This is a genomic window from Paenibacillus sp. FSL L8-0502 (assembly GCF_038593055.1).
Lineage (GTDB): Bacteria > Bacillota > Bacilli > Paenibacillales > Paenibacillaceae > Paenibacillus > Paenibacillus polymyxa_D.
On the sequence record NZ_CP151958.1, the window covers coordinates 710,856 to 768,526 of the forward strand.

General features: G+C 44.2%; 47 protein-coding genes and 2 pseudogenes (2 of these 49 cut by a window edge). 36 read left to right on the forward strand and 13 right to left on the reverse strand.

Annotation, left to right across the window (positions count from 1 at the left end; translation table 11 throughout):
* The 3 genes in view from NSQ57_RS03155 to NSQ57_RS03165 are tightly spaced (at most 21 nt apart) and all read left to right on the forward strand, a layout consistent with a single transcriptional unit that may run on beyond the window.
* Nucleotides 1-696, forward strand: the 3' portion of a protein-coding gene (locus tag NSQ57_RS03155; RefSeq protein ID WP_342425611.1) for a DUF5107 domain-containing protein. The gene continues 2,661 nt to the left of window position 1, outside the view; 696 of the gene's 3,357 nt are visible here — the last part of the coding sequence; the start codon falls outside the window, past its left edge; the stop codon is at nt 694-696.
* A complete protein-coding gene (locus NSQ57_RS03160) occupies nt 689-1,975 on the forward strand; it encodes a cellulase-like family protein (protein WP_342425612.1) in 1,287 nt (428 codons plus the stop codon). The genes NSQ57_RS03155 and NSQ57_RS03160 overlap by 8 nt, the downstream gene beginning before the upstream one ends.
* Before the next feature lie 21 nt (nt 1,976-1,996).
* A complete protein-coding gene (locus tag NSQ57_RS03165) occupies nt 1,997-4,354 on the forward strand; it encodes a beta-galactosidase (RefSeq protein WP_342425613.1) in 2,358 nt (785 codons plus the stop codon).
* Nucleotides 4,355-4,467: 113 nt separating this feature from the next.
* On the opposite strand, the gene NSQ57_RS03170 is transcribed toward NSQ57_RS03165, so the two are convergent.
* Nucleotides 4,468-5,451, reverse strand: a complete 984-nt coding sequence (locus NSQ57_RS03170; RefSeq protein WP_165148202.1) for a glycoside hydrolase family 5 protein — start codon at nt 5,449-5,451, stop codon at nt 4,468-4,470.
* Nucleotides 5,452-5,926: 475 nt separating this feature from the next.
* On the opposite strand from NSQ57_RS03170, the gene NSQ57_RS03175 reads away from it, so the two are divergent.
* The 7 genes and pseudogenes from NSQ57_RS03175 (at nt 5,927) to NSQ57_RS03205 (ending at nt 13,072) form a co-directional block, all read left to right on the forward strand.
* Nucleotides 5,927-6,493, forward strand: a complete 567-nt coding sequence (locus NSQ57_RS03175) for a hypothetical protein (protein ID WP_165148205.1) — start codon at nt 5,927-5,929, stop codon at nt 6,491-6,493.
* 121 nt (nt 6,494-6,614) lie between these two features.
* Entirely contained in the window at nt 6,615-7,409 is a 795-nt protein-coding gene (locus tag NSQ57_RS03180; protein ID WP_342425614.1) for a Nif3-like dinuclear metal center hexameric protein, read from the forward strand.
* Nucleotides 7,410-7,488: 79 nt separating this feature from the next.
* On the forward strand, nt 7,489-9,843 hold the full coding sequence (locus NSQ57_RS03185) for a glycoside hydrolase family 2 TIM barrel-domain containing protein (RefSeq protein ID WP_029515897.1): 2,355 nt from the start codon (nt 7,489-7,491) through the stop codon (nt 9,841-9,843).
* Nucleotides 9,844-10,036: 193 nt separating this feature from the next.
* Complete coding sequence (locus tag NSQ57_RS03190) at nt 10,037-10,693, forward strand: metalloregulator ArsR/SmtB family transcription factor (RefSeq protein ID WP_029515896.1); 657 nt, start codon at nt 10,037-10,039, stop codon at nt 10,691-10,693.
* A gap of 5 nt (nt 10,694-10,698) precedes the next feature.
* Nucleotides 10,699-11,982 carry an MFS transporter gene (locus tag NSQ57_RS03195; RefSeq protein ID WP_069010922.1) on the forward strand — a complete coding sequence of 428 codons (1,284 nt, stop codon included), beginning with the start codon at nt 10,699-10,701 and terminating at the stop codon, nt 11,980-11,982.
* A 184-nt stretch (nt 11,983-12,166) separates the two neighbouring features.
* Nucleotides 12,167-12,319 (forward strand): annotated as a pseudogene (locus NSQ57_RS03200) (MFS transporter); the annotation flags it as partial.
* Between the two features lie 183 nt (nt 12,320-12,502).
* A complete protein-coding gene (locus NSQ57_RS03205; RefSeq protein WP_029515893.1) occupies nt 12,503-13,072 on the forward strand; it encodes a sugar O-acetyltransferase in 570 nt (189 codons plus the stop codon).
* A gap of 116 nt (nt 13,073-13,188) precedes the next feature.
* Here NSQ57_RS03205 and NSQ57_RS03210 read toward each other — a convergent pair whose 3' ends face one another.
* Nucleotides 13,189-13,743: an XRE family transcriptional regulator gene (locus NSQ57_RS03210; protein ID WP_081317545.1), complete on the reverse strand. Its 555-nt coding sequence runs from the start codon at nt 13,741-13,743 to the stop codon at nt 13,189-13,191.
* Between the two features lie 110 nt (nt 13,744-13,853).
* Here NSQ57_RS03210 and NSQ57_RS03215 point away from each other — a divergent pair, with 110 nt between their 5' ends.
* The 7 genes from NSQ57_RS03215 to NSQ57_RS03245 all read left to right on the forward strand — a co-directional run bounded on the left by NSQ57_RS03215 (nt 13,854) and on the right by NSQ57_RS03245 (nt 23,749).
* Nucleotides 13,854-14,435, forward strand: a complete 582-nt coding sequence (locus tag NSQ57_RS03215) for a LysE family transporter (RefSeq protein WP_069010924.1) — start codon at nt 13,854-13,856, stop codon at nt 14,433-14,435.
* A gap of 273 nt (nt 14,436-14,708) precedes the next feature.
* Complete coding sequence (treC, locus tag NSQ57_RS03220; RefSeq protein WP_165148214.1) at nt 14,709-16,448, forward strand: alpha,alpha-phosphotrehalase; 1,740 nt, start codon at nt 14,709-14,711, stop codon at nt 16,446-16,448.
* A 90-nt stretch (nt 16,449-16,538) separates the two neighbouring features.
* The gene (gene treP / locus NSQ57_RS03225; RefSeq protein WP_342425615.1) at nt 16,539-18,503 is read left to right on the forward strand and encodes a PTS system trehalose-specific EIIBC component; all 1,965 of its coding nucleotides are present in this window, start codon (nt 16,539-16,541) and stop codon (nt 18,501-18,503) included.
* A 76-nt stretch (nt 18,504-18,579) separates the two neighbouring features.
* Entirely contained in the window at nt 18,580-19,329 is a 750-nt protein-coding gene (gene treR / locus NSQ57_RS03230; protein ID WP_069010927.1) for a trehalose operon repressor, read from the forward strand.
* 210 nt (nt 19,330-19,539) lie between these two features.
* Nucleotides 19,540-20,280, forward strand: coding sequence for a LytTR family DNA-binding domain-containing protein (locus tag NSQ57_RS03235; RefSeq protein ID WP_165148237.1), 741 nt, complete (start codon nt 19,540-19,542; stop codon nt 20,278-20,280).
* A 1-nt stretch (nt 20,281) separates the two neighbouring features.
* A complete protein-coding gene (locus NSQ57_RS03240) occupies nt 20,282-21,583 on the forward strand; it encodes an ATP-binding protein (protein WP_342425616.1) in 1,302 nt (433 codons plus the stop codon).
* A gap of 123 nt (nt 21,584-21,706) precedes the next feature.
* Nucleotides 21,707-23,749, forward strand: a complete 2,043-nt coding sequence (locus tag NSQ57_RS03245) for a serine hydrolase domain-containing protein (RefSeq protein ID WP_342425617.1) — start codon at nt 21,707-21,709, stop codon at nt 23,747-23,749.
* Between the two features lie 113 nt (nt 23,750-23,862).
* Here NSQ57_RS03245 and NSQ57_RS03250 read toward each other — a convergent pair whose 3' ends face one another.
* From NSQ57_RS03250 to NSQ57_RS03260, 3 genes are read right to left on the reverse strand one after another with little or no spacing between them, the layout of a single operon-like run.
* Nucleotides 23,863-25,062 (reverse strand): Ger(x)C family spore germination protein, encoded by a 1,200-nt coding sequence (locus NSQ57_RS03250; protein ID WP_342425618.1) that lies wholly within the window; start codon nt 25,060-25,062, stop codon nt 23,863-23,865.
* A complete protein-coding gene (locus tag NSQ57_RS03255; protein WP_342425619.1) occupies nt 25,055-26,158 on the reverse strand; it encodes a GerAB/ArcD/ProY family transporter in 1,104 nt (367 codons plus the stop codon). The genes NSQ57_RS03250 and NSQ57_RS03255 overlap by 8 nt, the downstream gene beginning before the upstream one ends.
* A gap of 24 nt (nt 26,159-26,182) precedes the next feature.
* Nucleotides 26,183-27,862 (reverse strand): spore germination protein, encoded by a 1,680-nt coding sequence (locus tag NSQ57_RS03260; protein ID WP_342425620.1) that lies wholly within the window; start codon nt 27,860-27,862, stop codon nt 26,183-26,185.
* A gap of 406 nt (nt 27,863-28,268) precedes the next feature.
* Here NSQ57_RS03260 and nirB point away from each other — a divergent pair, with 406 nt between their 5' ends.
* Entirely contained in the window at nt 28,269-30,698 is a 2,430-nt protein-coding gene (nirB, locus tag NSQ57_RS03265) for a nitrite reductase large subunit NirB (RefSeq protein ID WP_029515881.1), read from the forward strand.
* Nucleotides 30,699-30,737: 39 nt separating this feature from the next.
* Nucleotides 30,738-31,067: a nitrite reductase small subunit NirD gene (gene nirD, locus NSQ57_RS03270; RefSeq protein ID WP_029515880.1), complete on the forward strand. Its 330-nt coding sequence runs from the start codon at nt 30,738-30,740 to the stop codon at nt 31,065-31,067.
* A gap of 68 nt (nt 31,068-31,135) precedes the next feature.
* Here nirD and NSQ57_RS03275 read toward each other — a convergent pair whose 3' ends face one another.
* The 3 genes from NSQ57_RS03275 to NSQ57_RS03285 all read right to left on the reverse strand — a co-directional run bounded on the left by NSQ57_RS03275 (nt 31,136) and on the right by NSQ57_RS03285 (nt 36,979).
* Nucleotides 31,136-32,464 carry an exosporium glycoprotein BclB-related protein gene (locus NSQ57_RS03275; RefSeq protein ID WP_340884271.1) on the reverse strand — a complete coding sequence of 443 codons (1,329 nt, stop codon included), beginning with the start codon at nt 32,462-32,464 and terminating at the stop codon, nt 31,136-31,138.
* A gap of 234 nt (nt 32,465-32,698) precedes the next feature.
* Nucleotides 32,699-36,589 (reverse strand): immunoglobulin-like domain-containing protein, encoded by a 3,891-nt coding sequence (locus NSQ57_RS03280; RefSeq protein WP_342425621.1) that lies wholly within the window; start codon nt 36,587-36,589, stop codon nt 32,699-32,701.
* Nucleotides 36,590-36,637: 48 nt separating this feature from the next.
* A complete protein-coding gene (locus tag NSQ57_RS03285; RefSeq protein WP_029515877.1) occupies nt 36,638-36,979 on the reverse strand; it encodes a tail fiber protein in 342 nt (113 codons plus the stop codon).
* Between the two features lie 247 nt (nt 36,980-37,226).
* Here NSQ57_RS03285 and NSQ57_RS03290 point away from each other — a divergent pair, with 247 nt between their 5' ends.
* From NSQ57_RS03290 to NSQ57_RS03300, 3 genes are read left to right on the forward strand one after another with little or no spacing between them, the layout of a single operon-like run.
* The gene (locus NSQ57_RS03290; protein WP_342425622.1) at nt 37,227-38,927 is read left to right on the forward strand and encodes a spore germination protein; all 1,701 of its coding nucleotides are present in this window, start codon (nt 37,227-37,229) and stop codon (nt 38,925-38,927) included.
* A 22-nt stretch (nt 38,928-38,949) separates the two neighbouring features.
* Nucleotides 38,950-40,044, forward strand: coding sequence for a GerAB/ArcD/ProY family transporter (locus NSQ57_RS03295; RefSeq protein ID WP_029515875.1), 1,095 nt, complete (start codon nt 38,950-38,952; stop codon nt 40,042-40,044).
* Complete coding sequence (locus NSQ57_RS03300) at nt 40,041-41,240, forward strand: Ger(x)C family spore germination protein (protein ID WP_342425623.1); 1,200 nt, start codon at nt 40,041-40,043, stop codon at nt 41,238-41,240. The genes NSQ57_RS03295 and NSQ57_RS03300 overlap by 4 nt, the downstream gene beginning before the upstream one ends.
* A 68-nt stretch (nt 41,241-41,308) precedes the next feature.
* On the opposite strand, the gene NSQ57_RS03305 is transcribed toward NSQ57_RS03300, so the two are convergent.
* Nucleotides 41,309-41,857, reverse strand: a complete 549-nt coding sequence (locus NSQ57_RS03305) for a PadR family transcriptional regulator (protein ID WP_069010937.1) — start codon at nt 41,855-41,857, stop codon at nt 41,309-41,311.
* A 167-nt stretch (nt 41,858-42,024) separates the two neighbouring features.
* Here NSQ57_RS03305 and NSQ57_RS03310 point away from each other — a divergent pair, with 167 nt between their 5' ends.
* On the forward strand, nt 42,025-42,516 hold the full coding sequence (locus tag NSQ57_RS03310; RefSeq protein ID WP_029515872.1) for a phenolic acid decarboxylase: 492 nt from the start codon (nt 42,025-42,027) through the stop codon (nt 42,514-42,516).
* A 103-nt stretch (nt 42,517-42,619) separates the two neighbouring features.
* Here NSQ57_RS03310 and NSQ57_RS03315 read toward each other — a convergent pair whose 3' ends face one another.
* From NSQ57_RS03315 to NSQ57_RS03325, 3 genes are all read right to left on the reverse strand, one after another.
* Nucleotides 42,620-43,066 carry a hypothetical protein gene (locus tag NSQ57_RS03315; protein ID WP_029515871.1) on the reverse strand — a complete coding sequence of 149 codons (447 nt, stop codon included), beginning with the start codon at nt 43,064-43,066 and terminating at the stop codon, nt 42,620-42,622.
* Between the two features lie 270 nt (nt 43,067-43,336).
* Nucleotides 43,337-43,726 carry a winged helix-turn-helix transcriptional regulator gene (locus tag NSQ57_RS03320; protein WP_029515870.1) on the reverse strand — a complete coding sequence of 130 codons (390 nt, stop codon included), beginning with the start codon at nt 43,724-43,726 and terminating at the stop codon, nt 43,337-43,339.
* Between the two features lie 195 nt (nt 43,727-43,921).
* Entirely contained in the window at nt 43,922-45,265 is a 1,344-nt protein-coding gene (locus NSQ57_RS03325; protein ID WP_341038679.1) for a glycoside hydrolase family 30 protein, read from the reverse strand.
* A 221-nt stretch (nt 45,266-45,486) separates the two neighbouring features.
* Here NSQ57_RS03325 and NSQ57_RS03330 point away from each other — a divergent pair, with 221 nt between their 5' ends.
* From NSQ57_RS03330 to NSQ57_RS03375, 10 genes are all read left to right on the forward strand, one after another.
* Nucleotides 45,487-46,167: a response regulator transcription factor gene (locus NSQ57_RS03330; protein ID WP_029515868.1), complete on the forward strand. Its 681-nt coding sequence runs from the start codon at nt 45,487-45,489 to the stop codon at nt 46,165-46,167.
* On the forward strand, nt 46,164-47,933 hold the full coding sequence (locus tag NSQ57_RS03335; RefSeq protein ID WP_165148282.1) for a HAMP domain-containing sensor histidine kinase: 1,770 nt from the start codon (nt 46,164-46,166) through the stop codon (nt 47,931-47,933). Before NSQ57_RS03330 ends, NSQ57_RS03335 begins: the two co-directional genes overlap by 4 nt.
* Nucleotides 47,934-47,956: 23 nt before the next feature.
* On the forward strand, nt 47,957-48,466 hold the full coding sequence (gene pssA / locus NSQ57_RS03340; protein ID WP_029515866.1) for a CDP-diacylglycerol--serine O-phosphatidyltransferase: 510 nt from the start codon (nt 47,957-47,959) through the stop codon (nt 48,464-48,466).
* Between the two features lie 22 nt (nt 48,467-48,488).
* The gene (locus tag NSQ57_RS03345; protein WP_029515865.1) at nt 48,489-48,983 is read left to right on the forward strand and encodes a DedA family protein; all 495 of its coding nucleotides are present in this window, start codon (nt 48,489-48,491) and stop codon (nt 48,981-48,983) included.
* A 90-nt stretch (nt 48,984-49,073) separates the two neighbouring features.
* Nucleotides 49,074-49,490: a phosphate-starvation-inducible protein PsiE gene (gene psiE, locus NSQ57_RS03350; RefSeq protein WP_029515864.1), complete on the forward strand. Its 417-nt coding sequence runs from the start codon at nt 49,074-49,076 to the stop codon at nt 49,488-49,490.
* A gap of 56 nt (nt 49,491-49,546) precedes the next feature.
* The gene (locus tag NSQ57_RS03355; RefSeq protein ID WP_029515863.1) at nt 49,547-50,554 is read left to right on the forward strand and encodes an AI-2E family transporter; all 1,008 of its coding nucleotides are present in this window, start codon (nt 49,547-49,549) and stop codon (nt 50,552-50,554) included.
* Nucleotides 50,555-50,742: 188 nt separating this feature from the next.
* Nucleotides 50,743-51,303 (forward strand): NADPH-dependent FMN reductase, encoded by a 561-nt coding sequence (locus tag NSQ57_RS03360; RefSeq protein WP_029515862.1) that lies wholly within the window; start codon nt 50,743-50,745, stop codon nt 51,301-51,303.
* Nucleotides 51,304-51,849: 546 nt separating this feature from the next.
* The gene (locus NSQ57_RS03365; protein ID WP_165148285.1) at nt 51,850-53,022 is read left to right on the forward strand and encodes a radical SAM protein; all 1,173 of its coding nucleotides are present in this window, start codon (nt 51,850-51,852) and stop codon (nt 53,020-53,022) included.
* Between the two features lie 25 nt (nt 53,023-53,047).
* Nucleotides 53,048-54,049 carry a radical SAM protein gene (locus tag NSQ57_RS03370; RefSeq protein ID WP_165148288.1) on the forward strand — a complete coding sequence of 334 codons (1,002 nt, stop codon included), beginning with the start codon at nt 53,048-53,050 and terminating at the stop codon, nt 54,047-54,049.
* 18 nt (nt 54,050-54,067) lie between these two features.
* The gene (locus tag NSQ57_RS03375; RefSeq protein WP_029515859.1) at nt 54,068-55,057 is read left to right on the forward strand and encodes an AsnC family transcriptional regulator; all 990 of its coding nucleotides are present in this window, start codon (nt 54,068-54,070) and stop codon (nt 55,055-55,057) included.
* 180 nt (nt 55,058-55,237) lie between these two features.
* On the opposite strand, the pseudogene NSQ57_RS03380 reads toward NSQ57_RS03375, so the two are convergent.
* Nucleotides 55,238-55,408: pseudogene (locus tag NSQ57_RS03380) on the reverse strand (MFS transporter); the annotation flags it as partial.
* 366 nt (nt 55,409-55,774) lie between these two features.
* On the opposite strand from NSQ57_RS03380, the gene NSQ57_RS03385 reads away from it, so the two are divergent.
* The 3 genes from NSQ57_RS03385 to NSQ57_RS03395 all read left to right on the forward strand — a co-directional run.
* The gene (locus tag NSQ57_RS03385; protein ID WP_029515857.1) at nt 55,775-56,146 is read left to right on the forward strand and encodes an MmcQ/YjbR family DNA-binding protein; all 372 of its coding nucleotides are present in this window, start codon (nt 55,775-55,777) and stop codon (nt 56,144-56,146) included.
* Between the two features lie 129 nt (nt 56,147-56,275).
* Nucleotides 56,276-56,902: a nitroreductase family protein gene (locus NSQ57_RS03390; protein WP_029515856.1), complete on the forward strand. Its 627-nt coding sequence runs from the start codon at nt 56,276-56,278 to the stop codon at nt 56,900-56,902.
* A gap of 55 nt (nt 56,903-56,957) precedes the next feature.
* A protein-coding gene (locus NSQ57_RS03395; protein ID WP_342425624.1) for a ring-cleaving dioxygenase crosses the window boundary here: on the forward strand, nt 56,958-57,671 show its 5' portion. The gene runs 237 nt beyond the window's last position; 714 of the gene's 951 nt are visible here — the first part of the coding sequence; its start codon is at nt 56,958-56,960; its stop codon lies off the right edge, out of view.

Below are 57,671 nucleotides of genomic sequence, written 5' to 3' on the forward strand. Positions count from 1 at the left end.
AAGCAGCATAAGATAGCGTTGTCCTTGCTGACAGGGAGAATATTTCATCCATGGGAAGGCGGAGAGGGGAAGGTAACGGGACAGTATAGGCTGGCCAAGGTAGAGCTTGCCAAGTCCGACCTGAGGTCTGGGCGGATTGAACAGGCTGTAAAGGGGCTGCGGGAGGCTTTAGTGTATCCAGAGAATCTTGGCGAAGGTAAGCTAGAGGGTTCCCAAGATAATGATATCTATTATTATTTGGGCTGCGCGTACGAGCTATTGAAATTAACAGATGAGGCAAGACAGGCCTTTTCCACGGCCTCTCAAGGACTGGGGGAACCCATTAACGCCATGTATTATAACGATCAACAGCCAGATATGATATTTTACCAAGGATTGGCCTGGCAGAAACTTGGTTATGTGAAGGAAGGCAAGCGTCGATTTAACAAGCTCATAGATTACGCCGATAGGCACTTGTTCGAACCCGTGAAAATAGATTACTTCGCGGTCTCGTTACCCGACTTTCTCATCTTTGAAGATGACCTGAATATTCGTAATCAGGTTCATTGTACTTATATGAAAGCACTTGGTTTGCTTGGATTAGGGCGGCAGGACGAAGCTATCTTACATTTTGAATCGGTGCTTAAGCTGGAAGCCAACCATCAAGGAGCATTGAACCATATGGATTGGAGCTGGGAGGGGAAATCAATTGAGTAATCTCATGAGAAATGTACCGCGCAAATTGACGATCACGATGTGGGACTTCTCTTGGTATACCATGACGCAGGAAGGTGAGCCCTATAGCGATCTGGAAGCCCGTTTTAAAGAAGCGGTCGAAAGAGGCTACAATACGATCCGAATATGTGCTATGCCATTCATGTTGTTTACAGCGGATGGCAAACGCCCCGGACCCTTGGAGTTTGCTAACCTTGGGGAAGTAGGCCAGCGTACGCGTTGGTATAACTGTCGTGGAGGCGCATTACTGGACGGGCATGCTCATTTGCTCGAACTGTTCAAACAAGCAAAGGCTCATAACTGTTACATTATGTTATCCTCTTGGGAATATCAGCAGAGTCCCAGCTTTCTGGCTCATGCTGAGCTTAGAGATAAATTAGCTGCAATTCCTCCTAAGGGGAGATTCATGGCCATTGCAAAATCAATGGATCAGTTGATCCGTTTCGTCACAGCAGAAGGCTACAGGAGTCAGATCATCTATACAGAGCTGCATAATGAATTGGAATTTGGGCAGTTAAACGCCGTCGGAACGTCTGAAGGCATAGCTGAAACGAATGTACCGGCGCTTATTGAAGCCATGCAGCCCTACGTAGAAGAAGCGATAGAATATCTTCGCCAATGTCATCCGGATATGATGATGACGGCCAGCTATACGTTAAATGAAGCCTACCCCAAAGCTTACGTCGCGCGCAATATGCAGGTGGCCCATTTTCACCTCTATATTAAAGGGGTGCTCAATGAGCTTATGGAAGCGGCAGCGCTTTATGATGAGTTGGCGCCGTTCCCCAATCCATTCGTACAATCCCTATTAAGAGAAGACGCTCCTCCATTTACAAAATGGACCCTGCCTCCGGGGCAGAATTGGCGGATGGAAGGCAATCCAGTCGGCATGAGACTTATTTATTTGCACGACTGGGTAGATCCCGATCAATGGGATTTATTTTTGTACGATCGGTATGGAGACCATAAAATGGCCATGTTGCAGAAGGCCGACACCCGATTGGAAGAGATTCATGAATGGACTCGTCATTCCGGCATTCCAATTGTCATAGGAGAAGGTTATGTAGGCTACACGCCGCTGCATGGCCAATTTGAAGAAGGCCCAGTCGGCAAATTTATCGCTGAATATGTGTTGCGAAAAGGAATGGCACTTGGGTTCTGGGGAATGACCCTCTGTTCTAACTGCGCTCCCCATCATCCATTCTGGAATGATATCGCTTGGCAGCGCAAGTGGAACCAATTTATCCTGAATTCAGATTAACGAGTGAGGGGAGTGAACTCCATGAGAAACTATCGAGTTGCGGTTAAAGACGATCAGAAGCATATTGTTAAAGGACATATCAAACTTGGCGGCACCAACCCAAAAGGAGAGGAGATCGGATTCACCAACTATTTTATGGAGAAGGACGGAGAGCCCTTTTTCGGTATTTGTGGTGAATTCCATTATGCCCGTTATGATGAACGCTATTGGGAAGACGAAATTATTAAAATAAAAATGGGCGGCGTAAACATCATTGCCACTTATATTTTTTGGAACCTACATGAAGAAGTTGAAGGTGTTTTTAATTGGAGTGGGAACAAGAATCTTCGTCGTTTCATCGAGTTGTGCGGCAAACATCAGGTATACTCCATCATTCGGATCGGTCCCTTTGATCATGGGGAAATTCGAAACGGCGGTATGCCAGATTGGTTATTCGGTCGACCATTTGAGGTTCGTTCTAATGATGAGGGGTATCTGTTCTATACAAGAAGATTGTATAACGAAATCGGTACCCAGGTTAAAGGGCTGTTATATAAGGAGGGGGGGCCGATTATCGGCACCCAAATCGAAAACGAGCATCATCATTCATCTGCCCAGTGGGCATTGACTGTAGGAATTAATGATATGTGGCTAAACAGTGGAAGTGACGGTAACTCGCATATGTTAAAACTTAAAGAAATAGCTCTGGAAGCGGGGATTGATACTCCGATCTATACGTGCACAGGATGGGGAGGAGCAACAACTCCTGTACCTGATATGCTGCCGTTATGGGGCGGGTATGCCTATTGGCCATGGATCTACTACGAAGAGGGACGTTTGAAGGGGATGGACGAGCATCCTGCGACACCGGAATACATTTTCCGCGACAAGCATAATAACAAGATTCTAGTGAGTTACAATTTTGAGCCTCAATACGCGCCTGAAGACTATCCGTACGCTTGCTGTGAAATGGGTGGCGGCATGGTTCAGTTTTATAAATATCGGTTCGCATTTCCCTACCGCAGTGTTCCAGCAATGACTGTCATGAAGGTTGCAGAAGGCTGTAATCTGATCGGATATTACATGTATCATGGGGGTTCCAATCCTCGGGGTAAGGTTAACCCGTTCACCAATGATCTAGCCACACCTAAAATATCCTATGATTTCAACGCCATGATCGGCGAATTCGGTCAAGTAAGGGAATCGTACCATAGAACAAAGCTGCAGCATTACTTTTTTTCAACGTTCCAAAAGCAATTCTCAGTAACCAAGACTATTCTGCCAGGGGATACGTCCCAGATGGACCCTTATGATGTGGATACGTTACGATATGCAGTGCGATCCAGTGCTGGATCGGGTTATCTGTTTCTAAATAATTTCCAAGACCATGTCGAAAATGACGACCTGTGCGATTTTAATGTGAGCATTGAACTGCCCGAGGAAACGATTATAATCCCTAGTCAAGGTGAGCTGATGTTAGGACGTGAAAGTTTCGCTATATTGCCATTTAACTTTAATTTAGATGGAATGAAGCTCAAATATGCTACGGCACAGCTGATAACAAGGATAGAAGAAGATGGAGAAGTATACTACTTTTTCTTTGTACCAGAGGGGATGAAGGGAAGATATGAAATTGAGTCAAAAGATATCATCAGTGCCACAATCGACAAAGGCTCGATAGAGCAGTTGGATGGGAACACGATCATTAAGGTTGCTGAAGAGGACGATAGTCTCATCCATCTGGTATCTGAAAGTGGCAAAAAAGTTGCCATCTACACGATGACTGATGAGCAAAGTCTTACATTTTGGAAGGTAAACATGCAAGGCCGGGACAGAGTCATTTTGACCAATGCCAATGTACTTGTATATGAGGGCGATCTAAGGCTGGAATCGACGGATCAAGAAATGGTAACCCTGAGTGTATTCCCTGATTTCGACGCCTCGATCACATCTATTACTGGTGGAGAGCTGCTAGACATAACAGAAAACAATGTATTTAAAACGTATCGTTTAAAGGCTCCTAAGCGAGAAATTCATTTCAATTTGAAAAGAATAAATGACGATAAACTTACTATTGATTTTGAGATAGATGCCTTTCACGGAATTAAGGAAGCTCTGCTGCGTATCGATTATACTGGAGATATCGGTTATGCTTTTATGGATGGCGAACTGATCAACGATAATTTCTGCAACCATACGACCTGGGAAATAGGCTTGAAAGCATTTGAGCATCGGCTCATCGAGCAAGGGTTGTACGTATATGTTTCCCCAATACGAAAAGGTAAGGTTCTCAACAGCAATACGACTATGGCTGGCTGGAAAGAGACGGCAAAGGAACGTATCGTAGATATCCGCGCAGTCAGCATCGTGCCTGTGTATGAAATTCGACTCACCGTATAACCCAGGAAGTGTAAGTTCAGAGACGCACAGTGGGTACTTTTAGTATAAAGTATAAAAATGTAAAAGCTCATGGTCGTTCAACCATGAGCCTTTTTTACTTTCTGATAGTACGTTTAGTAGATACCAGCCTTTTTCGATGTTTCTTTGATCCCGTTGCTTCCGTTAACTACAGTTTTCCCCCAATCCGTCAGATTGCCATTAGGTCCTGTTACAAGATCAAGGTAGGAAAGATTGGAACTATTACCATACCAGGACCAGGCTAACCAGCCTACTCCTTTGGATTGACCGTATCTCATGATTTCTGTCTCGTCGACGTCTGCTCCCTGGTGGTAACCGCCAAATTCGCCAATAATCAGAGCGAGTCCTTGATTCAGAACGTTATCAATATTGGTTCGAACAGTTTGAACATCTTTACCAGCGAACTCATACATATGGATGGAAAATACCGTATTCTTCAAAGAATCAGCTGCGAATACAGATTTACCAAAGTCATTGATAGATTGAGGATATTGTCCCCATCCGGCACAATCGACGATGAGCGTATTTTTAATACCTGCGTTTCTCAGCTTGGGAATCGCTTGCTTGTATCCATCAGCCCAACCACTTCCATTCCAAGAACCATACCATTCGTTCGCTATGTTTACGATAACCCGGTCTTCCTTGCCGATTAGAGCATCCTTTATGCTAATCCAGTAGTTCACAGCTGCATCCAAAGAAGCGTAGTCGTCTTTGCCCGTAGCGTCATGAACTTCAAGTACAGCAATCATTTTATGGTTGGAGACGAGAGAAATAATATTTTTCACGGAATTAATATCATCCTTGGTGTACTGGTTTCCGTTAGAAAGGACAATTCGGACAGTATTAGCACCTGTCTGGGCAATTGCCGGGATCGCTGTATAAAGATCGTTTTTGTACCATGTGTGAGCATGATTGACGCCTCTCATAACAAATGGCTTGCCTGTAGAATCATACAATTTGGTACCGCTTACATAAAATCCTGAAGCAGCTTCTACCTTGGAGAAAACTCCTCCTAAACCAATCATGATGAGCAAGCCGATCATTCCAGACAATAGTGCTTTTCTTAACAATACCTTCATTTTTATTCCTCCCTAAATATATTATTCAACCTCCTGCTATACAGAGATGAAGTTAGGTATGTAAGTGTGTAAATAGCAGTAAGCTAAACACAAAATTAAGCGCTTTTAAATATGAAAAAAGTTATTTTTGTTATTCTATCATTTGTGTTTTTGTTATTCAATCGGTTATTTTGGTTATTTTTTTGTGTTTTTGAAGTATAAACACATGGATGTATTATTTAAGTGCGATTTTCTGTGGTTTCATTGTATTTATTGTTTATGTTTGTTTAAAATTTAGTTTATATTGATAAAAATAACCTAACTATATTTCTGTGATATTCCGGATTTGTGTAGGTTGACCTAACGTTTTGCTTGGTTAATTATTTTGAACAAAGGTGAGATCTATCGGACAGCAATACCTAAGCTTCACCGCGATATTAAATTATAGTATGATATTCTTGTGAAAAATTTTACCAGAGTGAATAGGGGCAAGCTGATGAGAAAACCAATCATTGCAGTCGATATGGACGATACCATCTGTCATCTCGTCAAACGAGCCATATACCATAACAATAGTGAATTTCCCACTCATCCGCTTCGTTATGAAGAAATGTTAGATTGGAACACGGATCATCTACGTCATCCCAAAAGCACGCATGATGTATTTTATGGGCGACCGGGTTTGTTTGAGGAACTTGAACTGTTTGACGAGTATGTTGTAGAAGAAATGGAGAAGCTTTGCAATGCTTTTGATGTCATTATTGTGACAGCAGCAGAACCTAAGACCGTCGTAGAGAAATGGAACTGGCTTCAAAGACATATGCCATTCATTCCGATCGAGAACTTTTTCCCATGTAAACGAAAGAACCTGATTAACTATGATCTCCTGATTGATGATGGTCCTCATAATTTAGTACCTGCGCTAAAGGAGGGGAAAAAGGTGCTTTGTATTCCTCATCCATGGAATCTGAGAGCAAGAGAGCAATATGAGTTCCCCGTCATGACATCCTGGCAAGGAGCAAAAGAACGAATCGACTCCATTTTAGGAGTTCTGTATAAATAATAGAATTATTCGTAAAACAGCTGGCTCCTCTGGAACTGGCTGTTTTGCTAGAAAGAATAGCGCCTATGGCTGAAATAAAATGGTACAATTGCTATGCATTATCCATGAGGAGGGAACGTGTATGACCATGACTATGGGTCTGATTGTGAATCATCTGACCAAGGGAATAAGCCTACCCCACACCACCGTAGATCTGCTGGACCCAGGATCTGTAGATACTGAGGTGCAAGGAATTGTAACCGCTTTCTCCGCTTCACAGTACGTGATAGAACAAGCTATTTCTCTAGGTGCAAATTTTATCATTACACATGAAGGCATTTTTTATAGTCATCAGAGGATGCATGAGTGTCTACTACATGATCCGGTTTTTTCGCAAAAATCTCGCCTCATTGCCGATGCAGGTATAGGCATTTATCGGTTTCATGACACCATACATCGTTATCAACCGGATGGAGTGATGGTTGGGCTTCTTCAGGCGCTTGGCTGGCACAACTACATGGTAAAACAGCAGCCGACGGCCGCCATTTTGACTATTCCAGCTATGAAAGTTAAGGAGATCGCTGAATATATCAAAGCCAAACTACATATTCGTTATGTACGGGTGGCTGGCGAGGTTTCCATGCCATGTGAACGAGTGGGAATTTCAGTAGGATACAGGGGAGGTGGCGATCTAGCCATTCCATTATTTCTAAATGATAATGTAGATGTAGTCATCGCCGGTGAAGGCCCAGAATGGGAAACACCAGAATATGTTAAAGATGCTGTCTATCAAGGGCACAGTAGAGCACTTATCATGCTGGGACATGCTGAAAGTGAAGCACCTGGGATGAAGTATCTCGCAGATGTACTTTCCGCCCAATTTCCGATGCTTCCCGTACACTTTATTGAAGATCGCCCGGTGTTTCAAATATTGTAATGAGAACACGTTTTTTGTGATGGTCATCCAGCACTGCTGTTATATCCGTTCATCCACTTTATGAAATGGAGGCGAGATCATGGGAAGCAGAGTGATTATGCCGTTCAAAACAGACTGGAGATTTATAGAAGGAAATTACGCGGGTGCTGAGAAAATGGACTACAACGATGAGCATTGGCGGCTCCTTCATGTCCCTCATGATTGGAGCATTGAAAAGTCCTTTGATCCACATATGCTGTATGGTGGCAATCAGGCTTATTTGCCAAGATGGTCTGTCGGATGGTACAGAAAGCATTTTAATGTGAAGCCCTCCTCTCCAAAACAGCGCGTATACATACAATTTGATGGCATTCACAGTAACAGTGAGGTTTGGATCAATGGGCATTTTGTGGGCAAGCGACCCTATGGATATGTTAGCTTTCAATATGATTTGACTCCATATATTCGGTGGGATGAGGAAAATGTGATTGCCGTCAAAGTGGACAATACGATTCTTTCACCTGACAGATGGTATTCGGGGGCCGGTATTTATCGTAATGTTTGGCTGATTTGTACGGATTATATTCATATAACCGAATGGGGGACTTACATTACCACACCTGAAATTTCGCCAGATGAAGCCAAGGTGACTGTCAGAATCCAGGTCACTAATCAACACGCGCATGCCGTAGAGTGTACGATTATGACTGAAATGCTGGACCCACAGGGACAGATCCAAGGAAAAGTGGAAAACCGAGTCACTCTTTCGAGCTGTGAAACGGGGGAAATAGAGCAAAAAACGCGAGTATTAGAGCCAGAACTATGGTCACCGGACAACCCAGTGCTCTACGAAGCCCAGACGACGATCTATTGCGACAATACAGAGGTGGATCGTTATTGTACCTCTTTTGGCATAAGAGAAGTGAAGCTGGATACACAAAAAGGTTTATTTTTGAATGGGCACAGCTTAAAGCTAAAGGGAGTGTGCATTCACCATGATTTAGGCTGTCTGGGGGCTGCTTACCATGATACAGCCATGAAAAGAAGGCTGCAAAAGCTGAAGGAAATGGGCTGTAACTCGATCCGTTTTGCTCATAACCCGATGGCGCCCGAATTATTAGATTTATGTGACCAGATGGGGTTCTTGGTGGTTGATGAGGCTTTTGATAAGTGGAAATCTCTTTTCTATGAGCATTTATATGATGAGTGGTGGGAAAAAGATCTGGAGGCAATGTTGCTCAGAGACAGGAACCATCCCAGTGTTTTCATGTGGAGCGTTGGGAATGAAGTGGAAAACCAAGGGCAGCCATCCATGCTAAAAATGTTGGAGCAGCTCGTGGGTTTCTGCCATGAAAAAGACCCAACCCGATCGGTTACATATGCGCTTGAGCCGCATAATACACCGATCAGCTTGCGTGAGGGTTCGATTGAGGCCAAAGTGGAGCATACTAAGCAGCTGGCACAACGAGTGGATGTTCTGGGGTTAAACTATCAGGAGCAGTGGTATGAGCACTATAGGGCGGCCATGCCGGATATGCTTATCCTTGGAACCGAGACGTTTCCATACTATCGGGGCAAGGATAACCGGGTTAAAGGTTATTTGCTTATGAATCCCTGGTTTGATGTCGCTAATCATGATTATGTGATCGGTCAATTTGTTTGGAGTGGAATTGACTATTTGGGAGAAACGAGCTATCCCTCCAAAGGGTGGTCTTCGGGCCTGATTGATACTTGCGGATTCCGCAAACCAGTATCTTATCTCCAACAAAGCTTATGGTCTAATCAGCCTGTTGTGCACATAGCCGCATTTAACGAACATATGAAATCGGAATTTAATCCGACATGGACAATGCACTGGAAATCTCCGGCCATGGAAGATCACTGGACATTTCCTGACTACGGTGGAAAATTGATACGGTTGGTTACCTTCACCAATTGTGAGAGTGTGGAATTGATCGTGAATGATGAATTATACGGTGAGAGGAAGCTAGTGGATTACCCTAATCATTTAATCCTATGGGAGCTTCCCTATACACCGGGCAAAATCCGAGCTGTGGGTCGTAATGGAAACGAGAAGGTTTGTGAGCATGAACTGACTACTGCCGGGACTCCTTATGCTCTAAAGTTGGAGGCCGATCGGACGGTTCTACCTGCTGATGGGCATGAGATATCTCATGTGGAAGTAACCGTCATAGACCCAAACGGGATCACTGTACCTAACCAGGATGTTGAATTAACCTTTAAACTGCATGGTGATGGCCGCATCCTTGGAATAGACAATGGGGACCTCACCAGTGATGAACCCTACAAGGGGAATGAGAGACGAACACACAGAGGAAGGTGTCTTGTGGTTGTACAATCTGGGAATGTGGCTGGTGAGCTGTTGCTTCAAGCATCAGCAGATGGAGGGTTACTGGGAGGAACCAGGCTGAAAGTGGAACAAGAATATAAATGACAATTCAAGGTTGATTCAGTAAAGACATTGTATTTTAGCTTACGTATTATTGTTACTCTTGACCAGCTTCTGGGCTGGTCTTTTTTATTTTTATATATAGGTAGGTTTCAGAATTGACATAAAAATAAGAAAGTTTTATAATTTCGGTATTAAAGAAATTAATTGAATAGTTTAATAGATGGGGTGTTTAATAGTGAACGAACGAGATTTCAAAGATGGGCTTTTCACCGAATACGCACGGATCGGAAAATGCTTGTCCAGCCCGAAAAGGTTGGAAATTCTTGATATTCTCATACAAGGACCCAAATCAGTTGAAGTTCTATCTAAAATGACTTCGATGTCCGTTGCCAATGTTTCTCAGCATCTACAAACTCTATATCAAGCTAAGTTGGTTCAATCCAAAAAGCAGGGAAACTTTGTGTATTATGAACTTTCTGATTCATCTGTTTTGCACTTTTTAAATTCACTGTATGACCTGTCTGAAAAGCAGTTAATTGAAGTTCAGCACATTAAGGAGCAATTTTTGGGTCAATTCTCGGATGTTGAAGGAGTCACAATGGAAGAATTGGCAATGCGGATGGAAAAAGGAGAGGTCACACTTCTTGATGTACGGCCGCGAGATGAATATGAAACTGCTCATATACCGGGGGCTGTTTCCGTTCCAATTGAAGAATTAGCGGAGCAGTTATCTTTGTTGCCAGCCGACTCGAAGATTGTGGCTTATTGCAGAGGCCCGTATTGCTTAATGGCGGTTAGAGCTATTGCATTGTTGCAGGCTCGTGGTTTCGAAGCTAGACACTTGGATAAGAGTGTTCATGATTGGAACGACTTTATCAGGGAAGGAAGTTAGCCTTAATGAATTTGACGAATGCTTCGCAGAAGAGGCAAGCGCTTATCAATTCCTATGCGGAATCTTCAGATAAGCAAAGAAAACTGTATCGTCGTACGCTTATCACCGTTATTTTCTCTCAAATTTTTGGAGGCGCCGGACTTGCTGCCGGAGTAACCGTTGGTGCGTTGTTGGCGCAAGATATGCTGGGTACGGATAAATTTACGGGGATTCCTGCGGCACTATTTACACTTGGTTCAGCGGCTGCAGCGCTCCTCGTTGGTCGGTTTTCCCAAAGATTCGGCCGACGAATGGGGCTGGGACTCGGTTTTATTGCAGGGGGAGTTGGGGCGATCGGTGTCGTTGTTGCAGCCCTTATGAATAGTATTACCCTGCTTCTAGTCTCCCTTCTTGTTTATGGATCGGGAACGGCTACAAATCTGCAGGCTCGTTATGCCGGTACAGATCTCGCAAGTTCAAAGCAGAGGGCAACAGCTGCGAGTATGGCTATGGTCTTTACAACGATCGGAGCGGTAGCCGGTCCCAACTTAGTTAACGTTACCGGAGAGTTTGCGTTATCCATTGGAGTTCCCAGTTTAGCGGGACCTTTTCTTTTAGCGGCGGTAGCCTATACATTAGCAGGCATAATATTATTGCTACTTCTTCATCCTGACCCTTTATTGGTGGCCAAAGCAGTTGCGAATCAGGCGGCACAAGGAAGCCAGTCGTCTTCTGATCTTGAGGCTACTCGTGATGGTAGAAAAGGAATTATTCTTGGCGCTTTAATCATGATAATAACTCAAATTGTCATGGTTGCGATTATGACGATGACTCCCGTACATATGAAGCACCATGGACATGGACTCGGCGAAGTAGGATTAGTCATCGGTTTTCATATTGGTGCTATGTATCTTCCGTCTCTAGTTACGGGTATTCTTGTCGATAAGATTGGTCGTATAGCGATGGCGATGGCTTCAGCTGTAACGCTACTTCTCGCTGGCGTAGTAGCTGCGTTGGCTCCCACTGATTCGATGGTTTTGCTTATTGTGGCGCTTTCTCTTTTAGGGATAGGGTGGAATTTTGGACTGATTAGTGGAACCGCTTTGATTGTAGATTCGACGACAATATCTAATCAAGCTAAGGTACAGGGATCGGTGGACGTACTTATTGCTTTGGCAGGAGCTTCGGGAGGAGCACTGTCCGGGATGATCGTAGCAAATTCAAGCTATTCCATACTTTCTTATGCGGGAGGAATTCTGGCGCTGGCGTTACTTCCTATCATGTTATGGATGCGTTCAAAGAGAGCATAGACTAGCAAAAAACGACCTTATGGTCGTTTTTTTGTGTTTACCTAACTGTCGGGGGGAAGCAGCCATAGTTCTCTTTTTGACAAATAGTTTGGATACGAATAGAATGACTAATTATGATACAACTTATTAAAACATTAATAAAAAGTGGTGATAAGTAGATATGTAAATGCCAGTAGAATCATCCATGAATCCTCGGGTAATTCGTAATATCTTGTTTTTGTTGTTCGCTTTACCGGGTGTAGCTTTTGCTTCCTGGGTATCTCGAACGCCTACTATACGGGGTAATTTACATGTCTCGACTGCCGAAATGGGAATCATTATTTTTGGATTAGCTGCATTTCTTTAGCGGGACTACTTATAGATCCCCCAGGCTTAGGGTTTTTAGGTGAACATGTTGGAACTTCTGCATGCCTTGATTGTAGTGCTTGTTGGCGTTATGGTCGCTGGTTTGATATCGGGTGCAGCCCAACCCATTGGAGTGAAAGAAAAAATCAGATTAAAAAATAAAGGGGATTGTCGCATGACTATGAAAACGGAAAAACAAAAGATGATAGATGGAGAACTGTATGTAGCTGCTGATCCTCAATTAACGAGTGAAAGAGAGTATGCGAGAAGATGTGTCCGTCTCTTTAATCAGACGACAGAGACGGATCGTGAGTACCGTGAAAAGTTACTTAAGGAGCTTTTCGGATCAACTGGTGAAAATATAGGCATGGAACCCAACATACGTTGTGACTACGGATACAACATCCATGTTGGAAATAATTTCTATGCCAACTTTGACTGTACCATTTTGGATGTTTGCGAAGTGCGCATTGGAGATAATTGTTTCCTGGCTCCAGGAGTTCATATTTACACAGCAACTCACCCCATAGATCCGTTTGAACGAATCGCTGGCCCAGAGTATGGAAAGCCTGTTAAGATTGGCAACAATGTATGGATCGGCGGGAGAGCAGTGATCAATCCTGGTGTTACGATAGGTAATAATGTCGTAGTGGCATCAGGAGCAGTAGTAACCAAGGATGTTCCAGATCATGTGGTTGTAGCTGGAAATCCAGCACGAATAATTAAGCAGATTGAAATCTCCTAAACAGCATACAGGCAAAGCATTTAATATTTGTTCCGATGATCCTATTAAAATAGCTCTTTATTTTAATAGGATCATTTAATTTAAAGACTAGTATGCTTATGGTCTTCAAGATTGAACTATACAGAGTAATAAATAATCATATTCATCCGAACTAGTGTTTCTCCTAGATTATAGTAAATGTGTGGACGGTCTGCTTTAAACCGGATTGAATCTCCAGCTTTAACTGTGTACATTTCTTCGCTGACTTTTATCACCATTTCACCCTCAAATACCGTAATAAATTCTTCTGTACCTTCACGGTGTGGCGCTGAACTCAGTTCCCCGCCTGCTTCAATCTCTACGGTGTAAACCTCAAAATTTCTACTTCCTTCATAGGGAAAAAACGGATACAACCGATAGTGATTATTTTCTTCAAGCACTTGCACCTTGGTTTTCGGAACGACTACTGCATCTGCAGGGGGTTCATTAATCAGGGCAGTGAAAGAGATTTTCAAACCGTTCGCAATTTTCCATACGGTTGTAATCGAAGGATTTGATTCTCCCCGCTCAATCTGACCAAGCATCGTTTTACTGATCCCCGTCAGATCGGCTAATTTATCTAAACTTAATTTTCGTTCATTTCTTAGATATTTCAAATTTTTACTTAAAATCAGATTAATATTCTCCATAATTATTCGCCCCTATTGTGCTTTATAAAGAACGTATTGTACAATCATAAAGTACAAACGTGCGTTTTAACGCACACTTTATACAATTATAACATACTGGAGTTGATTGTTGCATGCCGGTTATTCCGTTTCTTTCTTATGTGATTGTTACCAGCTTTACGCCCGGACCCAACAATATTATGTCATTAGACAGTGCCAGGCGGTTAGGTTTGAGAAAAGCATTTCCATTTTTGCTGGGAGTAACAGCGGGCTGTTTCGCTATTATGCTGTTAGCCTGCTATTTTAATCTTGCTTTGTATCATTTTTTGCCACGGGTTAAAATCTGGATGAATGTACTCGGTAGTCTGTACATGCTTTATCTGGCGATAAAAATAGCGAAGAGCAAACCTTCTTCTAAAAATAATGATCACAATGAAGGATATTCCTTCAAATCAGGATTGCTGCTGCAATTTATCAATTTAAAAGTCATTTTGTATGGTATTACGGTCATTTCAACGTTTGTTATGCCTTATGATGTATCGTATATAGAGCTTATTATGATTTCATTACTTTTGACCTGTATTGGTTTTATAGCTGTAGTGTGCTGGGCGATTTTTGGGGCTATGTTTCAGCGTTTCTTGAACAAGTATGAGCGCTCCTTCAATATCATAATGTCCTTATTGCTCCTTTATAGTGCACTATCGATATGGATGTAAATGAATACCGTTTCCATCATAGAAAAGAAAGGTTCCTGACTATAGGCAGGAGCTTTTTTTTCGTGTGAATTGAGCTTATTTTACGAGTTATAACATACAATCGGACAGAATGGATGAGTCTCCTGATCATTTAGCTGCAAAACGGGTATTACCTTAATAAATAAAGCTGTTGACAACTTGTATATACATGACTTAATCTTGTATATACAAGTTGTTGAAAGCGTTATATTATTTTTTACGCTATTTCATTTCGCAAGAAAGGAATGAGCATGAATGGAAGCAACGAATAGGACTTTGATTCCTCAAGATAAGGACTGGTGGCGAAAATCAGTAGTCTATCAGGTTTATCCCAAAAGTTTTAACGATACGACGGGTAAAGGAACCGGTGATATAAGAGGACTGACGCAAAAGCTGGATTATTTGCAAAAACTGGGTGTCGATATTGTCTGGTTGCAGCCTGTATATGTCTCACCACAACGTGATAACGGGTATGATGTAGCCGATTATTGCCGGATTAATCCTGACTATGGAACAATGCAGGATTTTGAAGAATTGAGCCGGGAAATTCGGGCGCGTGGGATGCACTTGATGATCGACATCGTGGTTAACCATTCTTCCACAGAGCATGTCTGGTTTCAGCAGGCGCGGCTTTCTAAGGATAGTGAGTACAGGGACTATTATATCTGGCGTGACCCAGCACCCGATGGAGGACCTCCGAACAACTGGATTTCCAAGTTTGGTGGACCAGCTTGGCAGTATGACGAGGCTACAAACCAATATTTCTTGACACTGTTTGATAAGACGCAGGCGGATTTAAACTGGGAAAATCCCAAAGTTCGTCAGGAAGTTGTTAATGTGCTGGAATTTTGGGCAGAGAAGGGAGTTAGTGGCTTCCGACTTGATGTCATTAATTTGATTTCCAAAGATCAGCAATTCTCGGACGACGATGGAAGCACGGCTCCTGGGGACGGGCGTAAGTATTATACGGACGGCCCAAGTGTGCATGAATACCTTCATGAATTACATGAGAAAGTATTCTCAGCGTATAACAGTGTCACTGTAGGGGAGATGTCCTCCACCTCACTGGATCACTGTATCCGTTATTCCAATCCAGAAAGAAAAGAATTGTCCATGACCTTTAATTTTCATCATTTGAAGGTAGATTATCCAAATGGACATAAGTGGGAATTGATGCCATATGATTTTGAATTGTTGAAGAAGCTATTCTCGGATTGGCAAACGGGCATGCAACAAGGTGGCGGCTGGAGTGCATTGTTTTTTAACAATCATGATCAGCCAAGGGCGATCTCTCGCTTTTTGGATGATGGCGAATACCATGCGGAAAGCGCCAAGCTGCTGGCAACCACGTTACATGGTCTTCAAGGAACGCCCTATATATTTCAAGGTGAAGAGATTGGGATGGCCAACCCGCAGTGGGCAGATATTGAAGAGTTTCGGGATGTTGAATCTCTGAATATGTATCGTATCTTACAGGAACAAGGCAAAAGTGCAGAAGAAGCATTGAATATCATTCGAGAGCGGTCTCGTGATAATTCGAGGACACCGATGCAGTGGGATAACACTCGCAATGCGGGCTTCACTACAGGCACGCCTTGGATTAAGGTAGATGAACGATATCCACAGATCAACGTTCAGTCTCAGTTAGAGGACCCGAACTCGATCTACAATCATTACCGTCAGCTGATTCACCTGCGTAAGACGGTGCAGGTCCTTACTGACGGGAGTTATCAACGTTTGGACGAAGCTCATCCTCAGGTCTACGCCTATCAACGCAGCAATGAAGAGGAGACTTTGATCGTCATCTCTAATTTTAGCGGACAGGATGCGCAATTCCGTATACCGGATTCATTTTATTCATCATTAAAAAATCAAGCGTTGGGTGCGGCTGAGCTTTTAATAGGTAATACCCAGCACGTCCCGGAGCTAAAACAAGAGATCACTTTGGCCCCATATGCTTCATATATGTGGATTGTCCGTAGTCTTAGTGAATAGTATGGAGATAACTAGTAGTACCCCGGGAACGTTATTTTTTATAACCGGGGTTGCTGCTAAAAAAGAGCAAACGTTAAGGGAGTGGGCTAAATGGCGATTGAAAGATCACAGGTAGAAGACATTATAAAAGCCGTTGGTGGCAAAGACAACATAGAGGCCTCTACGCATTGCGTAACTCGTCTGCGATTTGCCCTTTATGATGATAAGCTGGTCGATAAAGAAGCACTGGAACAAAATGATTTGGTCAAAGGCCAATTTTCTTCACAAGGACAGTATCAGGTCGTGATTGGTCCAGGCCTGGTGGATAAGGTATATAACGAAATGATCTCCATTACAGGAGGTAGTCGGGCTTCTAAAGACGATGTCAAAAATGCAGCAAGCAAAAAACAAAATCCAATTCAGCGTGCCATCAAGACGCTGGCAGATATTTTTATCCCCATCTTGCCCGCAATCGTGACTGCAGGTTTATTACTTGGAATAAATAATATTTTGACAGGCAAGGGGATTTTCTTCGAAGGTATGGCTCTGGTTCAGGTCTATCCTCAATGGACTGACTTTGCTGCTATCATTAACACCATTGCCAGCACCGCTTTTACATTCCTACCTGCCTTAATTGGATGGTCAGCCGTTGTCCGGTTTGGCGGCAGTCCTTTACTCGGGATTGTACTGGGTCTGATTCTGGTTCACCCAGATCTATTAAGTGCATACGGTTATGCGGATGCCGTTACCAAAGGAACCGTTCCGGTTTGGAATTTGTTTGGGTGGGAAGTGAACAAGATTGGTTATCAAGGACAGGTTTTACCTGTTTTAGTATCCGCTTACGTACTTGCACAAATTGAAAAATTCCTAAATAAAAAGATAGCGGATTCATTTAAGCTGTTACTCGTGGCACCGATTACATTATTAATAACGGGATTTCTGGCTTTTACAGTGATCGGTCCGGTTACTTTTATGATTGGTAATGCTATTACGTCTGGTCTTGTATACGTTTTCGATTGGGCTCCTGCGGTGGGAGGCTTGATCTATGGAGGCTTGTACTCCTTGCTCGTGATTACGGGAATGCACCATACTTTCCTGGCGGTGGATGTGCAATTAATTGGTACGCAGGGTGGAACGTTCCTCTGGCCGATGCTGGCGCTGTCCAATATCGCTCAGGGGGCCGGAGCATTGGCCATGATGCTGGTATTGAAGGAGCAAAAGGGAAAAGGGTTGGCTCTTACCTCTTCTGTGTCTGCTTTTCTGGGTGTAACCGAGCCTGCCATATTCGGGGTGAATATCCGATATAAATATCCGTTCGTATTTGGAATGATCGGTTCGGGTATCGCAGGTATACTGCTTACCGTAAATCATGTGATGGCTTCTTCCATTGGTGTGGGAGGGATTCCAGGCTTCTTGTCTATTTTCCCAAACAACTGGGGTGTATTCTTCATTGGGATGGCGATCGTATTGATTGTACCGTTCACTTTAACCTTTATGTATGGAAAACTGCTAAATAAGCGCCGTCAGACTCCAGCTACACCAGCTAACGACTCCGTACGGAAAGATTCGGGCCGTCAAAATTCTGCACTGGATGTGCTTGAAGTAAAGACTCCGGTACTGGGACGTGTTGTGCCATTGGAGCAGGTTCCTGATCCGGCTTTTGCCGAACGGCAGATGGGACACGGTATCGCAGTGGAACCGAAGGATGGCAAGATTCTTGCCCCTTTCAGCGGAAAAGTTATTCATATCATGATGAAAAGCAAGCATGCCTTGATTTTGGAGCATCCGACAGGTGTACAGATTCTGGTACATGTGGGGATCAATACGGTGTCACTGAAGGGTGAGGGATTCACTATACATGTGGAGACAGATCAAACTGTGAAGCAAGGACAACTATTGATGGAATTTGACCGTGATCTGATTCAGAAATCTGGATATCCCATCATTACACCTGTCATTGTCCCGGATGGCCAAAGTATGATTAAATCGGTTGAGGAACTGCCAGGTGAGGCAGACGATTTGCAGTATACCTTAATGAAAATTCATTTGAATTCTTCATCAGGTCATAGGAATTAATTCAGTTTCAATTCGCACAGTCTATTATAGTGAACAGGGAAGTGAAAGAATGCTACAATGAACGTGGTGATGAAAATTGACAAAGAATATATTTTTGCAAATTTATCAGGATTATTCGGGACAGATTCAGACAGGCGAATTGGCTCCAGGTACGAAAATGCCATCTGAAAATGAACTGGCCCGGGAGTATAACACTTCTCGCGAAACCGTACGTAAGGCACTCCATTTGCTTGCACAAAATGGGTATATCCATAAAATAAAAGCTAAAGGATCTTTTGTTCTGGATATGGGACGGATGGATTTTCCTATAGGAGGTCTGGTCAGTTTTAAGGAAATGTCCGAACGGATTGGGCGTACATCACGAACCATTGTACATGAAAATCAACTACTTCCAGTTCCAGATGACATAGCCAATCATCTTGAGATTGACAAAGACAAATATTTGGTCTGGAAAGTCGTTCGTGCACGTGAAATTGAAGGTGAATGCGTCATATTGGACAAAGATTACTTTCGATCAGACATTGTATCTGTGCTTACTGAGGAAATTAGTCGTGGATCCATCTACGAATATTTGGAGGGAGAGCTCCATCTTCAAATCAGTTATGCAAAAAAAGTCGTTTCCGTAGAAAATGCAGACGAAGAAGATCATAGGCTGATGGACCTTCAGAACTACACTCATGTGGTCGTAGTACGTAACTATGTTTATCTGGAGGACACCACGTTGTTCCAGTATACCGAGTCAAGGCATCGGCTGGACAAATTCCAATTTGTCGACTTTGCCAGACGTTCCCACGGTGGAGACAAGAGAGCAGATTTTTTAAAATAACGATCAATAATATAGTTAAGAAACCCCGTCTTTTAAGACGAGGGTTTCTTTTTTACCTTGGATGCAACTGCTGAGCAGCTTGTATACTGGCATTTGAGGGATTTGAATTTGCGTTTTATCCAAAAGCTGTTTATAGAATATTAAAAGGTTATATACTGTTTAGAATACAATTCCATGATCAATGCAATGGGAACGAGGTGTATGTTATTTATGTATAGAGTGGCTATCTGCGATGATGAGCACAAGCAGAGAGAGCTTGTTAAAAATATGCTGATTACTTTGTCGATAAAGACCAGTATAGAATTTAAAGTTGAATTATTCGACTCCGGAGAACAGCTGGTATCTCATTATCAAAACCATGAGTCTCCATTCCATATCTTAATATTGGATGTTGAAATGAGTGGCATGAACGGAATCCAAACCGCCCAAAAAATAAGGAGTTTAAATCACCTGGATGAACAGATTGTTTTTTTAACGAGCTACCCTGAATATATGGTGGAAAGTTTTGACGTAGTCACATTTCAGTATTTAATAAAACCGATTGCTCCCCATATCTTTGAGGAAAAAATGATAAAGCTGTGTCAATATTTTCAATCTCTCGATAAAAAATTCGTTATCATCAAGTCAGCTTATGAGGAAGTGCTTTTAAAATATGATGATATCATTAGTATTGAAGTGGTCAAAAGCTTAACCATAAAAAACAAACTGCATTTTGTAACCTCTACTCAAACCTATGATAGCAAAGGGATTCTTTCGGACTATGCTTCAGCATTAAAAGAACATAATTTTCTACAAATTCATCGTTCGATTATTATAAACTTAATTCATGTGAAAAAATTTGCTGGCGGTGATGTTTTGATGTCAAATGATGTGAAGTTACCTATTGGGCGTTCTAAAATAAAAGAAGTTAAAGATCTATATACCAAATTTATGATCATGAAGATGCATTAATATGATGGAATATAACTCCCTGCTTCTTAATCTTTGCGTTGTCCTTGTTATGTGCTTCCAAGTGAATTTTTACTTTAACTCGGTTTTTGATAAGTCCAATCGAAAGCCGAACAGATTCGTGTACTTCATTATTTTTGGGTTGCTGGATTCCCTATATTTAAGTGTTTATTTGGCTCCTACGATATCTTCGATTTTAGCATTACTTGTCATATTTAGTTTAGCGCAATCGTATACAGTGGAAATAAAGACAAAGATCATCTTTTCTATCCTTTATGCTGTATTGATAACCATCGTTAATTTTATATCTCTTTATATTTTATATGCTGTAGGCTCTGTTAAAATTAGCAACTTTAGCCATTTGAGTGAACAAGATCACTTGATATACTCTAAGGTTATGTTACTCAGCTGCATTATCATGTTTGCTGTCATTCAGATTATACGGTTATTTGCCAAACGAAGAACCTTCCCTTTGCAGCATCGTTACTATATTTTATTTTTAATCGTTCCCATCATAAGTTTATACCAGGTCAATGTTTTATCTGTTTATAGTGAAAAGAATATGTATTATTTTGGTTCTATTATTGGCTTTATTTCCTTAAATGTTTTTATCATATATATTTTTGATAATGTCATTGAAAAATTTCAATTAATGCATGAAAATGCTCAATTACAAGATCAGATGGACTACCAAGATGCCAATTATGAAAAAACGGTTCACAGCTTCAAAAATATAAAAAGAATCATTCATGATACACACCAACAGTTTTTGTATATTGAAGAATGTATCAAGAGAAATGAATTGGCTGAGGCGAGTGAACATATTAAGGTTACCTTAAATAAAATCGAAGGAGCATATCAAAGGGTTAATACCGGTAATCTGGTTATAGATGCCCTTGTCACGAATAGTCTTAACATTGGACAAGCCAATGGCATCAAGGTAGATACCCAACTTAACTTATATTCACAGAAAGTAAATATTGAACGTTATGATTTATGTGTAGTTCTAGGGAATATGCTGGATAATGCCATAGAAGCATCTAAAAAGGTCAAGATTGCGGATGACAGGTACATTCTTATTAAAATACATTCCAATGAGTCCACGCTTTTCATTCACATCCTTAATCATGTGGAGAATGAAGTGGCTCATTTGCATAGTCAAAAATCAAACCCGGATGTTCATGGCATTGGCTTAACCAATATATCTAGAATATGTGACAAATATGGTGGGAATATGACCATTGAAACGAAAAATAAAGTATTCGATAATATGGTCTTATTGCCATTTTATAAGGACATTCCTTAGACATCATGTTGTTTAGGGATTGTTTTTTTCGTTTAAGGGTGTTTTTTTATATAGAATCCTCGTTCATTGTATGATCAGGTCAGTCATAAAATCTGGTGAAGCTATAAGAGGAGGAAATATGGAATGAAGAAAATAATAGCTGTGTTCGTTTCTGCTATGCTTTTTGTACTGCCGATGACGAATACTTTTGCTCAAGGCACTGCTGAACCCATCAAGGAAAAGGCTCGCAGTCTGGCCTCGGAGCTGGTATCCAAATACGGTGCTAGCGGTGTGCAGTATGCCATTATGGACCAAGGAAACATCGTATTATCGGATAGCGTGGGTGTAAAGAATAAAGCAACCAACGAGCCGATCACCAAAGATACGATGTTCGGTATAGGCTCTACAAGCAAAATGTATGTATCTGCTGCAACGATGATGCTGGTGGATGCCCATAAGGTAGATATTGATCAGCCATTAACAACATACATTAAGGACTTTAAAATGTCTGATGAAAGATACAAACAAATTACACCGCGTATGCTGTTAAATCATTCGTCAGGTCTTTATGGTGCTCACTATAAAAATAGTATGTTATTTAATGACAATGATACAGAAAATCATGATGAGCTCTTGCTAAGGTTGCAATCAGAAACTTTAAAATCAAACCCTGGCGAATATTCCGTATATACCAATGATGGATTTCAATTGCTTGAAATATTAGTTGAGCGGGTGAGCGGTCTAAGTTACACCGATTTCCTGGCAAAGCATATGAGTACCCCTTTGGGTTTGAAATCTACCAAAACACCTCTCGATCAATTTGATAGACAAAAGCTGTCCAAAACTTATTTTCCTGCGATTGAGGGGGCCTTACCGGTTGAAAATGCCAATGTCATCGGGACAGGGGGCTTATACTCCACCGCAGAAGAGGTGGCTATGTTTTCAGAAGTGTTAACGGGGAACAGACCTGATATTCTATCTGCCCAATCGGCGAAGTCCATGCAAAGTCATGAATATCGAAAAGGAATATGGGTACCTGAAGAGACAAACAGCTTTAATTATGGACTTGGTTGGGATGCGGTTCAGTTGGCACCGTTTAGTGATTACGGAATAACAGCGTTATCCAAAGGTGGGGATACTGTTTTGTATCACTCTGTCTTGATCACCATGCCGGAGCATCATATTTCTATGGCTGTACTTTCATCTGGAGGGTCTTCCATCTTAGATAGTATTTTTGCCTCTAACATTTTATTGGAAGTTTTAAAAGATAAGGGCATCATTAAAGACATCCTACCGGAGAAAACATTTGAGCCTCCTGTAAAAGTGGAAATGCCATCTGATTTACTTTCTTATTCGGGATTATACGGTTCTGTGGGTACAACCATCAATGTAGAGATTAAAAACGGTGAGTTTGATTTACCTGCTTTCTTGGATGGATTCGTCCCGGCGCAAAAATATGTGTATACAGGCAATGGACAATTCAAAAGCAGTGATGGCAGTGTAGCCATAAGCTTTGAAAAACAAAAAAACGGGAAAACGTATATTAAGGCTAACCTATATTTAGACTTTCCGGGATTAGGTCAAATGGTTATGGTGACTTATGAATATCAAAAGCTAGATGCCAATCCTGTAAATCCCACAGTTAAAAAGGCATGGGAAAACAGAAACGGGAGAATTTATTATGCTTTGGATGAAAAGATATCTTCCATATTTTATCTGGCCCCCTCATTTATAACGAAAAAAATATCCGTTGATCATGATGGATACGCAAGTGGTACTAAAATTGTGAATGAGAATAAAGCAGTAAATGCCGTTGAGATTCCAGTTATGAGTGGAAGAGATGCATTTGATCTGAATTTTTATACCAAGGATGGTTCGGAGTATTTAACCATAGATGGACAATCCTATATCAGTGAAGATGCTGCTAAACCTATCTTGGGAGGAAAATCAGTGCACACCATACCATCTAATGGCCAAGCCACATGGTATAAAATAGATAAAAACTCAGCCAATAAAACGATGACCGTTGATTTTCCAACAAGCGGAGGGTTCGCTGTCTATGATGAAAACGGAGCAGTTGTACAATTTTCAACTGCTAGCAATAACAATTCGGTTGTACTGCCCAAAGGTGGCTTGATCGTTTTGGGTGGCAATGCAGGGGATGTATTTAAAATCAATTTGAATTAATTGTGTAGCCGCTTCTGGAAATTCAGGAGCGACCGTTGCAGCGTTGGAAGGTTAAGTAGACAACCGAGAATTTTAAGTCGAATTGGCCTTTATATAAGACCAATTCGACTTTTTCATTCAGCAGATGAACCTAAATCCGTAATGGATAATTTTATATCAAAGGTTACGGGTGTTTTGCTGAATTTGTAATCCCAATCATCCTTTACTTTTTTCCACACCTGCGGTTCCTCAATATGCAAATGATCACCAAAACCGGCAACATCGACTTTATATTCTGACTGTAATTTGTGCATAAGAGACTTAATCCTGCTAGTCACTTGTTCTTCAAACTCTTTCTCAGCCTCCTTCATGTTTTGTGTCTCAGTCGGGTCGGCTTTATCATCCCAGTTTTCGATTAAACGTCCTTTGGATTCAATTTCTACGTGAAACGAGATATCGTTACTCTCAGTCACCTTCGTTGTTATTTTGCTTTTTACCGATTTGATTTCGTAAGTTATGGCTTCATTCCGCTTATCATACGTTTTGACAGCTCCGCCCTTAACATCCCCTGTAATCCATCCAATACTCTCCACGTCTTGTTGTCCCAAAGTACCGATCCAGTGACCGGTATCTCCTTTAATAATGCCGGCACCTGAAAATTCTAATTCTCCATCGGATTCAGTGATGTTTTGCAATATATAGCTTTTTTTGGAATGCATCAACCCATCCAATTCAGACAAATTTACTCCCTTCATTACCTTGCTGGTTCTGAAATGGTTACGAAGCATATACAGAATATGAATGGATGGGACTTCTTCTTTATATTTGGTAACTAAAGTACTATCTGCTCGTCCCTTGCTTAAAAAGACCAAACAACTCGGGCGAATATCATTATCACGAAGCACAAAATCCATCAATTGCTGCATCGTCTGTTGTTTTGCCAGTTCGGTGGAAACCACCATGACCTTTAGATGGTGGCCAATAACGGGGCGATCCAAACGGAGAGAGAGTTGGCGGAAGATTTCAAGCAAAGAATCTCCTGTGCCAGTTATGTTGTTATAGTTTGGCTCTTGTCCCCCTCCTCCGCCTTGTTGGTTTGGGCTTCCAGATGATTTTTTGGGGACGATTTGTACGCTGGCCGTAATTTTATTTTTCTTGAAGTAACGGCTGCCTTTCTTCTCCAGATCCTGTTCCAATGGAGTGAGCTCTCCCTTATCCAGAGAAAGTCCTGTATATATGCTAAGTTCCTCTACTTCTTTGCTGCTCCAACAACCGACTTGAGTCACCAGAAGAATAAAGGCAAGCAGTACAGATAGGATAGGTCGTCTACACATTTTGCTTCATTCCCTTCTTCCTGATCATGAACACAATGGAGAGAAATACCGGAATCAAAATAAATAATAGGATTCCCATATATCCGATCGCATCGCCCAGGCTAAACACTTCCATCATACGAACAGGAGTCATTGTGGAGATAAAGATTAGCGGGATTAAACCGAAAACCGCATAACGATATTTAAAACCAAACACCTGTGAAACACCTAAGGATGCATTGAAGAAAAAACTGCAGGAATTACAAAACATTTGCATCATCCAGATCACTAGCAGTGGAAACTCTAGACGTTCAAAAAGAAATCCGGGGATTTCAAAACTGCGCATCAAATTAATGGTAGGCCAAGTACTTGTCACAGTGGAATCTACCGATAGCCCGCCGATGACCATAACTACGGTCAAAAAGTACAAAATTAAAGGGATACTGATCCCCACTACCATGGCCTTAAATGCTTTCTCGGGGTGTTGCATAAAAGCGACCAGTGTCATGACGACTTCACATCCACTGAAAACAAGGATAGTTGATTTCAGTCCCTTGATGACGGGTAAAACCCCTTCACTCAATACGGGACGAAGATGATCAATTTCAAAAATCCTTAAGCTAAAGAGAAAACAGAAAAGCAGAAAGAAGAGACTGATCGGAAGTACAATCTGGTACAGTCGCGCGATAGAATTAATGCCTCCAAAAACCAAATAACTCCCTACCCAGATAAATGGAATCACAATTGCCCAGATAGGTGTGCCTTCGAGTAGAAAAAAAATGTTCACTTCAGCTAACACACGGATTTCAAAGCCTGCAATGATTATAAAGTATATAATTAATAGCACGCTTAAGAATCCCCCCGGAATCTTGCCCACGATTCTTCTGGAATATTGATACACGGTGTTTCCAGGAAACTGTTGACTTAATTTCACCATGATCCAGACGACAAATATGACAATACTTCCACCGATGAGGACAGAAAGCCATGCATCAGGAGTCTGTACCTGTTCAGTTACACCCCTCGGCAGTGTCAAAATGCCTGCCCCCAATACGGTATTGGTCAGGAATACAGCCGCCTGCTTCGTTGTGATCTTGTCATCAGAGCGTCTAAACACAGTAGCTCCTCCTTCGTCTTGGCGTCATGGTCTACGCTTTTTTTGCTGCGTTTTCATCATAACAGGTCTTCGTTTCATCAGAGAAATAGGAGCCCGGATGTACATATCCTTCCAATCACTTGGTCGCATGGGTGAAAAGGGAGTTACATACGGTACGCCAAAACTTTTCAACTTCGTTAGATGGATACAAATTAACAGAAAGAACAATATGGTTCCGAGCATACCCAGGATTGCTGCAAAGAACATGCCGACGAAACGCAAAAGACGCAGGGTAATGCCCGCACTGTATGTCGGTATCGAAAACGAAGAAATAGCAGTAACGGCAACCACAATCACCAGAAAGGGGCTGACGATGCCCGCATTTACAGCAGCGTCGCCGATGACCAAGCCTCCCACAATGCCCATTGCAGGACCAATGGGTTTGGGCAATCGGATGCCGGCTTCCCGCAGGATTTCGATCGAAATTTCCAGAATCATGACTTCAATGACGGAAGGAAAAGGGACGCCTTGACGGGTCTGAATGATGCTAATGACCAGCTTGGTCGGAATCAAACCGGGATGAAATGAAATAAAAGAGATATACAAAGCAGGGCCCATCAGCGCTATGAAAGCTCCAAAAAATCTCAGCAAACGTAAAAGTGAACCTGGAATCCAGCGTTCATAATAATCCTCGGGAGATTGAAGCAGCATACTGAAGGTCACCGGGACAATAAGTGCAAAGGGAGTCCCGTCCAGAAGAATGGCTATTCTTCCTTCCAGTAATGCATTAATGACACGGTCGGGTCGCTCTGTGTTGTGAACCTGCTGGAACGGACTTAAATAATTGTCTTCGATGAGTTGCTCCACATAACCGGATTCAGCCAAAAAATCCATATCTATTTTTGATATTCTGCGGTTTACTTCTTCAAGAAGATCCGGATTCACAATATCCTTGATGTACGCGACAATCAGATCCTTTTTGATTCGGCTTCCCACTTGAAATTTCTTCATTTCCAGACTTTTATTTAAGCCCTGGCGTCGAAGCATCGAAGTATTTTCACTTAATACTTCCGTAAAACCGATTCTGGGACCCCGAAGTAGTGCTTCAGAGGTTGGTTCATTGACGGAGCGAATGGCGCCATTAGGCGAGCCTACCAGTAGTGCTTCCTTCATTCCTTCAATTAATAAGGCAGTATGACCTAAAAGGATGAACTCGTGCAGTTCCTCCATACTGGTAACTTCACTAATTTGCGTAAGTGGCATCAAGCTATCTTTTATAAAAGAGCTACTTATACTTTCCGGCTGTTCCTGTTGGTCCTGCTGGCCCTCAAACATCAAGACCTCCAATACCTGCTTGCTCATAAGCTTTTCATCCTGCATGCCTTCTATGAAGACTAATACGGACCGAGCATGAAATTTTTTCAACATAAACTCACGAAAATGCACATCACTATTTCCGCCTATAGACTCTCGGATCGAATTTAAATCGGAATCGTAATTCCCTGTAATTTTAGAGTTTGGTTTATTCTGTTGATCAAGGTGCCCTTCGTTATTTTCATCGGAGAGCGGCCGACCGGAAGAATGTTTGGATTTCGCTCCCTTACTACCGACAAACGAATAAATCGAGGTGTTTATATAATAAATCCCTAAAGGAATAATCAACGCGAGGCCTGCTTGAAAGAGTATACTCCAGCTCGGAATATAAGAAATTATTTTAGACCACAAGATGACCACCTCCAAACGAATCAATTCTAAGATACAAGTTGTCCCTAAAGTATTCCTTATAAAGGTTGTATTTACACATGAACTGGAAAGATTCGTTCGATGACCAGAGCAAATGATCATCAACTACACTATTTTTAAATCTAATCATTACGGCAGATCTCACACGAAACACTTCTGTTGTTGTTATAGAGCTATCTAGCACTGAGAGCCAGTGTAGAGAATGGAGCAAAATCCCTTGAAACGGAATAGGGAAATCCCTAAATATTCTTAATTTTAACTACATTGTGATTCTAGTCACATATAGCTCTATCTGCTGTATTAAAATAGAAGCATAAACAATATTCATTAGAAACGTAGAGATGTCGTCGGATAGGAAGTAGCGTCGAATGAATGGAGGAACCGGTATATGATAAACAGTAAAAAGAAGCTTGTGGTTATAGGGAACGGGATGGCTGGTATCAATACGGTCGAACAAATTTTAAAATTAACAGATAAATATGAAATTACAGTCCTGGGAAGTGAGCCGCATCCGAACTATAACAGGATCATGCTCTCTTATGTGTTGGAAGGTAGTAAAACAATAGATGATATCATACTGAACGATTTGCAATGGTATGCGGATCAAGGGATTACTTTATATACAGGAAAAATGGTTAAAAGTATCGACGGTGAGAACAAGAAGATTCTCACCGAAGACGGACTGGAAATTGATTACGATGTGGCTTTGGTGGCTACTGGTTCACAATCGTTTATTCTGCCTATTCCGGGTAAAGAATTACCGGGAGTTATTGGTTTCCGAGATATCGCCGATTGCTCGGCAATGCTGGAAGCGGCAAAGACCTATAAAAAGGCCGCTGTCATTGGTGGAGGTCTGTTGGGGCTGGAGGCAGCTAAAGGCCTGGTCAATCTGGGGATGGATGTTACGGTCGTTCATTTAATGGAAGATTTGATGGAACGTCAGCTAGACCGGGAAGCCTCTGCGATGCTAAAAGCAGAACTAGAACGCCAAGGAATCAAGTTTGCTATGCAAATGCAAACTTCGGAGGTGTACGGTCAAGATCGCGTACAAGGATTGCGGTTTTCAGACGGAAGCGAGCTGGAAGCGGATTTGGTCGTTATGGCGGTTGGGATCAAGCCTAATATTCAGGTAGCTGTGCAAAGTGGTATGGAAACGAACCGTGGTATTGTAGTCGATGATTTGATGAGAACCTCTGTGCCGGATGTATATGCTGTAGGGGAATGTGTTGAACACCGCGGAATCTGTTATGGTCTGGTAGCTCCGCTGTTTGAGCAGGGAAGTGTCATTGCCAAACATTTGGCAGGCGCGGAAACTGAAGGTTATATGGGATCGGTGGTTTCCACCAAGCTCAAAATTTCAGGGGTGGATGTTTTCTCAGCTGGCGAATTCATAACCCAGCCTGAACATACGGTGATTGTTGCAAAAGATGAGTGGAAGCGGACCTACAAAAAAGTGCTGCTTCGTGAAAATAAGATTGTTGGAACTGTACTGTTTGGCGATGTGAGCGAATCTGCTAGCCTGCAAAAATATGTGCGTCAGCAAACATTGATGACAGATGAAATATATGGACAGCTCATGGGTACTGGATGCAGCAATCACGGGTCGAAAACATCATCCGCTGAAACGATGGCCGATGATGAAATTGTGTGTGGCTGTAACGGTGTTACTAAAAAGGCCATTGTTGATGCAATTAATGACAATGGGCTGACTACAGTCGATGAAATTAAAGCATGTACCGGAGCAACTCGTTCTTGTGGAGGATGTAAGCCGGTCGTGGAGCAGATTCTACAATATGTTCTTGGAGACAGCTTCAAGACGTCAGCCAAGCAAGGAATATGTAGCTGCACAACATTGAGCCGGGACGAGATTGTGGAAGCGATCAAAACCAAAGGGCTGACAACAACGCGTGAAGTTATGAATGTACTGGGTTGGCATAATGATGAAGGTTGCTCCAAATGCCGGCCGGCGCTGAATTACTATCTGGGAATGATTAACCCGGACACCTATGAAAATGAGGGGGATTCCCGTTTTGTAAATGAGCGATTGCACGCAAACATTCAAAAGGATGGAACGTTTACAGTTGTTCCTAGAATGTACGGCGGTGTAACGACCCCAGAAGATTTGAAGAAGATAGCAGATGTTTCTCTTAAATACAACGTTAAGGTCGTTAAAGTAACAGGAGGACAGCGGCTTGATTTGATCGGTGTCCGTAAAGAGGATCTGCCTAAAGTATGGGAAGAACTCGATATGCCGTCGGGGTATGCCTACGCGAAGTCACTTCGTACGGTTAAAACCTGTGTTGGATCGCAATTTTGTCGGTTTGGTACACAGGACTCGATGGGAATGGGAGAAGTGTTGGAACGGAAATTCGAACGACTGGATTTCCCGGCAAAATTCAAATTAGCGGTTAATGGATGTCCACGCAACTGTGCGGAATCATGTACCAAAGATATCGGAATCGTAGGTAATGATGGGGGCTGGGAGATCTTTATCGGTGGTAATGGCGGTATTAAAGCACGGTTGGCTGATTCACTCTGTAAAGTGAAAACCGACGCCGAGTTGATTGATATTGTAGGTAGCGTAATGCAACTCTACCGCGAAACAGGACAATACCTGGAACGTACTTCGGAGTGGGTGGAACGGATCGGTCTGGAAGAGATTCAGAAAGCAGTCGTTCAGGATACAGCTAATCGCCAAGCTTTAGTAGAACGTATCGAATTTGCACTGCAACAGGTCGAAGACCCTTGGAAAAAGATCATCAATGATGAGGATTCACGCAAAAATTTATTCGAGGTTGTCACCCCGTCTATTGTGTAATTGTATCTAAAATGCCTGAGGAAGGGAGCAATCAAGCAAATGATCAAAAATGCCGAATGGCTTGTCGTCGGTCACAGTAAGGATTTTCCGATCAGAATAGGACGTACCATCCACATCAAAGGTGTCGAAATTGCTGTTTTTCGCACTTCGGAGAATGAGCTTTATGCCGTTGAAAATATCAATCCTCATCCCAAAAGAGGTCCTCTTACAGAGGCGATAGTATCTGGTCATTATATCTATGATCCTTTATATGACTGGAAAATTGACCTGCAGACAGGCATCGTTCAAGAGCCTGATCACGGACAAGTTAAAACGTTCGCTGTTTGTGAAGAGGGAGAAGAAGTAAAAATATCGCTCGAAACGGTTTAGTTCATCTGATGGAATACAAATAAAAAGGGCTCAACAGGACAATCCTGTTGGGCCCTTTTCGGCTTGGATCAGGTAATGGTAATGCCTGCACTCGCATAACCCACCACGGTGTTGAGGAGGGAGGCTCCTGTAGCCGTTGCTGAGAAGACCATAAGTAGACGGGTCTGCGCGGTTACTGGTATAGCCAATTCGGTAGTAATACCACTAGAGATCGTTCCCAAAGCAACAATGTCAGTCAGTGGGGGAGTCAATATAACGGTAGCTCCGGGAATCGCTGTGAAGGAATTATTAGGTGTTGGGGAACTAAACAACTGGGCAGTAATGCTAACGGATGATGCTAAGAGGGTCAGAGCAGCTGTTGTACTGAAGTAACCAGCAATAGAGGTAATTACGCCATCCCGTGGTACGGAAAAAGCAAAGTTAATAAGCGGTCCTACAAGCGTACCTGTGAGGTCAATGGTATCGCCTACGAGGCCAATACCTGTAGCTGAGCTTCCGAAGCCGATCAAACTTGTGGTTCCTACCAGCCCACCAAGAACAGTTGTCAGTGTAGCAGGCCCTCCGGAAGCAAACGGGATGATGGCTCCCGAGCCGGTGGCTCCGGTAATCCCTGTAACGCCCGTAACACCCGTGGCCCCAGCGGGTCCGACAGCGCCAACTGCGCCCGGTAGACCATCGGGCCCCGTAGCACCCGTAGCGCCGACAGGTCCGGCAGGGCCTTCCGGTCCAGCGGCCCCGATAGGCCCAGCGGGCCCAGCGGCGCCCACAGGTCCCGCAGGCCCGTCAAGGCCCACAGGTCCGGCCGCTCCGATAGGTCCGGGAGCCCCTTGTGGCCCTGGTCCACCTGCTGGTCCAGGCGCACCGCCGGGTCCCACCGGTCCTGGAGGTCCTGGAGGCCCTGGAACCCCTGGAGGCCCTGGGGGTCCTTGTGCACCGGGCTCCCCTGACAAGTATGTTTCACCTAATACGTTGCTAACCATCGTTCCAGCGATTCTGATCGCGTTGATTAAGCTGTCTTTAAGAGCAGGATCGAGGGATTCTTGTAAAACGATGGACAATAGCGCATCCAGCAATTGTTGCAGTGCAGTACCTACGCCGATCGGCGAGAAAGGTGTAGCTTCTAACGCAACAATAGCAAGCTCCAGCGCTGCCAGTAAGTCTGCCTTGGCCCCGCCGCGAAGCCTTAAGCTTTTCGCCAGAGACAACAGACGTCTTAAAACCTGTTGCAAGGAAGATACATTAGCCGCAGAAGGGTTTGCGAACACGATGGGGATAATCGCGGTCATTTCATTAATCAGCCTGAGAAGATCTTCGATACTTCTATTTACTCTTGTTGGTTTACAGTCTTCATCTTTTTTTGATGCACCACTGAACCTGAACGGTTTTTTATGTTTCATGCTCAAATATCTCCTCCTGATCGTTCTTCCTACAGTAGAGGTGACAGGTGGTTCATCGCCCCGTTTCGCAGATACTCATAATATATTTTCTGAAGCGAAAAGGGTGAATGACCAAGCAAAAATGATTGTTGAAGGCTCCTACATAAAATACACATAAAAAATACGGCCCCCCGAAAAGCTTGGAGGCCGCGTTGTATTGGCTATACTCATCTGATCTATGAAACTTGAAAATTCTTATTTAAGCATACGTACTAACAGTTCAGCCATCTCACCTCTGCTGATAGCCGCTTTTGGCTTGAGCGTTCCATCTGGATAACCGCTGATCCAGCCGGAGGATACTGCATTTTGGAATGCTGTGGAGGCCCACGCTGAAATCTGCTGCTCATCCTTGTAGGATTGCAGTGCAGTAGTGCTGGAAATGGATGTCTGATTCTGCATCGCGTGTGACAGGATCACCATCGCCTGTTCACGGGTAAGGCTTTCATCAGGTCCGAAAGTTTGAGCGGTTAGCCCTTGAATCCATCCCTGACGGTAAGCAGAATCCACAGCTGATCCAGCCCAGTGTCCCTTCATATCTGTAAATGAGGTAGAAGGGCTCTCATCTCCAGCAGTTCCCAATGCTCTGGTCAGTATGGCTACAAATTCTGCACGGCTTACAGCGCGCTCAGGACGTATGTTGCCGTCTTTATAGCCTTGTATCCAGCCTTTGTCTGCAAGAGATTGCAAGGACTTCGCAGCCCAATGGCCTTGTACATCTGGCCATACTTGAGCTAGCTCTTGCGAATCTGACGAATTGATTGGGGCATTTTGCACACGGGTATGACCGGTTTGAGGCTTTGCATCTGTGGCGATGGCAAAGGTACCTAACCCGGTCGTATTCAGACTCACACCCGACAAAATCCCTTTTGAATCCATTACAGCAGTACCTTTTAGAATCTCACGCTCGCCATTCTCATGAATAACAAGAATGGAGAACTGGGGCTCTGCATTGTGTAACTCACCTAAGGATTCGTTATCCAGCGGTAGAATGATGGTCGATGTCCCTGTCACATTAGCTTTGATGTCTGTAACCGGACCCATCAGCGTCAGGCTGGATTGTTGCTCAGCCCAATCACGGATCTGCTGTGCACGCTGTACATCTACCTGCTGGAATGACAATGTAACGTCCTGCTGACCTGAGGCCATGCTGGTTAAGGTGTCACTGGATATCCTCAGTGTTCCATATCGGGATATTACCGATGCACCCATCTTATCCCACTTATTCAGTAAAGAATGAGGAAGGAGAACACGACTCATTTGTTTTTCCTGCTCCAAACGAATGTCTGCGTATGCTTTGCCCTCACGAAGTGCTTGCTGTATCTGCTCATCCAGAAATGCCGGCGAAGGAACAAAGAGGGAGAACTCTTTCCCTTGTTCGGAAAATCCGATCTGTGGCACGAAAGTAGATAGATCCTCAGTCTTATCTTTGTTAGATTTGCCTGTATTCGCAATTACCTTGGCAGGAACGGTGACTTCTATGGCTTGCGTCAAAGCATGAGAACCATCACTTACCCTCATAACATCCAGCATGATAGTTACAACGGAAGGAGTACCTGCTTGAACAATAGTTCCGTCTGTACGCACGATGTCTGGCTGGCTACTGCTGCTGATGGTCACACGGAAACCATCAGGTACAACAGGCAACCTGAGCAATGTATCACTTGTTGTAGGAGGTGTTATGCTTGTGATGGAATCGGCAACGCGCTGCGCGGTTAACCCTTGCGGATACACTAGCCCTGACGGAGCGCTCTTCATGCCATTTACGTTCTGTAGCACATAGTAGGTGGCTCCTTCAGGAACGGGTATAAATGTATATCTACCCTCTCCGGAAGCAATTCCTTCCGCTATAAGCTCCTGCTGAGCATTGTACAGCTCAAGCCGTGCGTTCGGTAAGGCGCCTGTAACGATCACAGAGGCTATATCCTCATTGCCTGCTGCGGCTGTAACAGCACGAGGCAGCACGTTTATATGGCGTTCTGCAGGCTCTGCCGTCCAACCCCCGTTGTCGCTATAAGCATAGTTCAATACATATACACCAGGTACATTTGTATCAACATTCCCGCTACCTGAAAGCTCAGGGAGCAGGATATTGCCGTAAACACTGTCCAGTACGCTGGCTCCTGGATCAGTGAAGCTGTCGCCGGTTTCCAGAACAATTGGATTACTGCCGTTCAATCGTACGTAAGGTGTATTCGGCAATGCCTTCAGCACTGTGATCGTGAATGTTCTTTGTACAGAAGCTGCACCTTTAGAAATAATGGCAATTAATTGTACATTCGCATCACCGTCTGTATATTTAGGCCGATTCACCTGACCACTATTGCTGAGGATATCCGGTTGATCCGAAGACCAGTCAATCTGGGTGTCAAATGCTCCTGTACGAGGCAGAGCAATGGAATCCTTAATCCCTTGCGGATAATCCAAATTTAGTGTATTTGCTGCCAAATTTACGGCTTCATCAGCACTTACGGGCAGTGCGGGCACGAGCAGGCTGAATGTTTTTCGCAGCTCAACCCCGCCTCGTGACACAACTGCTTCCAGCGTGATGGTCTGATCGCCTTGCACATAGCTTGGGAATGTTACATGCCCCGTATGATCCAGGAACTGGGGCTGAGTCGATGACCATGACACCTGAACACCATTCAATGCGTCTTTTGGCAAATATACGTCTCCGGTTACTGTAGTCATTGGCAACTCAAGCGCCCTGTATGCTGCGTCAACGGCTTCTGTATCGCTCATGGGCAGACGGAATACATGCGCAGTAAAATTCTTTGTTTTCGTTAAGCCTGCAAGTTGCAGGGTAGCCGTTAGGATAACGTCAGTATCTCCACTACTATAAGAGGGTCTGGTGAGTGTTCCATCTGATGCAATGACAAGAGGTTTGGACGAGGACCATTCGATCTGCGTACCACCATAACCGGATAATGGGAGAGATATATTTTCTGTCAGCGCAGACAAATCGCCAAGCGAGAGGGCACCTGCTGCTTGATCCAATGTATCATGTGCAGTTATCTTCGGTACGGTAACTTCGAAAGTTTGAGTATCCGAGGCGGTTCCTTTTGCAATCGTAGCTGTCAGTTTTACTTTTCGGTCACCCAGATCGTACCGCGGGCGTGTGACAGCCCCCTCATTCGTAATGACGTCAGGAGTATCCGAACTCCAGCTCACCGTCGTATCATTCAATCCAGTGAGGGGTAGTGTCAGATTTTGAGATACCGAATCAGCTGTATCTCCAGATGCAAAGCCTAAAGCAAGAGCGGCTTTTGCCTGTGCAACTCTCTCGGCATCGGTAAGTATAATCACTTTAACCTCTGAGGGGGTGCTCTCCCCTTTAGCATTCACAGCCTGAACCGTATAAATTGCTTCACCTGGCGGCAAGGCTGAAGTGTCTATGAATTGGGTTAAGCTGCCTGTATAGAGCGTTACGCTATCTCGTATGACTTTGTATGATGTTGCATAAGGAACAGCATCCCAGCTTAACTCCACTGTATTTCCATTTTTGGTTCCTGCAAAATGGCCCGGAGCCTGTGGAATAGGCAATTGCTCCCCATAAGCTGCGAATTCCATGATGGAAGTCCATTGATTGTTTCTTGCATTTCCTTGATCAATAGTTAATCGCAAGTATCGTGTAGTTACAGGGGCAATGCTCTTTTCAACATTAGAGCTTTCATTATTCTGGACGGTATCTACAGTCACCCAATTAATTCCGTTGCTGCTTGTCTGCAATCGGAAACTGTATGGATCACGTTGATCGTTCCATCCATAATGGACACCCATACCTGTAACAACATATCGATCTACGGTATACCAATCTCTCAGATCTACCTGGATCCATTTTTCACCATTGCTTGCCTGATACCAGCGGCTTGTTGGCTCGATTGACCCATCTACCGCTCTGGAGGGATCATAGGGTTGCGTGTAACCGCTTGAGCTTACAGGCTTGTGCAACACTACATTTTCCCAACCGGCAGCATGTGCCTCATTCGTCCCTATGAGCAGGAACGCACCGCCGATGAATGGCAGCAATGGAACCAGCAACCGATAGGGTTTCAATTTGTTGCGTGTGAAGTTATTGCCTTCGAGCACGCTATCACCTCTTCTTTATTAAATAGCACACTATTGAGCGTATTCATCTTATGGGCGGGACGGGTATGCCCCTTCGGTTGCGATGTAGTAGTTTACATTTGGCAACGGGGAAGCTCCGCGCAAGTCAGGCAATGCAAATGTGCTCATTCCATCGCCGCCAAAATTAGTGCCCAGCAGGCTAAATAATGCTGAATTCTGAGCAATGCTCAAGATCTGGCCCTCGCATTTTAGCCAACCTTTAGGAGCGAACATGTACGGGTACACCGTAATTTCCCCAATATAAGGCTCATAACCTGCATGTGCCTGTTTGGGACTGATTGCCGTTCCACCTAACAAAATGACCGCTAACAAACTCAACACAGCGGTTTTCTTCCAAAAATGATTCTTCATACCTACAACTCCTTTTTAGATTCGAATAATGGACCACGAATTCAACAAATTTGTGACATTAGTCATAGAATGAATAGATATTATCATGGATTTCTACATTTGACACTACAGTTCATCTATCAAATTCACCTTTTTATTCCTTTTGTGAGCAAAGAAATTTATTCCATCCCACCTATCGTCCATGCATCTTTTTTCTAATCCAGGTAAATCTATATACAAATCCTATGGAAGTAAAGGAGGAAAGAACGTGTGGCAGGTCATCGGAACTCATATACCCAAATGGAACGTATGGATAGAAGCTGTCTTTTTGTTCATCATACCTTTGATTATTTTTCTGACGGTACGACAAATTAAAGCGATGGATGGTCGAGAGAGCAGACGTATGGAACGATTAAAGCTTCTAGAAGAAGAAGACCGTTCGGAGCAGGCAGATCGCAACCCGTCTGTAAGTGAGGCAGAGAAGGAAAAGGGAACCTTTACCGAAGATTATGAGGCGAATATAGAAAAAGTCAGACAAGCCGTCTCGGAAATGTCGGATGTAAACGAACGATCTTTTTTTCTGGAAAAACTGAACGCTGTAGGCACGCTTTTTTTTGTGGATGGCTTAACAGATAAGGTTGGCATGGATCAGAACATTTTAAAGCCACTGATGGATTGGGGGAGTTCCGGGCAAGGGGGGGAAGATCTTCCGAGAGGAGAAGAGCTTCGGAATATGTTTATTCGTCAGGTCATGCTGGTATCGGAAACAGAGTATACGTTAGAGGTGCAGTTCTCCTTGCAAAAGGTGCTGTTCGGTTCTGTCATACTCATGATTCAGGGCATACCAGGGGCTTTTGTGTTGGGTACACCCAAAGGGAATACACGAGGGGTGGAAGACCCTATATCGGAATCGGTGCTGCGAGGACCACGAGTCGGTTTTACCGAGACCCTCAGTGATAATACCGCAATGCTGCGCAGACATGGAGAAAGTACGGAACTTGCCATGTCGTCCTTCAAAGTTGGAAAAAGAGTGGAAAAACAGCTAATGGTGGTGTATTTCAGAGACATTGCCGACCCGGAGCTTGTGGATGAGGTGAAGCGGCGGGTCCAAACCATTGATATGGATGAGGTATTGGAGTCGGGCTATGTGGAGCAGCTTATTGAGGATAATTTTCTTAGCCCTTTTCTGCAAATTCAAAATACGGAGAGACCGGATCGGGTCATGGCTGCATTGCTGGAGGGACGTGTGGCGATTCTGCTGGACGGTACACCTTTTGCGCTTCTTATGCCTGTAACGTATGGGATGATGCTCCAGTCCCCCGAAGATTATTATGAACGATGGATACCGGGTTCGCTTATACGATTCCTTCGTTTTATGGCAACTTTCATATCGCTGTTCGCCCCGGCGCTCTATATCTCCTTTATCTCGTTTCATCCCGGATTGATTCCAACCAAGCTGGTCATTTCGATTATCAGTGCGAGACAGGGGGTCCCATTTTCGACACTGATTGAGGCCCTGATTATGGAAATTTCCATCGAAATTTTACGCGAGGCAGGACTTCGGCTCCCCAAACCCATCGGTCCAGCGATGGGCATCGTTGGCGGTTTGATTATTGGACAGGCCGCTGTTGACGCTGGGATTGTAAGCCCGATTCTCGTAATTGTGGTGGCCGTTACAGCGATTTCTTCCTTTTCAGCCCCTGTATACAGCGCTGGGATTTCCATGCGTGTCATGCGCTTTGGAGCCATGTTTACGGCGGCCACCTTCGGGTTGTATGGCGTAATCATGTTTTTCCTAATGCTGAGTATTCATATGGTTAAATTACACAGCTTCGGTGTGCCGTTCCTGAGTCTAACGGTCCCCCGTTCGTTGAAGGACTGGAAAGATTACTTCATACGAGCACCGCTGCAATTTATGAAAAATAGACCCATTCTTTTGAAGCATAAAGACCCTAAGCGACAAGGATGAGCTCAACACAGGAGGGAGCAAGATGGCCCGTGGGAAAAAAGCGGATAAAATTACAACGTTGCAGACAACGGCAATTGTGGTTTCCTTTATGCTGGCTGCCGGGTTGCTTACCCTTCCCAGAGTAGCAACTGAAGTTGCAAAAACACCGGATGCGTGGATATCTGTCATTTTAGCAGGGGGGGGCACTTTCCTGCTCGGATGGATTATGATCAAACTAAGTTCAAGGTTTCCAGAAAGTACCTTTTACCAGTATGTTCAGCGGATAACAGGCAAAGTCATTGGCAAAGGGATTGGTATGCTGATTGTTATTTATTTTGTTTGTATAGCCGCATTTGAAATCCGATCTGTGGAGGAAGTAACGTCGTTCTTTCTGCTTGAAGGCACTCCGGCGTGGGCAATTTCAGCACCTTTTATGTGGCTCTCTCTGTACCTATGCATGGGAGGAGTAAGTTCATTAGGGAAAATATGCCAATTAATATTCCCGATTACGACGGCTATCTTTTTGTTGATATGCTTGCTGAGTTTAAATATTTTCGAATTGAATAATTTGCGTCCTGTCTTGTCGGAGGGGGTGATGCCAGTGGTTAGAACGCTCAAGACTACAATCCTGACATTAACGGGGACAGAGTCCTTGCTGATTATTTTTTGTCGGATGGAAAAACCCGAGAAAGCAACCAAGGCAATCGGACTGGCGATCGGGATCGCGGTCGCTTTTTATACAGCAACGCTGATCCTGTGCATTGGCGCTTTTTCGTTCGAAGGAGTCTTGAGCAGAACCTGGCCGTTTTTAGATTTGGCTCGCAGTTTTGAAGTGGAGTACCTGTTATTGGAACGGTTCGAATCCTTATTGTTGACCATTTGGATCATGCAAATTTTTTCCACATTTAGTATTGCTTTTTATTGCGCTTCGCTCGGAGTTTCTCAAATTTTGAATAGCTCTTATTCCAAGACGCTGTTCATTTTGCTTCCGATCATCTACTTCCTATCCCAAATTCCCAAAAATCTGAATGAGTTATTTTCTTTTGGAACGATCCTGGGGAATGGAGCTTTTGTTTTATTCGCTCTGCTTCCACTGCCACTTCTGCTTATTTCTCGCTGGAGGAAGGTGCGGTCATGATGAGGGCACGGTCGGGATTACTCGGAATGACCGCACTCCTAGTATGTTGTACACTTTCAGGTTGTTGGAGCAGCTCGCCGGTGGAGGATCTAAATCTGATGACAGGTATTGCTATGGATGTAGAGGCAGAATCTTCGCAAGAAGAGCAAATTAATCGAAAAGGAGGAGATTATCCAAAAAAAGAGTTAATCACTGGAACCTTCCAATTTGTCATCCCAGAGGAAAGCGGAGGCTCCAATAGCTCCTCCCCGCAAGCTAAAAAATTTTTTAATATTACGGAAACGGGGGATTCCGTTTTTGAAATGCTCAGAGAAATTTCATTGCGGACCAATCGACCTCCCATCGGGCAACATTTGAAAACGATTATTATCAGCTCCAGTCTGCTTCGCAAGATTCCGTTGTATGAGCTGCTGGACTTTTTCTTGGGGGATAATGACATTCGGCCCAGCGTACAGCTACTGATTAGTACAGACAAGGCGGGGAATGCGCTTCAGGAGAAAATTCCTGGTCAGATTCCTGCTTATATATTAAAGGATATATTCCAAAACCGTAAACGGAACGCGCGGTTGATAAAGCCCATGGCTTTGGCTAAAGTGATCGGACCCATGAAGGGTGAAAGAAGCTTTATATTACCTAATGTCATTACGGCGGAGAATGAAATCAAGCTCGCAGGTGCGGGAATCATCAAGGGAAAGACACAAACCTACGGTGGTTATCTGAATGAGTCGGAGGTCGAGGGTCTTATGTGGATCAAAGGCCAATTGGATGGAGGCGTGCTGAAAAGCAGCGATCCGAAAACCGGTAAAAATATAGCATATGAGATCAAAGCGGTGAAAAGCAAGATCAAGGCCATCGTTCAGGGGGATGACATTTCCTTTCAGGTAAAAATGACCTCAGAGGGACGCATTTCGGAGGTGCATATAAAGAATGAAAATTTGCGTAGCAACAATGTGCTTGGACAAGAAGAGAGTCTCTTTCAGGAGAAAGTGAATTCATTAGTTGAACAAACGTTAGCTAAAATGCAAAAGCTGAAGGTTGACGTCGGAGGTTTCGGAGAGGCCTTGAGGATTCAGCATCCTAAAGTTTGGCGTAAGGTCAAAGAGGATTGGGATACCACTTTTAGTACCATTCCTGTACGGTTTAGCACAGATATCCATATTGAAGATTACGGCTCTTCGATTACGACGGCAGACTAGTTTGCACGTACTTATTTTAGAAAAACCTTCAATACCACGAATCTACGTGACGTTGAAGGTTTTTTAGGCTATTCAAACAGGGACAGTGTTTCTTCCAGCCACGTAATATAGCTTTCTTCCCGATTAATGGCACGGCTCAGCACCAGATAATGCCCGAATTGGTTAGAGCCGGGGGATTGAAGATTCTCGTCCAGCTGTTGGAGGGATTTTTTACTTTCGTACAGATACTCCAGCTTTTCTTTACGTTTGGCAATCTGGTCCTCGAACAATCGCTTGTTCTCTTCCTTGGGGATGGCCGCTGAGAAATACAGCATAAGCATAAACTCATCTTTTTCCGTTTCCGGTAACTCCTTGGGGCTTAGCAGCCATTCGGTCAGCTCTTGGGTTCCTTTGGGGGTAATGCAGTACAATTTTTTTTCCAGCTTGGCTCCTGTAATGGAGGTCCGATATTCAATGAGTCCCTCTTCGGTCAGCCTTTTGAGCTCGGGATAAATCTGACTGTGCTTGGCGCTCCAAAATTGTCCGATTTCCTGCTTGAATTGGCTCGTAATATCGTAGCCGCTCATTTCCTCTTTGTGAACCAGGCCCAAAATGGCATATTTTAAAGTGCGTTTCAACGTAGCTCTCCTCGTAAAACGGTATTTGACACTAGTATACCACAGTGCTACAATTTATATGTAGTTAAAAACATGTTTATATTTACATGTTTTGAATTGAATATTTATTATCTTTGGTATCCTATTCAATTCATGAAAAATTATAATTTAGGAAAGAAGGATGCAAGATGGACAAGTTTATCGGCAGCCACATGATTTACACCTATGAGAATGGTTGGGAGTATGAAATATATATTAAAAATGAAGATACGATCGATTATCGCATTCATAGTGGTATGGTAGGTGGCCGCTGGGTACGTGATCAGAAGGTCAATCTGGCGAAACTGGTGGAAAACGTGTATAAAGTATCGTGGACCGAACCGACAGGCACTGACGTGTCTCTGAATTTTATGCCTGAAGAAAAACGTATGCACGGCATTATTTTCTTCCCTAAATGGGTTCATGAGCATCCGGAAATCACTGTGCGCTACCAAAACGATTTTATTCCGCTAATGGAAGAATCGCGTGAAAAGTATGAAACGTATCCAAAGTATGTGGTGCCTGAATTTGCAGATATTACATTCATCGAAAATGCGGGTGTGAACAACGAACAATTAATTTCCCAAGCACCTTATGAAGGAATGACAGACGATATTCGTGCAGGTAAACTGCAAGTGTGATCAACTCTGTGCTGAAAGTGTAAAAGCCTGGCCTGTGATAAACAGTCTCAGGCTTTTTTGCATGAACTGGAAAGTAGATTGCTAATGGAGTGGTGGACGATATTTAGAATGAATAGTAGACCAGGCCATGCTCGATGAGATACGAACGACTAATCCGAGGGGGGAGGATGGTCGCTAATGGGGAGAGAATGTGCAGGTTCGCATGGGCAGTCAGATCGGATAAGGCAGATAGAGCCAGCTCTGTTTTATCAGGCCCCCAGTGATCAGCGTGGTGCTGAATATATTGCTCAGCCTCGGTTAAGGACAGACCCTTGAGTGAGGTAAACACGGAAGCCCAGCGGACGAGGTCAAAGGCGCCTTTAATTTCAGGTAACTCATATTCTGCCAGACCTTGAGCGCCGTTACACGACATAGTAAGCAAGCCACAGCAATGGTGTTGATAGGGTTTCGAGTCAGGAAATTGACGATAATCGTATTGAATCATTTCCATGGAACCAATGCGTAATTGGGTCGCTTGGGACGTTGTGGGCTGGGCAAGCGTCATGCTCATGCTAGAATGGCCTCCTTCTCGAGTTCACTGTAAATAGGGATGGAAGAATCATACGTCACAGCGGATGTAATGTAAATCACGAATACAAGTGTAAAATGAGGATATGTAGCGGAAAACGATCTTTAATGCCAATGGAAACGGATACTTGCATCCATATCTTTTATTATCTTGGAGAATGTCTTTATATCACAAAAAAACAACCCCGGATCTTCCCAGGGTCGCCTCTACGAGAAATATAGTTTAGCATTTCGCAAAATGCTTGTTTGCTGGTCACACGGGTGTGACGTCTTGAACCGCTTCTTCTTCTTTCCAAATCACGTTCTCGCGATAGTTTGATCCCCAATCGTACATTGCTCTCAGTACCGGAATCAGGCTTTCGCCATGCTCTGTCAGTGAATATTCCACATGCGGAGGGACGACAGGATAGACTTTACGTAGAATGAGTTTATCTTCTTCCAGCTCGCGCAATTGGTTAGTCAGCATTTTTTGCGTAATATGGGGAATCAGCTTCTTCAATTCACCAAACCGCTTGGTGCCTTCCATACCGAGATGCCACAAAATAATCAGCTTCCATTTTCCACCGATGACCGCGAGAGTCAATTCCTTATCACAATTAATCAGCTTCAAATCAATCCGGTCTTTTACAGTAGTGATATTCATCGACCTCCTGTCCATAGTTATTCCAAGTATACTATTTATAGTTACTATACGCAAAAGGATATACATCCATTTTGGAAACTATGCATACGTATATGGATACAGATCGACTGGACAGTGAAGCATGATGATTACGCAGGACCGGAAAACAGGAACGTAATATTCCTAATATATGCATAATTCCAGAAACCTGCGGCGTTAAGAAGGAATCACGATCGTATTAAAGGACTCTGGCTCCAGCTCCAAGCGGTGTGTTGTTTTTCCGAGAGACAGATTCAGTACACGTGATTCCTTGAACGGATTGGCGATGACTAGCACTCTTTGCCCGTCTGTATTTTGAAAAGCAACTGCATTTCCAGTCCATGAGCCACGAAGTCCGATGCGTCGGGCACCCGGTAATACAAAATGAGAAAAATGCTTCATAACATAATACTCTGGATTCAGGACAGGTTTTCGATCCGTTGGATCAACGGTAATCATCGAATTTTGCTCCCAGCCCCATGTGCTCTTGCCTTTCGGTTCCAAAACCATATTCCAGTAAATATAAGCATTCACACCATTGGTGAAGTAGTGCTGGTACAGATTATATACATATTTGGCGTAGTCCCATGAGTTCTCTCCGTTACCGCATTCATTTTCGGTTTGCATGTAACGAAGCTCAGGATAACTGGCAACGGTGCGCTGAATGGCATTTTTGCCTGCCCACTGGTAGCCTACACCTTTAATATATTTGTAGGCCTGGGGGTCACTTAACACGGTATGGGCATACTCATCGAATCCGGTCGAAGTCTTTTTCATTAATTCCTCCCACGGATCGGGTGCGTTAATGGTGCCCAGCCAAATTTCCGTATCCAGTCCGTGTTCCTCAAAAGCAGGACCCAAATAGTCGCGAATAAATTCACGCAGTTGCTCTCCGGTCCATACACAGGAAGGAAACTTCTGATCGGCAATGACTTCATTTTGAACATGAATCTGATGGATCGTAATCCCTGCCTCCCGGTAAGCCTGAACAAATTTGACAAAGTACAATGCATACGCTTTCAAAATATCCTTTTCCCAGCGCAGCGTGCCGTAATTGTAGGCTTTCGGTGATTTCATCCATGTCGGCGGACTCCAGGGTGAAGCGAACAACTTTAAGTCCGGATTGAGTTGTAACGCTTCTCGAATAAAAGGAATGAGATACTGCTGATCGCGCTCGATGGAAAAATGCTTCATCTCCACGTCGCCGTCTGTTTCATTGTGGCTATACCATTCCAGCGCGTAGTCACTCGCTCCAATAGGAAGTCGGCATATCGTGAATTTGTGCTCGCCCTCTGGGTGAAAGAGAGAATGAAGCACCCGATCTCGGTCGTCCTTTTCCAAATGATTCAGGGCCACATAACCTAATTCATTAAAACAGCCACCAAAGCCTTCTACAAGCTGATATGTTTCTCCTGTAAGGATTAGGTTGGCACTCTCTTGGGTATCGGTCAAATGGTGAGCTTGGGATTGCCAAGCTTTAGCTTTGGAAGTGGAAAACCACTGAATGGTTTGATTGCTCATGTGTTACCCTCCTGTCAGGCTTTTTGTATCTCAACTTATTATAGGGTAGGATCTTAGAGGAAGAGATGGTCTGAGCGATGACAAATTTGCCCTAATCCAAGGTGAAATTTGCGGATGAGAACTTTTGCTGATAAGAAGTGTCAAGAACACATAAAGAACACATAAAGAACACATGTCTTTGATATACTGGTGTCCTAGAATGACCGAAAGAGGGAAGTCGATTGAAGAAAAGAGTTCTTCTTGTCGAGGATGAAATACGTATTCGTGAAGTGATTGCGGATTATTTTAAACAAAATAATTGGGAAGTCTATGAAGCAGGCAATGGAAAAGATGCACTTATCTGGTTTGATTCGGTGCAGCCTGACCTGATTATACTCGATATTATGATGCCGGAACTGGATGGTTGGGAGGTGTGCCGCCAGGTGCGCAGCCGTTCAGGTGTGCCGATCATTTTGTTGACAGCCAAATCCGGTGATGATGATAAAATATTAGGCTTTGAACTGGGAGCCGATGATTACGTGACCAAACCTTTCAGCCCCAAGGTGCTGATCGCCCGCGCCAACGCGCTGATGAAACGGGTGGAAGGACATGTGCAGCCAGAGTCGCATATCTTGCGGTTCGGTAGTGCCATTCTCAACACGATGGCTCATCGGCTTGAGGTGGATCAGGCAGAAGTCGAGCTGACGCCCAAGGAGTATGAGCTGCTGCGGCTGCTTATACATAATAAAGGCATCGTTATTTCACGGGATGCGATACTGAACCGAGTGTGGGGCATCGACTTTGAAGGAGATACACGAGTTGTCGATACGCATATCAAAAAGCTGAGAAGTAAGCTGGGCCGTGAATCACGCCATATCCGCACTATTTTTGGTACTGGCTACAGGTTTGAGGAGGAAGAATGAACAAACGGGGAGTTACCTTTAAGTTGTTCATTATGACGGTTGTGTTTTTCCTGTGTTTTTACGGTATGGTGATTTTAAGTCAATTGTTGTTTTTTGAAAATTTTTATCAGAAACAGAAGATTGGGCGTGTGGAAAGTCGTTTGCATAGCTTCGGTCAAAGTTATGTCCAGGAGGCTTGGGGATCGGGCAGGGTTTCGCGTGAGGCAGCTCGTTTTATGCTTCAGAATAAAAACCAGTTGGCGATTGTAACGCTGGACGGCAAAGTAAAGCTGGATGATGCGTTTCATATCAATGTAAGAAAAGCAGATGGTAAAATCGTTAAAATATCGCTGTCTCTGTTTATGAGTGAGTATGGAGATGAGCTGAGAGCTGCCCGGCTTCAGCCTGGCGATACGGTAACGGTTGAAGGTGAGGGATTGGGAACGGAAGGCATATCCTCCGCCAATTTAATTTATCCAACCGGCATACAGAAGCTTGGCTTCAAAAGTATAGGATCAACTTTGGAAGAGGCAAGCACAGGTGGCAGTGTAAGGTTTTCCGGTACGGTGACAGAGATTGTACTGCCGGATCTGAAAACATGGAGTCAGCGACAAGGTTTACTGTTTAGTGCGCTGGAGGAATGGTTCCCTTTATCACAGTCGCATCTGGAGAAGCTTAAGAATTTCGAAGTGTTGGAGGAAGATTGGACGGAACCTTGGACAGGGGTACGCAATGCAGTTATAGTCCATCCTGTTCGTCAGAGCACAGGCGAGATCGACCTCCTGTTCACTGTGACATCGTTGCAGGAAATCAGTGAGACGAATGAGGCTTTGCGCTGGTTTTATCTGTACTTAGGGATCGGAGGATTTGCACTCATTCTAATTTTGTCTCTGTTCTATTCTCGGATGGTGACCCGCCCGCTCATTGCTTTGAATAATACCGCCAAGCGGATGGCTAAGCTCGATTTTACAGCCCATACACCAATCCGGCAGAATGATGAACTGGGCAGCTTGTCCTACAGCATGTATACCCTGTCCCAGAACCTGGACACCGCTTTGCGCGAGCTTCAGGAGGCCAATCAGCAATTAGTGGAGGATATGGAACAGAAGCAGAGGATGGAGGCTGTGCAACAAGACTTTTTTGCCAACGCTTCTCATGAACTGAAAACTCCGCTGAGTATCATTAAAGGCTTCGCAGAAGGATTACAAGATGGGGTTAGCGCCGGGAAGCAGGATCATTATATGAAAGTCATTGTAGAGGAAGCGGACAAAATGGAGCGATTGGTCAAAGATATGCTGGACCTCGCCAAATTGGAATCGGGTACTCTCAAGCTTCGCAAGATGACCTTTATCTTGAGTGAGCTGGTGGAGGAGGTCGTGGACAAGCTATTCCATTTGTTGAAGGAGAAAAAGCTGGAAGTAGTCATTATCCCCGCCAATGAGATGCCGATCCATGCCGATGTAGGATGGATGGAACAGGTGATTATCAACTTTGTTGTCAATGCCATACGACATGCTGAGGAAGGAAGCTCAATCACGATTCGTATCGAAGGTGATGGGGAAATCAGTTCCTTTTCCATTGAAAATAAAGGTGAGACCATTCCTGATGATCAACTGGAGCAGATATGGGATCGCTTTTACCGGGCTGAGCTGTCCCGAAGCCGCCAGACAGGTGGGACAGGGCTCGGGCTGTCGATCGTCAAACGAATTTTGGATTTGCACGAATTCCACTTTAAGGTGGAGAATACCAAGGACGGCGTCCGTTTTGTTGTTATATTCGGAGGCTAAGCTATGGCAAAGGAGTTAAGAGTATGAAATGGAATTGGTTGCCCTCACTATGCACGATTGCAAACCTGGGGGCAGGGGTCTTATCCCTGTATTTCACGATTCATGAGCAATACATGACCGCCTTTATTCTCGTGGTGGTGGCTGCTTTGTGGGATGTATTAGACGGTTTACTGGCAAGGCTGCTGCATTGTTCCAGTGATTTTGGCAAACAGCTCGATTCGCTGGCGGATGTGGTCTCATTTGGGGTTGCCCCTGCTTTCTTGATCTTGTTATACAAGCTGGGAGATACCCATTGGGTAGGACCACTTGTGGCTGTTTTGTTTGTCATATGTGGTGCGGTAAGATTGGCAAGATTCAACCTAATGGCTTTTAGTAAAGGCTTTGTGGGTATGCCGATTACGGCGGCGGGAGTGATTTTGTCCTTTATGTTTTTATGGAGTGAGCATTTGAAGCCGGGGTTGTTGCTTGCGTTAATGGTAGTGCTGTCGTTCCTGATGGTTAGCCGTATTCCCTTCCCGTCCTTCAAAAAATAATCGGTCAGGAGGTGGCGCTCCTATGGAATGGGCCATCAGCATGATTACACAATACGGATATATCGCTATTTTTGCTCTTCTTGCTCTTGGGATTATTGGCCTACCGGTTCCAGATGAAATTATTATGGTGTTTGTCGGCTATTTATCTTCTATTATGGTACTGAATTATTCGGTGTCTATCTTAGTCAGCTTCATCGGTGCAATGACAGGGATGATGATCAGCTACACGCTAGGCAAAAAGCTGGGCCAGCCCTTGGTGGATAAGCACGGCAAGTGGGTTGGATTGACACCGAAGCGATTTGCAAGAGTTAAGGGGTGGTTTGCGCGCTTTGGGTTGTGGACCATTTTGTTTGGTTATTTTATCCCAGGAGTCAGACATGCAACAAGCTATTTGTCAGGGCTTAGTGCGATGCCTGTCCGAAAATATATGCTGGTGGCAAGCGCAGGTTCTCTGATATGGACGCTTATTTTTATCTCCATTGGTTATATTGCAGGGGCGAATATAAACTTTCATTAAGGTGACCCCAAAAGTAATGTAGCATTTTTCACGTATACCACCGATAATATAAATAAAGATGATATTGTACAACCAGTGAGGGGATCTGTATTGAATGCATTAATGAAGTATATTGAGAAGTTACCTGGTTTTCTGCAAATGATCTTAAATATCTCGCTATTTCTGGTCGGGCTGATTTTAAGCTTCTTACTTCTAAAAGAAACATGGTCCATTTTTTCTTATGTTTTTTTGTACACAGAGGCCGACAAAAATTACTATGAATTCACGGAAGAGCTGCTTGTATTTTTCTTGTATTTTGAATTCATAGCATTAATAGTTAAGTACTTTAAAACCAATTTTCATTTTCCATTACGTTATTTCATCTATATTGGGATTACGGCCGTCATCAGGCTCATTATTGTGGACCATGATGATGCTAAAAATACATTCTGGTGGTCCATTGCTATTCTAGTCATGGTAGGTTCTCTATTGATCGCTAACAGTAAATTGTTAAAAAGAGAAAGTTAATGCCGGGAAAGATTGCAAAGGGTGACAGTCAAGTGGGAGAGAGGGAATAAAGACGAATGGTAAGAAACTGGATGAATCATGCGGGCGTCAGGCGGATAGCCGTCCTTGCGATAATCGTTTTGCTGTTGTTTATGTTAAGAAGCATGATGAATATTATGTTGTTAACACTGCTGCTTACGATCTTGATTGGCAGTATATATAACGGAGTGAATAAGCTGGTCAAGCGGTTTGTCAATGTACCGTCAATGGTCGTACTGCTACTGGTGTATGGTCTGCTGATCCTGATTATGGTGTGGGGCGTTTACCGAATGGTGCCGCTAATCATTGTACAGGTCAAGCAGGTGTATCTCATGATTCAGCAAGCGTATATGTATCCTGATCGTAATCAATGGAACGAAACGATTATCGAATTTATGGACACACTGAATGTTCAGCGGCTATTTGAGCCTGGCCTGAGTGCAGTAATGAAGGTCAGTCAATTGGGAACACAGCTTCTGGTGTCAATTATTTTGAGCTTGTTCTTCCTGATGGAAAAATCCTATATTACACGCTTTACAGCTACGTTTGTAGATAGCAAGCTGGGCTGGTTTTTCAAGGAAGTGGGTCATTTTGGCCGTATGTTTCTGGGTACGTTCGGGAAGGTATTGGAGGCTCAACTGCTGATTTCACTTATTAACTGTATATTGACCACGATTGCGCTCTGGATTATGGGCTTCCCTAATCTGCTCGGTCTTGCGCTCATCATTTTCGTACTGGGATTGGTTCCGGTGGCAGGTGTGTTTATCTCACTGGCACCGCTCGGCCTGATCGCTTTCAGTGTCGGTGGCATTCAATATGTAATTTATCTGGTTATATTGATCGTGGTGATTCATGCGATTGAGGCCTATTTCTTAAATCCGAAGCTGATGTCATCCAAAACGAATTTACCGATTTTCTTTACCTTTGTCGTACTTATTTTCTCTGAGCATCTGATTGGAATTTGGGGCTTGATTGTAGGTATTCCGTTGTTTGTTTTCTTCCTTGATCTGATTGGGATAAAACGCAAGCAAGAGAAGGATACTTGATTCAGCAATACAGATTCCGCCCTAGTATAGTGACTATTGATATATCACAAATGCCTGCGAAACCGCAGGCATTTTTTTATTGCCCTTTTGTTCACAGGAAAAATCGCTGACGCTCATCCACTTTTTAATTCTCTTGTTAGCTATAGTACACTGAATATGCAAGATCAGATCAAGTTCGGAGAAATGAGATGATACGGTTGGAACAGAAAATTAAGGTATTGGCTATATCGGGTAGCCTTCGTCAAAAGTCCTCCAATACAGCACTTATGAAGGCTACTATGGGGCTGGCTTCTGAAAATATGATGTTCACAGTCTATGATGGGTTGGAAGATCTCCCGCATTTTAACCCTGACTTGGATGTAGATGAGGGGCCAGCTTCCGTAAGAGGGCTACGGGAACAATTGAAACAAGTGGATGGAGTGCTGATCTGTACACCGGAATATGGAAATGGGGTGCCGGGTGCTTTGAAAAATGCCTTGGATTGGCTCGTATCTTCAGGTGAATTTGTAAATAAACCAACAGCGGTCATTAGCGCGTCACCGTCTCCTATGGGCGGCCATCTGGCGCATGCCTCGCTGCTGCTCACATTGCAAATGATCAATGCAGAGATTGTGGAGAATGGAAAGGTCATTATTCCGCATATCACATTAAAGCTGAACTCAGAAGGCATCATTACAAACGCTGAAACTAGACAGGAAATGGAGGCATTACTTCAAGGGCTTGAGCAAGCATGCAGAGGACAGGTATAGGAAAATCCAAAGCAGATCCTTCATCATAGAAGGATCTGCTTATTTGAATGGCCACCTACTACATATTCAACGGCAGGAATTCACCAGTTATCTAATAGTAGTTGTGTCCAGCAAACGCTCATAGACCTTTAATCGGGCATACACCGTTTCAAGTATCGGATATGACATATTACGATTAGCCAATGCCAGAAGTGTTCCGCTCATGCTGGCAACAAATATATACTTTTGCCAAATTTCACGCTGAATGTCATGGCTGTGTGTAACCGTGAAACCTGCTAGCACTTTTTCAGCTGTAAGAAAAAATCATTTCGGCCACGACCTTTTTGATACCCGCAGCATTACGGGTAAACGTACCTAAAAGCGATACTCATATCGCTACTTCGGAAGCATAAGCTCTAATAAGACGCCGTCAGACGTTTCTTCTTATTGCAGACCCAAGCATTAATGCGGCGCGAGAGCAAGATAATAGCGCATATCCTTATTCTCACAAGTTATCTTAAGATAAAAAGAACTGGTATCTAATTATAGGGAGATGAGGGAACGGAAATGATTAATGTAACGAAACTACTTACCGGTATGAAGGGAGAAGGCGATGATCTTCGTTATACCATTAAGCCGGGCCACAAACCTCATGGCGTTTCCGCGGGCAGAGGGCCTGTCGTCGTATGGAATTCGACACGGGCTTGCAACTTAACCTGTAAACATTGTTATGCGAATGCCTGTCCTGCCCATGATCCCGATGAAATGTCGACGGAGGAAGCTAAGGTATTTATTGATAATCTGGCCGCCTTCCAAGTGCCGGTACTGCTTTTTTCCGGTGGAGAGCCTCTGATCCGCAAAGATATTTATGAGCTGATTTCTTATGCGTCAAGCAAAGGGCTTCGGCCGGTAGTATCGACCAATGGCACATTGATTACCATGGACAGAGCGAAGATGCTAAAAGAAGCAGGGGTTAAATATGTCGGTGTAAGCCTGGATGGGCTGGAAGAGCGCCATGATGAATTTCGCGGGCGAAAAGGAGCCTTTAAGCAGGCGCTTCAGGGTATCCGAAACTGCTTGGTCATCGGCCAGAAGGTAGGGGTCCGGTTCACGATCAGCAGACATACATATGAAGACTTGGATGGTGTCCTTGATTTGATCGAGCGGGAAAATATTCCTCGGGCCTGCTTCTACCATCTCGTCTATTCCGGCCGCGGGAGCGCCCTGCAGCAAGAGGATGTTACCCATGAACAATCCCGGCATGCTCTTGACCGGATTATGGCTAAAACGGTGGACCTGCATGGCAAAGGCAAACCGGTGGAATTGCTCACCGTTGATAACCATGCGGATGGCGTTTACTTATACCAGCGGATGATGGAGCGCGACCCGGAGCGCGCAGCTGAACTGCTTGGCTTGCTTCAGAGAAACGGCGGCAACCGTTCCGGAATAGCCATCGGCTGCGTGGATTGGCACGGCAACGTCTATCCCGATCAGTTCACGAGAGATATCGAAATCGGTAATATCCGCAAGCAGAAATTCAGCGAGATTTGGCGTGATGCCGCTCATCCGCTAATGGTCGGCCTGCGCGACCGTAAACCGCTGCTAAAGGGACGCTGCAGAGAATGCAATTGGCTGGATATCTGTAACGGGAATTTCCGGGCCCGGGCTTCGGTAAGCGGTGATTTCTGGGCGGAGGACCCATCCTGTTATTTAAATGACCGTGAAATTGGAATCGTATAACACTGGAAAGGAAGGCTGAATACGCATGCTCGTTTCCTGGAATGTGACCAAGAAATGCAATTTATACTGCGAACACTGCTATCGCGACTCGGGGCCGACATCGTCTGTAGAAGACCAGCTAACCACGGAGGAAGGCATCCGGCTCATTGATCAGATCAAGCAGGCTGGATTCAAGCTTCTCATATTCAGCGGCGGCGAGCCCTTGATCCGTGAAGATCTCTGCGAATTGATCGAGTATGCCTCGTCTATCGGCCTTCGTCCCGCACTTGGCAGCAACGGCACGCTTCTGACCGCCGCCAAAGCTGCGGAGCTGAAAAAAGCAGGGCTGGGGGGCATTGCGATCAGCATAGACAGCGCCACGCCTGAGTATCACAACCGGTTCAGGAATGCGCCAGAAGGCTGGCAGCAAGCATTGGAGGGCATTCGTTATGCCCGGGAAGCCGGGCTGAGAGTGCAGATTAACATGACGCTGACCGAGGGAAATATGGATGACTTCGTGCAGGTTGCCCAGCTTGCCGAGGAGCTTCATGTGTCCTCTCTGCACCCATTCTTTCTCGTCCCGACCGGACGGGCCGTCCATATCGAAGAAGACGGGCTGAAGCGGGAACGGTATTACTCGGTTCTGCGCAGTGTTCTGTCCAAACAGAAGTCAACATCCCTTGAAATCAAACCGACATGCGCTCCCCAGTTCATGCCGCTTGCCAAGAGCATGGGGCTGGAAATGCGGTACACGCGCGGTTGTCTGGCCGGGGTCTCCTATTGTTCTGTGCTGCCGAATGGCGAGGTGCATATTTGTCCGTACCTGCCGGTCAAGGTGGGGAATGTTCGCGAGCAGCCTTTTGATGAAATATGGCGGGATAATCCGGTGTTTCGGGATTTAAGGGACTTCAAGAAATATGAAGGAGAATGCGGCTCCTGCCCCGATGTGGGCATTTGTGGCGGCTGCCGGGCGAGATCGTACTATTACAGCGGCGGCAATTTCATGGCCGAAGAGCCGTGGTGTTACAAAAGATCGGCGGCGCTGTAAGCTGGGGAGGTGGGAATAGTGGACCTGGATTCGAACGACCGGAAGCTGCTGAATCGGCTGCAAATCGGGCTTCCTCTGGTCAGACGCCCTTGGAATGCCATTGCGGAGGAACTGGAATTACGCCAGGAAGATGTGCTTCAAAGGCTTGAAAGGCTGAAGAAAGAGGGATTCATCCGGCGGATCGGCGGGGTGTTTAATCCGGCGGGACTGGGATTTAGAGGCTGTTTGTATGCGATGGCAGTCAGGGAGGAGCTTTTTTACCAGACCGCTGCTGTCGTCAACAGGTATAGAGGCGTAACCCATAACTACCGCCGGCGCAGCAGGCTCAATATGTGGTTCACGCTGACTTCCCGGACCGAGGAAGAACGGGGGGCTATTCTTGAAACGATCCGTGAAGCGGCGGGAGGGCCGCTGCTATATGAGTTTCCCTCCGAGCAATTATTCAAACTAAAGGTCTTTCTGAATATGGAAGAAACGGCTGATGCATCAGCCATTACACCCAGCCCGAACTTGAATGGAGTCGCAACCTCCAAACAGGAACCATGTAAAATAGAAATAACGGATGTGCAGCTGATCCGCGAACTGCAGGGAGATCTTCCGTTGTCAACTGAACCGTATACCGAGATTGCCAATAAGACAGGTTGCAGCTTGGAAGAGGTGTTTCTGCGCTTGCAGGCACTGCAGGCAGGAGGAGCACTCAAACGAATCGGAGCTGTTCTAAAGCATAGGGAAGCGGGATTTTCAGCAAATGGCCTGTTCATCTGCGTACTTCCTGAGGAGCATATACCTGAGGCAGGAAAAAGGCTGGCCGATTATTCGGAAGTCAGCCACTGCTACAAGCGCCGGACGCACCCCGATTGGCCGTATAATTTATACGCCATGATTCATGGACCCGATGAAGCGTCTGTTCGGAAAGTTGCGGAGCAATTTGTTCGGCGGGAAGACATCAAGGATTACGATATTCTGTTCAGCACGGAAGAATTGAAGAAAACGAGCTTTTCGATCTAAAGCGCTTCTTATATTCACACGGATGCCGTCTCTTCAAGGACAGCGTCCGTTTTTCGTGTTGACAGGTTAACGCTCTTTGACTATATTGAGTTTATTCGTAATGCTTACAATTTTACATAGATCGGAAGTATCGAGCGTGCAGTCTGAAAGCATCGGCAAAGGCCCCGCTAATCTTAATGAACTGACCCCTAGATCCTGTGCAATTTGTGGCAGTAATCCAGCAGGCAGGCTTTCTGTAAGAATGCAGATGAATCCCGCCATGGCTAAAGCCAGCAACCCGACCCACGGGAGACGTTTGGAAGACGACACATTTGCACCGCCTTTTCTTATAAGAGCAGTGTTTGAGTTCACGAAAAAAATCTCCTTTATTTATTTTTTGCCGCTTAAAAAAGCTTTCGCTTCCGTATAAGCTTATATAAATAAAACACTTTTTTACATGGATGATTAAAGGGGGATGAAGTGAATTAAGAGGAAAATAGGCGCTACCTTATTGCGCCTAACAGTAGTCATTATTATTTTTCGCGAACCAGTTATCCTGTCCCATATAGAGCCAATCCGAACAGTGTGTGCGACGGTATCCGTAGTGGTTCACCTTTAGCACAGTTCCCCTAAATGTAGCACGGACTTAGTGTATATGTAGCGTATGAAGGTGATATAATAGGGCGCAAATAGGTAGGTTCGTAGAACAAATAACTCGGAACAGAGGAGAGAAGGCTGGTGTTTGAGCAAATTGTAGCATATGGTTTGAGCCAAAAAGAGGCCGTTAAGGATTACCCGTTTGGTGCTGATCCCCTGGTACTCAAAGTAGGGGGCAAGATGTTTGCTCTCCTGACTGAAAAGGATGGTATTAGCCATGTATCCTTGAAATGTGATCCAGTCATTGCGGTAAATTTGCGTGAACAAAACAAGGCGATTAAGCCAGGCTATCATTTAAATAAAAAGCATTGGAATACGATTGAGGTTGATGCTACCTTCCCACTGGAGGATTTGTACAGCATGATCGACCATTCGTATGAGCTGGTCTTCAAGAGCTTAACCAAAGCGCAACGTGAAGCGATTACGATGAGAATACGGGCAACGGATCTGTAAAGGGCTGAGTGAAGCCCTTTTTTTGTATCCAAAAATACTTATAGTTTTACTTGACAGAAATCACAAATAGATATATTCTTAATTTAAAGATAATTCATTTGAAAATAATATCAAGGAGTGGAACTTAACATGAGCGAACTGGTGAATATTATTCAAGAGAGAAGATCAGCTTCTAAATTTATTCCTGATGTTACTATAGATGCAAAAGAACTAGAAGAAATATTTCAGTTGGTGAAGTTTGCTCCATCGGCTTTTAATTTACAGCATGCGCGTTATATCGTAGTGCAGGATGCGGATACCAAACAAAGACTGCATGATGAGGCAAGTAAGCAGTATAAAATATTAACGGCTTCGGCGACCATTGTAGTGTTGGGGGATACAGAAGCTTATACCAAGGTAGCTGACCTCAACGAAGGATTCCTGAATTTAGGTGTCCTGAGCAAGCAGGAATATGATAGTACAGTGGAATCGGTAACTCAGTTTTATCGCGAGCGGGGACCTGTCTTCCAGAGAGAAGAAGCGATCCGTAATGCCAGCCTGTCGGCTATGCAATTTATGCTGATTGCCAAGGACAAAGGCTGGGATACTTGCCCGATGATCGGTTTTGATCCGGCGAAGGTGCAGGAAGTATTGAATATTCCAGAGCAATTTGTACCCGTGATGATGATTACCTTGGGTAAAGAGGACGAATCGGGTCAGCGGGCACGGGGATACCGCAAGCCGGTTGGACAATTTGTCAGCTACAATGGATTTTGAAATTTGTAAATCATTTGTGTAAATAAATCAACATGTTAATGAAGGAGTGATAAAGATGTCATTGAAAACCGCTGGAATTCACCATATCACGTCCTTTGCAGGCGACCCGCAGGGCAATGTTGATTTTTACGCAGGCGTACTTGGTCTGCGATTGATTAAAAAGACGATCAACTTTGATGCTCCAGAAGTATACCATTTGTACTTTGGTAATGAAGAGGGCAGCCCGGGAACAATCATTACTTTTTTTCCAGCTCCGGGTACACGCAAGGGTAAGATTGGAGGCGGACAGGTTGGGATTACGACGTATGTCGTGCCATCCGGTGCTTTGGAATACTGGGAAAACCGTCTGCACAGCTTGAAGGTATCTTTCACGAAGGCTAATCGTTTTGGCGAGTCATTCATCCAGTTCCGAGACAACGAGGGCTTACATCTGGAGTTGGTGGAGCGGGAAGGTGGCCCGTTGAACACGTGGACAGCCGGGGGTGTGCCTACGGATAAAGCGATCAAGGGCTTTGGCGGGGCGGTACTGTACAGTGCGGATTCCAAACATACGCAAGGGGTGTTGGAGAACGTCCTGGGGATGACTCTCATCGGAGAAGACGCAAATGCAGGCTACATCCGCTATCAGACGACAGGTGATCTGGGCAACCTGATCGATATTCCGGTCAAAGATGTCCCGTGGGGGAATGGCGGTGCCGGTACGGTTCACCATATTGCCTGGCGCGCGCAGGATGATACGGAGCATCAAGCGTGGAACGAATGGGTTCAC

What these genes read in the sequence shown, in the direction of transcription:
- NSQ57_RS03165 (WP_342425613.1), top strand. Translation starts at nt 1,997, where the DNA reads ATGAGAAACTATCGAGTTGCGGTTAAAGACGATCAGAAGCATATTGTT.
- NSQ57_RS03170 (WP_165148202.1), bottom strand. Translation starts at nt 5,451, where the DNA reads ATGAAGGTATTGTTAAGAAAAGCACTATTGTCTGGAATGATCGGCTTG.
- NSQ57_RS03175 (WP_165148205.1), top strand. Translation starts at nt 5,927, where the DNA reads ATGAGAAAACCAATCATTGCAGTCGATATGGACGATACCATCTGTCAT.
- NSQ57_RS03180 (WP_342425614.1), top strand. Translation starts at nt 6,615, where the DNA reads ATGACCATGACTATGGGTCTGATTGTGAATCATCTGACCAAGGGAATA.
- NSQ57_RS03185 (WP_029515897.1), top strand. Translation starts at nt 7,489, where the DNA reads ATGGGAAGCAGAGTGATTATGCCGTTCAAAACAGACTGGAGATTTATA.
- NSQ57_RS03195 (WP_069010922.1), top strand. Translation starts at nt 10,699, where the DNA reads ATGAATTTGACGAATGCTTCGCAGAAGAGGCAAGCGCTTATCAATTCC.
- NSQ57_RS03205 (WP_029515893.1), top strand. Translation starts at nt 12,503, where the DNA reads ATGACTATGAAAACGGAAAAACAAAAGATGATAGATGGAGAACTGTAT.
- NSQ57_RS03215 (WP_069010924.1), top strand. Translation starts at nt 13,854, where the DNA reads ATGCCGGTTATTCCGTTTCTTTCTTATGTGATTGTTACCAGCTTTACG.
- treC (WP_165148214.1), top strand. Translation starts at nt 14,709, where the DNA reads ATGGAAGCAACGAATAGGACTTTGATTCCTCAAGATAAGGACTGGTGG.
- treP (WP_342425615.1), top strand. Translation starts at nt 16,539, where the DNA reads ATGGCGATTGAAAGATCACAGGTAGAAGACATTATAAAAGCCGTTGGT.
- NSQ57_RS03235 (WP_165148237.1), top strand. Translation starts at nt 19,540, where the DNA reads ATGTATAGAGTGGCTATCTGCGATGATGAGCACAAGCAGAGAGAGCTT.
- NSQ57_RS03240 (WP_342425616.1), top strand. Translation starts at nt 20,282, where the DNA reads ATGATGGAATATAACTCCCTGCTTCTTAATCTTTGCGTTGTCCTTGTT.
- NSQ57_RS03245 (WP_342425617.1), top strand. Translation starts at nt 21,707, where the DNA reads ATGAAGAAAATAATAGCTGTGTTCGTTTCTGCTATGCTTTTTGTACTG.
- NSQ57_RS03250 (WP_342425618.1), bottom strand. Translation starts at nt 25,062, where the DNA reads ATGTGTAGACGACCTATCCTATCTGTACTGCTTGCCTTTATTCTTCTG.
- nirB (WP_029515881.1), top strand. Translation starts at nt 28,269, where the DNA reads ATGATAAACAGTAAAAAGAAGCTTGTGGTTATAGGGAACGGGATGGCT.
- nirD (WP_029515880.1), top strand. Translation starts at nt 30,738, where the DNA reads ATGATCAAAAATGCCGAATGGCTTGTCGTCGGTCACAGTAAGGATTTT.
- NSQ57_RS03275 (WP_340884271.1), bottom strand. Translation starts at nt 32,464, where the DNA reads ATGAAACATAAAAAACCGTTCAGGTTCAGTGGTGCATCAAAAAAAGAT.
- NSQ57_RS03285 (WP_029515877.1), bottom strand. Translation starts at nt 36,979, where the DNA reads ATGAAGAATCATTTTTGGAAGAAAACCGCTGTGTTGAGTTTGTTAGCG.
- NSQ57_RS03295 (WP_029515875.1), top strand. Translation starts at nt 38,950, where the DNA reads ATGGCCCGTGGGAAAAAAGCGGATAAAATTACAACGTTGCAGACAACG.
- NSQ57_RS03300 (WP_342425623.1), top strand. Translation starts at nt 40,041, where the DNA reads ATGATGAGGGCACGGTCGGGATTACTCGGAATGACCGCACTCCTAGTA.
- NSQ57_RS03310 (WP_029515872.1), top strand. Translation starts at nt 42,025, where the DNA reads ATGGACAAGTTTATCGGCAGCCACATGATTTACACCTATGAGAATGGT.
- NSQ57_RS03315 (WP_029515871.1), bottom strand. Translation starts at nt 43,066, where the DNA reads ATGAGCATGACGCTTGCCCAGCCCACAACGTCCCAAGCGACCCAATTA.
- NSQ57_RS03320 (WP_029515870.1), bottom strand. Translation starts at nt 43,726, where the DNA reads ATGAATATCACTACTGTAAAAGACCGGATTGATTTGAAGCTGATTAAT.
- NSQ57_RS03325 (WP_341038679.1), bottom strand. Translation starts at nt 45,265, where the DNA reads ATGAGCAATCAAACCATTCAGTGGTTTTCCACTTCCAAAGCTAAAGCT.
- NSQ57_RS03335 (WP_165148282.1), top strand. Translation starts at nt 46,164, where the DNA reads ATGAACAAACGGGGAGTTACCTTTAAGTTGTTCATTATGACGGTTGTG.
- pssA (WP_029515866.1), top strand. Translation starts at nt 47,957, where the DNA reads ATGAAATGGAATTGGTTGCCCTCACTATGCACGATTGCAAACCTGGGG.
- NSQ57_RS03345 (WP_029515865.1), top strand. Translation starts at nt 48,489, where the DNA reads ATGGAATGGGCCATCAGCATGATTACACAATACGGATATATCGCTATT.
- NSQ57_RS03355 (WP_029515863.1), top strand. Translation starts at nt 49,547, where the DNA reads ATGGTAAGAAACTGGATGAATCATGCGGGCGTCAGGCGGATAGCCGTC.
- NSQ57_RS03360 (WP_029515862.1), top strand. Translation starts at nt 50,743, where the DNA reads ATGATACGGTTGGAACAGAAAATTAAGGTATTGGCTATATCGGGTAGC.
- NSQ57_RS03365 (WP_165148285.1), top strand. Translation starts at nt 51,850, where the DNA reads ATGATTAATGTAACGAAACTACTTACCGGTATGAAGGGAGAAGGCGAT.
- NSQ57_RS03370 (WP_165148288.1), top strand. Translation starts at nt 53,048, where the DNA reads ATGCTCGTTTCCTGGAATGTGACCAAGAAATGCAATTTATACTGCGAA.
- NSQ57_RS03390 (WP_029515856.1), top strand. Translation starts at nt 56,276, where the DNA reads ATGAGCGAACTGGTGAATATTATTCAAGAGAGAAGATCAGCTTCTAAA.